Origin of the sequence: Frankia sp. CcI49 (assembly GCF_001983215.1) — a bacterium.
Classification (GTDB): Bacteria; Actinomycetota; Actinomycetes; order Frankiales; family Frankiaceae; genus Parafrankia; species Parafrankia irregularis.
The window spans coordinates 113,987-171,657 of sequence record NZ_MOWP01000036.1; the positions used below are offsets into that span (position 1 = coordinate 113,987).

The window sequence follows — 57,671 nt, forward strand, 5'->3', positions numbered from 1 at the left end:
AGGACCACCGAATGTCCTCGGACGGATCAGCGATCTCGACCAGGAACTGGACCCGGCCCTGGCTGGCCACCGGCGACTGGCCCGCGACGAGGCGGTTCCCGAAGGGGTCCGCGAGCATCTCCAGCACCTCGTGGCTGGCGGTCAGCGACCAACTGCTGCCGACCTCGACCAGTGAGAACGGCTGGCCGTCCTCGTCAAGGTGAACGCCGGCGGCCCCGCGTACGTCCTCCACCAGCAGCACCGGCCAGTAGCCCAGTGGGACATCGGAGAGCTTGGCGAAGGCGTCTACGGTTGCCGAAACACCCCAGATCGGGGCGAAGTCGCGCGTCACCTGCTTCTGCAGCGCCGCCGTGACCTCCATCACCTGGTGATGCCTCAGGTTGTCGAACTCGACGTTCTCCCCGCTCTCGCCGTCCGGGTCGTAAGGCACAAGCGCAATCTCACGTACCAGCATGAAACCTCCCGAAAGACTGACTGGACGATGCTCCGGCCGGGTCGTCTCAGGCTCCGCGCGCCAGGCATCACGGCGGCGCGCCCGACATCACGGCAGCACGCCGGACATCGCGGCGCTGGAAGCATTCCGCAGCGGGAGAGCCTGTGCCCTCACCGTCTTCGCCGCACCAGTTCGCTGCCCGCCCCGGTACCGATAAATCGCGGGCCCGGCCCATTCCGCACCAGCTCGACGGAAACGGCTGCGCATCCGGGCGGATCCGCGGCCGAGATCGGAATCTCTATGATCCGGGGGGTCAGCGCCGAGAAGCCACCACCGCGAACGGAGCGAGCTGATGAGCCGTCACGTCCAGGTCACGTTCGACGCGCACGATCCGCGGGCGTTGTCGATCTTCTGGCGCGAGGTGCTGGGCTACGTGCACCCGGGCCCGCCGGGGGCCGACCTGCCGGCGGGCGCGGATCCGCTGGCCGCGTGGGACGAGTTCCTCGCGCGGATCGGCGTACCTCCGGAGCAGCGCAACTCCCGGTCGGCCATCGAGGACCCGGCCGGGCACGGCCCGCGGCTGTTCTTCCAGCGGGTGCCGGAGGACAAGGTCGCCAAGAACCGTGTGCACCTCGACGTCCGGGCCGCTCCCGGGCTGTCGGGCGAGGAGCGGATGGCGGCGCTGGAGGCCGAGTGTGATCGGTTGGTTGTGCTGGGTGCGACGCGGGTGCGTCGCCACGAGCCGGCACCTCCGATGGAGAACGGCTTCATCGTGATGGCGGATCCCGAAGGCAACGAGTTCTGCCTGGACTGACAGGCGTTCGGAGGGAGCCCGCCCGAACGCGATGCGCGGTTCCACTGGACGAGCCGGCGCTACGCTCCTAATCTTCACTAATCAGATGAACAAAGTGGCGTTGCATGCCTTGTCATTCGTGGTGATCGAAGGGGCGGTGGCCCGTTGTCCTCACCTGGAGCTGTTCCACTTTCCGTGCTGGACCTTGCGCCGGTCACGGYCGGGTCGTCCGCGGCCGACGCGCTGCGCAACACGATCGACCTGGCCCGCCGGGCCGAGAGCTTCGGCTACAGCCGGTACTGGCTCGCCGAGCACCATCTGACCCCGGGGGTCGCCTCCGCCGCGCCGGCGGTGCTGATCGGGCTGGTGGCCTCCGCGACGGAACGGATCAGGGTCGGCTCGGGAGCGGTGCAGACCGGTCACCACACCGCGGTCGTCATCGCCGAGGAGTTCGGCACGCTCGCCCACCTGCTCCCCGACCGGATCGACCTCGGTCTCGGCCGGTCCAGCGTCGGGCGACTGCTCGAGCGGGCTGGGCAGGCACCCGCACCCCCCGCATCCCCGGCACCCGTTGCAGCCGTGGCACCCGCACCGGAACCGGCACGGGCGTCGTCGTCGGCGTCGTCCTCGCGGGTGGTCGGCGGCCTGCTGGTCCCGGCGCAGCCGGCGCTCAGCTTCGACCTGCAGCGGCTCGGCCGGCTGCTTCGGCTCGTCGGCTTCCGGGACGATCCCGACGACGACTACGCCGGGCTCGTCCGCGACATCCAGGCGCTGTTCGCCGGAACGCTGCGGGCCGAGGACGGCACCGAACTGTCCGCGCCCGCCGCGCAGGGGGCGGACGCCCAGATCTGGATCCTGGCGTCGACCGCGGGCGAGAGCGCCCGGACGGCGGGGGAGCTCGGGCTGCCGCTGGCGGCGAACTACCACATCACCCCGGCGGGGGTGCTCGACACGATCGACGCGTACCGGGCGTCGTTCCGCCCGGGCGTGCTCACGCGGCCCCGGGTGATGGTCTCCGCGGATGTCGTCGTGGCCCCCGACGACGAGACCGCACGGCACCTCGCCAGCGGCTACGGGCCGTGGGTGGCGAGCATCCGGGCGGGCGGGGGAGCGATCCCGTACCCGAGCCCACCGGAGGCGGCGCAGGCCGCGGCGGCCCTGAGTGACGAGCAGCGTGCGCTGATCGCGGACCGCACGGACACCCAGTTCGTCGGCTCGCCGCAGACCGTGGTGCGCGGCCTGCAGGTGCTGCGGGACGTCACCGGAGCCGACGAGCTGCTCATCACCACCATCACCCACTCCCACGCCGACCGGGTGCGCTCCTACCAGCTGCTCGCCGACGCCTGGAACAACCAGTGACCGCGCCTGGGACGACGCCGCGTCCGGAGGCGGAGCCGACCGAACAGCCGACCGAACAGCCGACCGAACAGCTGGTGGAACAGCGGGAGCCGGTACCCGGCGGGCGCGGGCTGGGCCTGGCCGTGGCGCTGGACGGCTGCGGATGGCATCCCGCGGCCTGGCGTGAGGCCGAGGCCCGGCCGGGGGAGCTGTTCTCCGGCCGCTACTGGACGGACCTCGTCCAGGAGGCCGAGCACGGCCGGCTCGACTTCGTGACGATCGAGGACACCCTCGCGCTGCAGTCGTCCCGGTTCGACGGGCCGGACGAGCGCGTCGACGAGGTGCGGGGCCGGCTCGACGCGGTTCTCGTCGCGGCGCGGGTCGCCCCGCGCACCCGCGGGATCGGCATCGTGCCGACGGCGGTGGTCACCCACACCGAGCCGTTCCACCTCTCGAAGGCCATCGCCACCCTCGACCATGTCAGCTCCGGGCGGGCCGGGGTTCGGGTACGGGTCGCCGGGTCACCGGCCGACGCCGCCCATTTCGGCCGGCGTGACGTCCCCGCCCCGCCGGCTTCCCCGGGGGCGTGGCCGGCGGAGTTCGTCGCCGACCTGTTCGACGAGGCCGGCGACTACGTGGAGGTGGTGCGCCGGCTGTGGGACAGCTGGGAGGACGACGCGGAGATCCGCGACGTGGCCACCGGCCGGTTCATCGACCGGGAGAAGCTGCACTACATCGACTTCGCCGGCCGCTGGTTCAGCGTGCGCGGCCCGTCGATCGTCCCGCGACCGCCGCAGGGGCAGCCGCTGGTCACCGCGCTGGCGCATGCGGACCTGCCGTACCGGTTCGCCGCCCGGTCGGCCGACCTCGTCCATGTGACCCCGCGCGACGCCGCGGACGCCGCACGGATCGTCGCCGAGGTGCGGGCCGCCTGGCAGGCCGCCGGGCGCCCGGCCGCCGACGTCAGGGTGTTCGCCGATCTCGTGGTGTTCCTCGACGACGCCCCCGGCCAGGCCGTGGCGCGCCGGGAGCGCCTCGACGAGCGTTCCGGCCGGGGGCGGCCCTACCGTTCGGACGCGCGGATCTTCGTCGGYTCGCCGGCGGGCCTGGCCGACCTCATCGAGCAGTGGAGCGCCCTCGGTATCGACGGTTTCCAGCTGCGCCCGGCGGTGCTGCCCACCGACCTCGTCACGATCACCCGTGGGCTGGCTCCGGAGCTGCGCCGCCGCGGCCTGTTCCGGGCCGAGTACGGCGCCGGCACGCTGCGCGGGACGCTGGGCCTGGGCCTGCCGGCCAACCGCTACGCGGAGGCGGCCACGTGACGGGCCACGTGAGCGCCCAGCCGAGCGGTCCAGCGCGCGGCCAGCCCAGGCAGGTCCATCTCGCGGCGCACTTCCCGGGGGTCAACAACACCACCGTCTGGTCCGATCCCAGATCGGGCAGTCATATCGACTTCGCGTCGTTCGTCCACTTCGCGCGCACCGCGGAGCGTGCCCGGTTCGACTTCCTCTTCCTCGCCGAGGGCCTGCGGCTGCGCGAGCAGCGGGGACGGATCCACGACCTCGACGTGGTCGGGCGCCCCGACACCTTCACCGTGCTGGCCGCCCTGGCCGCGGCGACCGACCGGCTGGGGCTGGCCGGCACGATCAACTCGACGTTCAACGAGCCGTTCGAGGTCGCCCGCCAGTTCGCGAGCCTCGACCATCTCTCGGACGGCCGAGCCGCGTGGAACGTGGTGACGTCCTGGGACGCGTTCACCGGGGAGAACTTCCGCCGCGGCGGGTTCCTGCCCCAGGCACAGCGCTACGAACGTGCCGAGACGTTCCTGCGGACGGCCCTGGAGCTGTTCGACTCCTGGGCGCCCGGCGACATCCTGGCGGACAAGGAGTCGGGTGTCTTCCTGCGGGATCCCGCCGCGGGCTCGTTCAGGCACACCGACGCCCACTTCGACATCCGCGGGCGTTTCACCGTGCCCCGCTCGCCGCAGGGCCGGCCGGTGATCTTCCAGGCGGGTGACTCGGACGCGGGCCGGGAGTTCGCCGCCTCGTCCGCGGACGCCATCTTCAGCCGGCACGGCGAGTTCCACGCCGGGCGGGCGTTCTACGCGGACGTCAAACGCCGCCTCGCCCGGTACGGCCGGGCGCCGCAGGACCTGCTCGTGCTCCCGGCGGCGACGTTCGTCCTCGGGGACACCGACGCGCAGGCCCGGGAGCGGGCGGCGGAGGTCCGCCGCCAGCAGGTCAGCGGTGCCACCGCCATCCTGTTGCTCGAGCAGCTGTGGAACCGGGACCTGAGCGGCCACGACCCGGACGGGCCGCTGCCCACCGAGGACCCGCTGCCCGGGGAGCACACGATCGCCCAGGGGCGGGCCAGCGTGCGGATGTTCGACGACCGGCTGGCCACCGCCCGGCGGTGGCGGGAGCTGGCCGAGCAGCACAAGCTCACCACCCGGGAGGTCATCATCGAGGTGACCGCACGGCAGACCTTCGTCGGCAGCCCGGCGACGGTCGCCGAGACGATCAACCGCTTCGTGCAGGAGCAGGCGGCGGACGGGTTCATCCTCGCCCCGCACATCACCCCAGCCGGCCTGGACGAGTTCGCCGACACGGTCGTYCCGCTGCTGCAGGAGCGCGGCGTGTTCCGGGCCGACTACGAGGGCACCACCCTGCGCGAACACCTGGGTGTCGGCGGTCGGCCGGTGCCTGCTCGGCAGTGAGCCGTCACCGCGGGCCGGCGAGCTGGAAGGACGCGCCCCGGCCGCGGTGACCCGGCGTGAAACCATCCCGCCCTACCACCCTGAAAAGCGCCGGAGAATGGTAATAGGGTGGCTTGATCGAATGATTGCAGGGCGCTATTAGGTCGGTTCTGGTTGGTGCGCCGAGCTACCGTTGACACGGCTTTCAACCATTCCGTGGAACCGAGTAAGAAATCCGCCGGCAATTTCGTGGTCGACGTGGCGGTGTGGTCTGGCCGGATCTGGTCAGGCCGGGTGGATGGCAGGCGATTTCCGTATCGGAACGGGAGGCCACTCATCGCCTTCTCGGGACAATGCTCCATCCGCGGGCCGGTGGAACCTTTCAGTGCTGCGTGATTCCAGAGGGCCAGGGATTGGAGGGCGTTGGATGTCCGGCATGCCCGTTGGTGACGGCAGCTGGCGGGAGGGCGATCTGAACTGTATGCAGATCGACTGGCTGCTCACCCAGCCGCAGTACCCGACGAGCCTCAGCCACGAGTACAACACGATCATCGGTGTGCCCGCCGACGGCGCCTCGATCTCGTCGGCGCTCGACGCGGTGCGTGCGTTCGTCTGCCGTCACGAGGCGCTGCGCACCGTGTTCGACGCAGTCGGAGCGGCGGCCTCCCGGCAGCGGGTCGCCCCGCCTCCGCGCGAGATCGGAGCGATCGAGCACATCGTGCGGACCGCCAGGCCCGGAAAGATGGCCCAGGAATGCCAGGAGGCGCTGCGGACTCCATTCCAGGTGTCCCGTGAGTGGCCGATCCGAGTCGTCCTGGAGACCGCTGCCTCCTCCTCGTCGGTCCGTGAGCTGGCTGTGATATGCGACCACAGCGCCGTCGACATGTGGGGCATGGTGGTGACTCGGGACGACATCACCCGCCTGCTGGGCGGAAATGCCGCCCCCGGCGGAGCATTTCGTCGCCCGGATCCCGCCGGGCCGGTGACGCAACCGCTYGACGTCACGGAATGGGAGCGTTCCCCGGCAGGCCGGCGGCATGCTGAGAATGCCCTGGTGTACTGGCTGGAACGGTTCGCGGAACTGGCCGAGTTCGCTGTGCCGGCGGATCCGGCCACGGTGCGGCCGGCGGGAGGCACCCCGGGGGACCTGCCCCACCACACGCTCACGTTGAGTTCGTCGGACCTCAACCGGGCCGCCACCACGGCGTCGCGGGTGCTGGGAGCGAGCCCCGCGACGATCTTCCTGGCCGTCTTCGGGATGGCGCTCTGCGAGCTCTTCGACGCGCCCGCCATCGGTGTTCTCAACCTCTACGCGAACAGGAACTCGGACGCGGATCTCCGCTCGGTGAGCAAGATGTTCATGAAGGCCCCGATCGTGATCCGCCGGCCGGCCGACGGGTACGGCCCAGCCGAGATCATGGCGTCGTGCCAGCGGCAGACCCAGGCGGGCCGGCGGTTCGCGCGCGTCGACCGCCGAAGGGTCAACAAGCTTCGCGACGCCCTCATCCCGGACGCCGGTTCGCCGGCGGTCGCCCGAGCGACCTTCAACTACATTCCGACCGGGCTCGGCCGCGGTGCCAGCGGTCTGGCCCCGGACGGCGCGGACGAGACCATCCACACCGAGCCCGTGCGCCGCCTCGCGGCCGCGCTCATGCTGATGGTCGTCCACGACACCGACTGCGTTCACCTGCGCCTGACCTGGCGGGACGACCTCATGGAGCCGCAGCGCGCCGAGTGGCTGCTGCGTTCGACGCAGGCTCGGATCGTCGAGCTCGCCTGCGGGAGCCGATGACCATGGACGCCGTCGGGGGTGAACGGGACGCAGGCCGTCTCGCGGCCGGAGCCGGAGCCATCGACCTGGCCTCGCCGGGGCCGTGTTCCACGACCGACCCGCATCCGTTCTACGCGGCGCTGCGGGCGGAGCGGGCCGTCCAGAAGGTGACGCTCGCGGGCGGCGTCGAGGCATGGCTCGTCCTGCGATACACCGAGGCGGTCGTCGCCCTCACCGACCCCCGGCTGCGCAAGGACTGGTCGGCCGCCGCACCGGACCTGCGGCAGGCGAAGATGGGGGACGGCCGCAGACGGACGGCGCGGCTGGGGCGGCACATGCTGAACTCCGACCCGCCGGATCACGGCCGCCTGCGGGGGGTGGTCTCCGGCGCCTTCGGTCCCCGGCGGCTGGGTGCGCTGCGGCCACGGATCCAGGAGATCGCCGACGAGCTGATCGACGGAATGCCGATGCGCGGCGAGGCGGATCTCATGGAGAGCCTGGCCTTTCCGCTCCCGATCACCGTCATCTGCGAGCTGCTGGGCGTCCCTCCTGAGCACGGCACCGATCTGCACCGCTGGTCCGCGGTGATTCTGGGCTCCGACAGCGATTCGGAGGAGACCCGCTGCGCGGTGGGCGAGATGCGCGGCTATCTGGCACGTCTGGTGGCGGAACGCCGCCGCCGGCCGACGCCGGATCTGCTCGGCGACCTCGTCCGCGCGGCGGATGCGGGCCGCCTCTCCGAGGACGAGCTCCAGGGGACCGTCTTCCTGCTTGTCTCCGCCGGTCACGAGACCACGGCGAGCCTGATCGGCAATTCCGTCCTCGCGCTGCTCCGGCATCCCGGACAGCTCGCGGCGCTGCGTGCGGACTGGTCTCTCCTCGACGACGCCGTTGAGGAGGTGCTCCGGTACGACGGACCGCTGGAGGCCACGACCTGGCGGTTCACCACCGAGGACGTGGAGCTGGGTGGAACCGCCGTTCCCGGTGGCGGCAGCCTGGTCCTCGTCGCGCTCGCGTCGTGCGACCGGGACGAGCGCCGCTTCCCGGATCCCGCGGCCTTCGACATCGGCAGAGMGCGCGGCCGCCATCTGGCCTTCGGCCACGGGATCCACTACTGTCTCGGCGCCCCGCTGGCGCGCATGGAGGCCCAGATCGCGATCCGGACGCTTTTCGAGAAGCGGCCAGGCCTGATGCTCGCCCTCGACCCCCGGGAACTTGCCCGGCGGCCGGGGGTTCTCCTCGGTGGTGTCGAGCGGCTCCCGGTGCGCTTCTCACCGCCTTAGGGCAGGGCGGGCGCCCAGGTGGCGGGGGCACTCTGGTGCTGTCCTGCCGGTGCCTGGCCTGGATGGCGGAGCCAGCGCAGGGGGCCGCTCGCTGGTCGGACGCCGGCATCCGTTCCTTTCCCCCCGGCCAGCCGCGCCGGAGGGGGCCGCGCCCCGGCGAGTGGATCCGACGTGCCGCGCGAGCCCATCGGTCCGATCGCGCACCGTGGTGGTCACCTCATTTTCGGGGACGCCGAGTGCCACGCCGTGACTTGTACAGTTGCTGGCACTCAGCTAGGGAGAGTGCCAACGTGTGGCGCGGCGGGGGCCTTCGGTCCGGGGCTCCTTCGTCTTTTCTCGTCAGGCACCCGCCAGCGCCTGGCACTCCTCCGTGCAGGCTTCGCCCCAGGAGGATTCACCACGCATGTCGAAGATGATCGCGTTTGACGAGGCGGCGCGGCGCGGCCTGGAGCGCGGGATGAACCAGCTGGCCGACGCGGTGAAGGTCACGCTCGGCCCCAAGGGGCGCAACGTCGTCCTGGACAACAAGTTCGGTGTTCCCACCGTCACGAACGACGGTGTGAGTATCGCGCGGGAGATCGAGCTCGAGAACCCGTACGAGAAGATCGGCGCGGAGCTCGTCAAGGAAGTCGCGAAGAAGACCAACGACGTCGCGGGTGACGGCACCACCACCGCGACGATCCTGGCGCAGGCGCTGGTGCGCGAGGGCCTGCGCAACGTCGCGGCCGGCGCGAACCCGCTCGCGCTGAAGAAGGGCATCGAGGCCGCCGCCGAGTGCGTGGCCCAGGAGCTCGGGCGGATGGCGAAGGACGTCGAGACCAAGGAGCAGATCGCCTCCACCGCCTCCATCTCCGCCGGTGACCCGGCCATCGGCGCCATGATCGCCGAGGCGATGGACAAGGTCGGCAAGGAAGGCGTCATCACCGTCGAGGAGAGCAACACCTTCGGCCTGGAGCTCGAGCTCACCGAGGGCATGCGCTTCGACAAGGGCTACATCTCGCCGTACTTCGTCACGGACACCGACCGCATGGAGACCGTCTACGACGACCCGTACATCCTGCTCACCAGCGCCCGGATCGCGGCGGTCAAGGAGCTGCTGCCGATCCTGGAGAAGGTCTCACAGGCCGGCCGGCCGCTGGTCATCATCGCCGACGACGTCGAGGGCGAGGCGCTGGCGACCCTGGTCGTGAACAAGATCCGCGGCACCTTCAAGAGCGTCGCGGTGAAGGCGCCGGGCTTCGCCGAGCGCCGCAAGGCCCAGGTGGCGGACATCGCGATCCTCACCGGCGGTCAGGTCGTCACCGAGGACCTCGGGCTGAAGCTGGAGAGCGCCACGCTGGACGTGCTGGGCCGGGCCCGCCGGGTCGTCGTCACCGCCGACGAGACCACCATCGTGGACGGAGCCGGCGACCCGGACCAGATCGCGGGGCGGGTCAACCAGATCCGCAGCGAGATCGAGCTGGCCGACCGCGACTTCGACCGGGAGAAGCTGCAGGAGCGGCTGGCGAAGCTCGCCGGCGGTGTCGCGGTCATCAAGGTCGGCGCGGCCACCGAGGTCGAGCTCAAGGAGAAGAAGCACCGCATCGAGGACGCCGTCTCGAACGCGAAGGCCGCGGTCGAGGAGGGCATCGTCGCCGGCGGTGGCGTCGCTCTCCTGCAGGCGTCCACCAGCGCCTTCGAGAAGCTCGAGCTCACCGGCGACGAGGCGACCGGGGCGGGCATCGTCCGGCTCGGGCTGGAGGCGCCGATCAAGCAGATCGCGTTCAACAGCGGCTTCGAGGGCGGCGTCGTGGTCGAGAAGGTGCGCAACCTCCCGACCGGCCACGGCCTGAACGCGGCCACCGGCGACTACGTCGACATGGTCGCCGCCGGCATCATCGACCCGGTCAAGGTCACCCGCTCGGCGCTGCAGAACGCCGCGTCGATCACGGGCCTTTTCCTCACCGTCGAGGTCGTCGTGGCGATCACCCCGGAGGACGCCGCCGCCGACGCGGCCGCCGTCGACGCGGCCGCCATGGGCCAGATGGGCGGGATGGGCTTCTGAGCCCACGGCTGCCGGCAGCCGACGTCACCTGCTGAGGGGAACCACCGAGCCGTGCGGGCCCGGTGGTTCCCCTCAGTCGTTACCGCGTCGGTCACGGGTGGGTCGGTCGCGGGTGGGTCAGTCGCGGGTGAGATGGAAGAAGAAGTCGGTGGGGCGGCCCTTGGTGTCCGTGACGCCGAGCACCACGTTCTCGGAGATCTTCCGGAAGACATCGATCATCGGCTGGTCGTCGTAGATCATCGCCGCGGAGACCTTGCCGCGGAAGCTCAGTTCCCGCAGGCGGGCCAGGCCCAGCCCGGCGAACGAGTAGAGGGTGCCGTCGCTGCGGCGGCATAACAGCGGGTCGGCGTGCTCCGCGTCAGTGAAATGTCGGCCGTACCACTTCATCCGGGTAAGCAGTACGCCCAGCTCGCGATCCGCGGTGAGCAGGCCGCCGCGCCAGCGGCCATACATGAACGTCGCTGGTACCGGATCGAGTTCGTCGAACAACGCCAGCAGCGGTTCCGCCGACTCGTTCGCGCCTGTCCTGATGAGCTCCAGGATGGCTGCCGCACTGCTCGTCAGTTTCATCTCATTCTCCCGGCACGGTGGCTGTGACTGTCGACGTCTCCCGGCCGCGCGAATTCGTGGGATCAGTGCGTGCTGCCGTCTCCCGCGTTGGCCTCATGGCCTGTATCGTGCCGGATACCAAATATATTGGATGTCTGCCCAGGGGTGTTGACGATGACCACCATGGCCGATCAGCCTGCTGTCTTAGTGACGCATCATCCGGCCACCGGTGCGGATGCCGCGTCCTATCCGGTCTCGGCGCCCGCCGACGTGCGCGCCGCGGTGGAGGCCGCCCGCGGCGCGGGCGAATGGTGGCGTTCCATCGGCTGGAAGCGCCGCCGCGCACACCTGGCGGCGCTGCGCCTGGCGATGGTCCGTGAGGTCGACACCCTGGCCGGGATCATCCGCGCCGAGACCGGCAAGCCGTTCGACGACGCGGTGCTCGAGATCATGCTGGCCGTCGAGCACCTGGACTGGGCCGCCCGCAACGCCCGTGCGGTGCTGCGTCCGCGCAAGGTGCGCACGGGGCTGCTGGCCGCCAACCAGAAGGCCATCCTCGAATACGCGCCGTTCGGGGTCGTCGGGGTCATCGGTCCCTGGAACTACCCGCTCTACACGCCGATGGGCTCGATCTCCTACGCCTTGGCGGCGGGTAACGCGGTGGTCTTCAAGCCCAGCGAGTACACCCCGGGTGTCGGGCGCTGGCTCGCCGACACGTGGGCGAAGCTGCTGCCCGCGCAGCCGGTGCTGCAGGTCGTCACCGGGTTCGGCGAGACGGGCGCCGCGCTGTGCGAGGCCGGCGTCGACAAGATCGCCTTCACCGGCTCGACGGCCACCGGCAAGCGGGTCATGGCCGCCTGCGCGCGCACCCTCACCCCGGTGGTGATCGAGGCGGGTGGCAAGGACGCGCTGATCGTCGCGGCCGACGCCGACCTCGACGCCGCGGCGAAGGCGGCGATCTTCGGCGGGATGGGCAACTCCGGCCAGACCTGCGCCGGAGTCGAGCGGGTCTTCGTCGTCGAAACCGTGTACGACGACTTCGTCTCCCGGGTCACCACCCTCGCGGCCCGGCTGCGCCCCGGCGACGGCGAGGGCGACCACTACGGGCCGATCACGATGCCCGCCCAGGTCGACATCATCCGGTCCCACATCTCCGACGCGCTGGGGCGCGGGGGGCGGGCCCTGGTCGGCGGGCTGGACGCGGTGAACGCGCCGTTCGTGGCGCCGGTGGTGCTTGTCGACGTGCCGTCCGACAGCCTCGCCGCGCGGGAGGAGACGTTCGGGCCGACCCTGGTCATCGACAAGGTCGCGGACCTCGACGAGGCCGTCCGCCGGGCGAACGACTCCCGCTTCGGGCTCGCCGCCTCGGTGTTCACCCGCAACCGACGCAGTGGGCTCGATGTGGCGCGCCGGCTGCGCACCGGGGCCGCCTCCGTCAACAGCGTGCTCGGGTTCGCCTCGATCCCGGCGCTGCCCTTCGGTGGTGTCGGCGACTCCGGGTTCGGCCGCATCCACGGTGCCGACGGCCTGCGGGAGTTCAGCCGGCCGAAGGCGATCACAAGCGTTCGCTTCGCCAGCCCCGTGGATCTGATGACACTGGAGCGCTCACCGAAGGCGGTGCCGAGCGCGCTGCGGATGTTCCGGCTGCGGCACGGGCGCCGGTGAACGGGCAGCGGGCCCGCTTCTGCGAGCGGGCACGGTTTCGGGCCCGGGCCCGGGCCCGGGCACGTGGCCGAGCGCCCGTGCGGTTACGGCCGTCACCACATGCCGAGTTTGGCGAGGTGGTTGATGAGGCGGTCGGCGCCGTCGGTGAAGTGGCGGACGGTGATGGCGCGGGCTTCTTCGGTGTTCTTGTTTTCGAGTGCGGTGAGCAGGGCGTCGTGGCGTTGGAGCATGTCGGCGCGCCAGGCCTGGTCGGTGGAGTAGAAGCGGGCGGGTGTGTAGCGGTTGGCGGTGTGGAGGAACCAGGAGAGTTTGCGGGCGTGGGCGAGCCGGTTGATGACCCGGTGGAACTCGAACTCGAGTTGTTCGATCTGGTCGACGTTCTCGGTTTCCACGGCGTTGCGGAGTGCTTGTTGGATGTCGTGGAGCTGGGTGAGGTGTGGGGGGTCGATGGTGGTGGCCGCGCGGGCGGCGAGTTCGCCGGCGATGTGGCCCTGGAGGTTGAACAGGTCGCGGACGTCCTGTTGGGACAGGGGGGTGACGACGTAGCCGCGGCGGGGTTCGAGTTCGACCATGTCCTCGCTGCGCAGGCGGACGAGGGCTTCGCGGACGGGGGTGACGCTGACGCCGAGTTCGCGGGCGACGTCGTCGAGGCGGATGTACTGGCCGGGCCAGATCTCGCCGGACATGATGAGGTCGCGCAGGTGCGCGGCGACCTCGTCGGCGAGTTGGGGTGCTCGCGGCAGCGGAGTGCCGCGGCGGGTGCGTGGTGTTCCGGCTGGCCTGGTCATGTGCCGCCCTTCCTGGTCGCCCGCCGCGGGATGTGTGAGCGGCCGGTCGCAGCGCTGCCTATCAAACATATGAGATATGAGACGGGTTGTGGTGGAACTGGGTGCCCACCTGCCGCGCGGCGCGATCACCGCTGCCCCCACGAGGGCCGAGCTCGGCCGCGGGTGCTGGCCAAGCCACTCGGGAGAACCAGGATCTCTGCGTCGACCAAGCCGTCTGAGTCGGCCGGGCCGGCGGGATCGGTCGGGCCGACCCGCTCGGCCGCGCACACGTCGCGAACCGAGAGGGGGCCGGGTGTCGGCAGACCGGTGAGGGCTGATTCGGGTGACCTTTTCAGGTGGATGCGACGAGCCTTTTCTGTCCTGCGCTGCCAGGTAGGGGATGTCGCGATCCTGAGGCGACGGTGGAAAGGGCTCGGTGTTCACTGATTGCCATGGAAGGTGATGGAATGCGTTAGGTGGTGTTCGCCTTCGTTGAAAATGGGCCCAAACCTCTGGCGTGTGCCGTGGTGGCGTACTAGATTCGCCTGGGATCCCAGAACCAGCTCTGACCGGCCATCCCAATGGAAATCGACCGTCGTACCGCGGTACCGCGGTACGAAAGGCCGCCTGCTGACCGGTCTCGGAAGCGCTCATCCTCACCTGGCCAGTGTGTTCTTCTGTCTGGTCGGGCGGGAACGCGCTGTTCGGATTCGATTCATCGACCATGCCCGCCGCCGTCATTGGTAAGTTCTGTCGCGCGCGGAGAACCCGTCCAGAAACAAGCCTTGCGCAATGCCCGGAACGTCGAATAACGTACTGGCAGTCGCCGCTCGTCGAACGAGTGGCCCTCCCCATTTGTTGGCGTGCTGCGTCGCTGTGATGCAGCAGGATTCCCTCGTGCTGTCGCTCTCGGGAAGCAGGTAAAAAATGAGCAATCTCCATCGGCGAGGTGTCCTGACCTTAGGCGCCGCGCTCGGTCTGGTCGGCGTCGCGGACGTGCTTCCGGCCTGGAGCGCCGTCGGCGGCGCGACCAGTTCCGGCACTCCTGCCAACTGGGTCTGGGACCCCGAGATCGACCAGATCATGGCCAACGTGTTCGACAACGGCCAGGTGGCCGCGGTCAACACGGCCATCCGTCCGTGGGTGGACAACAACGACCCACTGCCGACCGGTCTGCCGGCGCCCCTCGCCACCTGGCTGCAGAACCACAACAAGCTGCCGGCGTGGGCCGACATGACCAAGCTGAAGCGGGCCGCCGACTTCAACCGGCGCAAGGACACCTACCTGTTCATGCTGTACGGGCTCGGCAGCGGCATCATGAGCACGGTCATCCCGCGCGAGGCCAAGTCGGTGTACTGGTCCAAGGGCGGCGCCGACATGAAGGACCGCGCGGCGAAGACCTTCACCTTCGGCTACGACCTGAGCCAGCTGGCCGCGTTCGAACCGAGCGGCCAGTTCATCGTCACCGCGAACAAGACGCGGCTGGTGCACGCCACCGTCCGTCACATCCTGCCGACGCTGCCGAACTGGCTGGCGGTGGCGGACGAGCCCAACAAGATCCCGATCAGCAACGCGGACATCCTCGTCACCTTCCACAGCCTGGGTACCTTCGTGCACTCCAAGCTGAAGGAGTGGAAGGTCCCGATGTCGGCCGCCGACGAGGAGGCCTTCCTCCACTCGTGGCAGGTCGCGATCTCGCTGCTCGGTGTGCGGGACGAGTTCATCCCGGCGACGTGGAACGACGCGCACGCCCAGGCTGCGCAGGTGCTCACGCCGATCCTCACGCACACCTTCGAGGGCCAGGAGCTCGCCGAGGTTCTGCTCGGTCTCGTCTCCGAGGTCGACCTGGGCCTCACCCGGGGCTTCCTCAACGAGTTCACCCGCTACGTGCTCGGCGACCAGATCGCCAACTGGCTCAGCCTGCCCCGCGACTACATCTCGGCCGGCATCATCAAGATCGGCTGGCCGTCGTACATCGCCTTCCGTGAGGGGCTGCTGCCGCTCATGCCGGCCAACTTCTACCTGTTCGACCAGCTCATCCGCGCCATCGCCATGGCGTTCCTCAACGGGGGCACCTCGACCCAGACCACTCCGATCGAGATCCCCGACATGAACCGCCCGACCTCCTGACCTCAGGCACCGATTCACGGCAGATGCCCCGCGGCCCAGTGCCGCGGGGCATCTGCCCGTGGCGAGGGCATTCTGATCCGGCGCGGCCTGACCCATCCCGCCGCGGCCCGGCGGATGAGGGTCCTGCGAGTGCGCCGGCACCTGCGACACGCGGCACAGGAGCGGCCTCACCGGCGCCACGGCCATCGGGGCCAGCGTCGGCAGCGGGAACGTGCTCGCCGCCGACTCGAGCTGACGCGGCGACATCCAGCCTGACTCGCACTATGGTCGAGGATCATGCGGAACGCGTATTGCTCCCACTGCGGTACGAAATACCAGGCCGACGCGGGCTGGCCACGGCTGTGCGCCGACTGCGGTGAGACCACCTGGCGCAACCCGTCTCCGGTGGGGGTGGCGCTGGTGCCCGTCGTCGAGCCGGACGGCGGGCACGGCCTGGTGGTGATCCGCCGCGACATCGACCCGGGTCGTGGCGAGCTGGCGCTGCCCGGCGGCTTCATGGACGTCGGCGAGAGTTGGCAGGAGGCCGTCGTCCGGGAGCTCCGTGAGGAGACGGGAATCCTCTCGGACGCCGCCGAGGTCAGCCTGTTCGACCTGCACAGCAGCACCGACGGCTCGGTGCTGCTGGTCTTCGGCCTCCTGCCCGAGCGGCCCTGGGCCGACCTGCCGCCGGTGACGGCGACGGACGAGACGACGGAATGGCTGGTCGTCACCCAGCCGCAGCCGCTGGTGTTCCCGACCCACACCGACGCGCTGGCGTCCTACTTCGCCCGCCTCGCCCGCCAGGTGCCAGCCTCAACAAGCTGACCGGCTGACCGGCTGACCGGCTGCCTGGCTGCCTGGCGGCACCGCGAACCCGCGGGTCCCCGCGGACCGGGGACCCGCGGGCCGGATCAGCTGTCCGCGGCGGGCCCGCGGCCCTGCGCGGCCTCGCGCTCGTAGTTGCGCCACCGGCCGAGGATGTCGCTCTGCGCGAGCTCCTCCAGCCGGCCGGCCTCCGCCGGGTTGGCCCGGCTGAGCCGGGTGAACCGGGACTCGGCCGCCGCGAACTCGCTGAACGGGATCGACGGCGCCCGGGAGTCCAGCGAGAACGGCTGCTCCTCCTCGCGCGGGTCGAACCGGTACAGCGGCCAGTACCCGGACCGCACCGCCCGCTTCTGGTGCTCCATCCCGGCGGTCATGTTGATGCCGTGGGCGATGCAGTGGCTGTAGGCGATGATCAGCGACGGCCCGTTCCAGCTCGCCGCCTCGTTGAACGCCTTCACGGTGTGCGCGTCGTTGGCGCCGAGGGCCACCTGCGCGACGTACACGTCGCCGTAGGCCGCCGCGACCAGGCCGAGGTCCTTCTTGCGGGTCCGCTTGCCGCCGACCGCGAACTTCGCGACCGCCGCCCGCGGCGTCGACTTCGACGCCTGCCCGCCGGTGTTCGAATACCCCTCGGTGTCGAGGACGAGCACGTTGACGTCACGCCCGGAGGCGAGCACGTGGTCGAGGCCGCCGAAGCCGATGTCGTACGCCCACCCGTCGCCGCCGACGATCCACACGCTCTTCTCGACCAGGTCGTCGAGCAGGGCGTCCAGCCGCCCGGCGTGCTCCATGCCCGCCAGCCGGCGCCGCAGCTCGGCCACCCGGGCGCGCTGGTCGGCGATGCCGGCCTCGGTCGACTGATCGGCGTCCAGGATCGCCCCGATGAGCTGGTCGCCGACCAGGGCGCCCTCGGCACGCAGCAGCCGGCGGGCCTCCCGGGCCCGGGCGTCGAGCGCGAGCCGCATCCCAAGCCCGAACTCCGCGTTGTCCTCGAACAGCGAGTTGGCCCACGCCGGCCCGCGCCCCTCGGCATTCGTCGTCCATGGTGTCGTCGGCAGGTTGCCGCCGTAGATCGACGAGCAGCCGGTGGCGTTCGCGACCACGATGCGGTCACCGAACAGCTGGGTGAGCAGCTTCAGGTAGGGCGACTCGCCGCAGCCGGCGCAGGCCCCGGAGAACTCGAACAGCGGCTCCCGCAGCTGCGACCCGCGCACGGTCGTCGCCGACGCCAGCGCCGGCTCCACCGCGGGCAATGTCTCGTGGAACGCCCAGCTGGCCCGCTCCTCGACGAAGCGTGACGCCGCGTCGACCATGTCGAGGGCGCGGTGGTCCGGCATCTCGCGGCTCTTCGCCGGGCACGCCTCGACGCAGACCCCGCAGCCGGTGCAGTCGTCCGGCGCGACCTGGATGGTGAGGCGGTAGTCGCCCAGTCGCGGGTCCTTCGGCCGGGTGTGGCGGAACGTCGCCGGCGCGTCGGCGAGCCTGGCCGGGTCGAACAGCGTCATCCGGATGGCCGCGTGCGGGCAGACGATCGCGCACTTGCCGCAGCTGACGCACAGCTCGGCGTCCCACACCGGCAGCTCCCGGGCGATGCCGCGCTTCTCGTACCGGGCCGTCCCCACCGGGAAGGTGCCGTCGGCGGGCAGCGCGCTGACCGGCAGCTGGTCACCCTCACCGGCCATGATCCGCGCGGTGACCGTCCGGACGAACTCGGGCACGTTCCCGGTCAGCCGCGGGCGCGGCTGACCGCTGACCACGCGGCCGCGCAGATCCACCTCGTGCAGCGCGCCCAGCGCGCCGTCGATGGCCGCCATGTTGCGCCGCAGGACGTCCTCACCCCGCTTGTACTGCGCGGCGCGCACGCCCTCCTTGACCGCCGCGACCGCAGCCTCGGCCTCGAACAGCCCGGACAGCCGCAGGTAGCAGGTCTGCAGCACCGGGCTGACGATGCCGGGAATGCCCGCTGCCGCCGCCACCTGGTCGGCGTCGACGACGAACAGCCGCGCCTCCTTCTCCAGCAGATGGCGCTGCGCCTCGGCGGGCAGCCGGTCCCACACCCGGTCCGGCGGGTACGCGGTGTTGAGCAGCACCGTGGCACCGCGCCCGGCCACTGCCAGGACGTCGACCCGCTCCAGCAACGACGACTGATGGCAGGCCACGTACTGGGCGTCGCGGATCAGCCAGGGCGCGTCCACAGGCCGCGGCGCCAGCCGCAGGTGCGACACCGTCATCGAACCGGACTTCTTCGAGTCGAAGACGAAGTACGCCTGCGCGTGCAGCGGAGTGTGCTCACCGACGATGCCGGCCGTGGTCCGGGTCGCACCGACGGTGCCGTCGCTGCCCAGCCCGTAGAAGACGGCCCGCAGGACGTCGTCGGCCTCCGCCGGGAAACCGGCCTCGTCCACCGGCAGCGAAAGGTGGGTGACGTCGTCGTCGATGCCGACCGTCGCCTCGCGCCGCGGGTTCTCCCGGGTCAGCTCGTCGAACACGGCCGCCGCCATCGCGGGCGTGAACTCCTTGGAGGCGAGCCCGTAGCGGGCGCCGATGACCCGCGGCATCCGCTCCGGCCGTTCCGCGAGGGCCGCGATGACGTCGAGGCGCAGCGGCTCGCCGGCGGCCCCCGGCTCCTTCGTCCGGTCGAGGACGGCGATCGTGCGCACCGTCGTCGGCAGGCAGGCGAGGAACGCCCCGGTGTCGAACGGCCGGTACAGCCGGACCTGGACGAACCCGACCCGCTCACCGCGGTCGACCAGCCGGCTGACCGCGTCCCGCACCGCCGACCGGCCCGAACCCATGATCACCACGACCCGCTCGGCCTGCGGGTGCCCGTGGTACTCGAACAGCCGGTAGGCCCGTCCCGTCGCCGCGGCCAGCTGGTCCATCGCCTGCTGGACAGCGCCCGGGACCGCGGCGTAGTACGCGTTCGCCGCCTCCCGGGACTGGAAGAACGTGTCCGGGTCCTGGGTGGTGCCGCGGATCACCGGGCGGTCCGGGGACAGCGCCCGGCGCCGGTGTGCCTCGACGTGCCCGTCGGCCAGCAGCCCGGCCAGTGTCGGGTCGTCGATCAGCGTGACCTCGTTCAGCTCGTGCGAGGTACGGAAGCCGTCGAAGAAGTGCAGAAACGGAACACGGGTCTGCATGGTCGCGGCATGTGCGACCGCGGCGAGGTCGTGCGCCTCCTGCGGGGAGGCCGACGACAGCATGGCGAAGCCGGTCGACCGGGCCGCCATCACGTCGCTGTGATCGCCGAAGATCGACAGTGCCTGTGTGGCCAGCGTCCGGGCGGCGACATGCAGAACCATCGGCGTCAGCTCGCCGGCGATCTTGAACATGTTCGGCAGCATCAGCAGGAGCCCCTGCGACGCGGTGAAGGTGGTGGACAGCGCACCCGCCTGCAGCGCACCGTGCACGGCGCCGGCGGCACCACCCTCACTCTGCAGCTGCACCACCTCGGGCACCCCGCCCCACAGGTTCGGGCGTCCCGCCGCGGCCCACACGTCGGCGAGCTCGCCCATCCCCGAGGCCGGAGTGATCGGGTAGATGGCGATGACCTCGCTCGCCCGGTAGGCAACGGACGTGGCCGCCTCGTTGCCGTCGATCGTCTTCTGCCCCATGGAGCCAGAGTGCATGGACCAGGGCCGCGTCAGCCGAGGACATCGGCCCCCATTCCCGGGACTGATCTCCCAGGGCCCGCCCGACGGACCGCGCTCCGCGCCGGGGCGGAGATCACGGCTCGTCACCTGCCGGATGGCCTCGCGTCCTGCTCAGGCCCGCGCACCGTCTGCTCGGGCCGGCTCGGTGTACCGCCGGGTCCGCCGGAATCCGCCAGCGCATCTGCACAGGAATATGCGAAAGCATCGTATGGTGACCCGGACAAGGGGATCTGGCCGGCGAGGAGAAGATGGACCGGGAGAACTCCGAATTTCTGGTCGGGTAGGTGGTCCATATCGGTCGGGCGGCGAGGTATGCGGACCCCTATAAGGTCCCGGTAGGGGCACCGGGCCCGCCGGCCGGCCCGGTGGGTGTCGGATTGGCCAGGTGGGCGGGGGGTTTCCGGGCAGGATGGTCCGGATGTCGATCTCGGCCCTCTGATTAGGGGTCGTCAGTCGCCGCAGGGGTACGTCGGTTTAGGGGTTCCGAGCGGTCAACGACGATTCCTATCGTCTGCCGGGTGACGACACGCGTGCCCGGCCGGGGCGGGATATCGGGATCGGAGAATCCCTTGGCAGGGCCCCGTCGCCCACCCGCCGACGGCTCCGCTGTCGCTGCCGCCGTCCCTGATCGTCCCGGTGTCGATGGCGCGGATGTCGGCGGCGGCGCGGGGGCGACGCCCGGTTCGGGCGTGCCGGCGGACCGGGCGCTCCCGAGGAACCCATGGATTCATCGCGGCCGCGTCACGGGTGCGCGGATACGGCTGTACTGCTTTCCCTTCGCGGGTGGCAGCGCCGCGTCCTACCTCGGCTGGCAGGCGGAGCTCGGTGCGCAGGTGCAGGTCTGCGCGGTGGAACCGCCCGGCCGTCGGCAGCGCCGCCGGGAGCCGGCGATCCGCCGGATGGACGCCATGGTGGACGCGGTCGTCGCCGGCCTGCGGCCCGGCCTGGACGAGCCGTTCGCCTTCTTCGGCCACAGCCTGGGGGCGCTCGTCGCCTACGAGGTCGCCCGTCGGCTGCGAGCCGACGGCGGGCCCGAACCGGCCCTGCTCTTCCTCAGCGCCGCCGCCGCGCCGCACCTGCCCCGTCGGCGCAGGGAGATCGCGGCCCTGCCCGACACCGAGTTCATCGACGAGCTGCGGGGCCACGGCGGTACGCCGGAGCTCCTGCTGGCCGACCGCGAGACAATGCGCCTCTTTCTGCCGGCGCTGCGGGCCGATTTCGAGCTTTTCGAGACGTATCGACATCGCCCGGGAGATCCTCCGGGATGCCCCGTCCATATCTACGGCGGTCGGACGGACACCAGCGTTAATACCACGCAGCTGCGGGCGTGGCGGGCTCTGCTGCCCACGACCGTCGAGGTCCGTACCTTTCCCGGTGACCATTTTTACCTGAATGCTGACCGGCCGGCACTGCTCGCCGCGGTGGCCGAGCGCCTGGCCGGCAGGTGGGAGTGACGGTGGTGTCCAGTTCGTCCAGGGGAATACCCGGTTCGTCCATGGGAAGGTTCGGCTCGCCCAGGAGAAACGGGACCCGCGATGGTGCGCTGTCGCCGGACGGCATCGCCGTGATCGGCGTGGCCTGCCGGCTTCCTGGCGCGGCGACGCCGGACGCCTTCTGGCGACTGCTGCGCGACGGTGTCAGCGGCGTCGGTGAGATGCCGGCCTGGCGTTGGGCCGGAACCAGTCCTGACGATCGCGCTGGGGCTGGGGCTGGGGTCGGGGCCGGCTCCGACGGGCAGTTCCTGCCGCCCGCGGGCAGCCCGCTGCGTCACGGGGCGTTCCTGACCGATGTCGACCGCTTCGACGCGTCCTTCTTCGGGATCTCCCCGCGCGAGGCCGCGGTGCTGGATCCGCAACAGCGGCTCGCCCTGGAGCTGGCGTGGGAGGCCATCGAGGACGCCGCCATCGTGCCCGCCACGCTGCGCGGAAGCGCGACCTGCGTGCTCGCCGGAGCGGTCGGCGCCGACTTCGCCTGGACACTGGCCGCCCACGGACCGGAGGGGATCACCCCACACACCTTCACCGGCGTGCAGCCGGCCGTCATCGCCAACCGGGTCTCCTACCTGCTGGGCCTGCGCGGGCCGAGCCTCACCGTGGACGCGGCGCAGGCATCGTCCCTGGTGGCCGTGCACATGGCTGCCGAGAACCTGCGCCGTGGCGAGTCCACCTGTGCGCTCGTCCTCGGGGTGCATCTCAACCTCGCGCGGGAGCGTGCGCTGGCCACCGCCGCGTTCGGCGGCCTGTCRCCGACCGGTCGCTGCCGGGTCTTCGACGCCGGCGCCGACGGCTTCGTGCGCGGCGAGGGCGGGGTGGCCATCCTGCTCAAGCCCCTGGCCCAGGCGATGGCCGACGGCGATCCGATCCGCGGCGTGATCCTGGGCAGTGCCGTCAACAACGACGGTGGCGGGCCGTCGCTGGCGCACCCGAGCGCCGCGGCGCAGGCGGAGCTGCTGCGCGGGGCCTACCGGCAGGCGGCGGTGGACCCGGCGGACGTCCAGTACGTCGAGTTGCACGGGACGGGCACACCGGCGGGCGACCCGGTGGAGGCCGCCGCGCTCGGCGCCGCGTTCGGATCGTCGCCGCGTAGCGGCCGACCGCTGCTCGTCGGTTCGGCCAAGACCAACGTCGGCCACCTGGAGGGCGCGGCCGGTCTCGTCGGCCTGCTGAAGGTGATCCTGAGTATCGAAGCGCGGCAGCTGCCGCCGAGCCTGAACCACCACAGCCCCCACCCGCGGATCCCGCTCGACGAGCTGAACCTGCGGGTGCACACCGAGCTCGGACGGTGGCCCCGCCCCCAGGAACCGCTGCTGGCCGGGGTGAGCTCGTTCGGGGTGGGTGGCACGAACTGCCACGTCGTGGTGGGCGAGGCGCCCATGGCCCCGTCCGGTCGGTGTGGCGGGCTCGAGGACGACTCCGAGATCATCGAGCTGGGGAGCGCCCGCGACGCCCGCGACGCGCTCGACGCGGCCGCGGCCGGCGCGGAACTCGCGGAGGGCGCCGCGGACCGTCCGATGCCCTGGGTGCTGTCGGCCCGGGATGAGGCGGCGCTGGCGGCGCAGGCCACCCGGCTGCGGGAGCACCTCGCGGGCCAGCCGGACTGGTCCATGCGGGATGTCGGTCATTCCCTGGCCACCACTCGGTCGTTGTTCGAGTACCGGGCGGTCCTGCTCGGTGGCGGCCGGGCCCAGCTGCTGGGCGAGCTCGACGCGCTGGCACGACACGACCCTGGGCCCGCGACCGTCGTCGGGCGGGCGACCGCCGTCCGGCAGCCGGGCGAGGCCCGGTCGTCGGACGGCGTCGCGTGGGCGGGCGGGGACGCCGGTGCGGAGCCGTCCGGGACGTCCGGCGGGACCGTGTTCGTCTTTCCCGGGCAGGGCTCGCAGTGGGCCGGGATGCTCGCCGGCCTGCTGGACACGTCCGAGGTCTTCCGCCGTCAGCTGGTGGCGTGCGGCGACGCGCTCGAACCGCATCTCGACTGGCGGCCCGCGCGGGTCCTCCGCGGCCGGGACGAGCTCCCCGACCTGGAGCGGGTCGATGTCGTCCAGCCGCTGCTGTTCGCCGTGATGGTTTCCCTGGCCCAGGTGTGGCGGTCCTACGGGGTGCGCCCCGCCGCTGTCGTCGGGCACTCCCAGGGCGAGATCGCCGCGGCCTGTGTCGCCGGCGTGCTCTCCCTGCGGCAGGCCGCGCGGATCGTGGCGGTGCGTGCCCGTGCCCTGCGTGCGCTGACCGGCCGGGGCGGGATGGTCGCGGTAGCCTTGGGCTCCGAGGCCGTCGAGACCTGGCTGGCCGAAGCGCGGTCCGGCGGCCTGGCCGGAGAGTTCGACGGCCTGCACGTCGCCGCCGCGAACGGTGCCGCGTCAAGCGTGGTCGCGGGGGAGCCCGTGGCGCTCACCCGGCTCGTCGCGGCCTGCGAGGCCGACGGCATCCGCGCGCAGCGGCTGCCGGTGACCTACGCCTCGCACTCTCCGCAGGTGGAGCAGCTGCGGGACCGCCTCCTCGCCGATCTCGGCGATCTCGGCGCGGCCCGTCCCACCGGGCGTGCGGGGCGCGTCGCGTTCTACTCGTCGGTGAGCGGCGGCCGGCTCGACGCCGCCGGCATCACGACCGCCTACTGGTACCGCAACCTGCGCGAGCCCGTTCGCTTCGAGGCCGCCACCCGGGCGTTGCTCGCCGCGGGGCATCGCGTGTTCATCGAGGTCAGCCCGCATCCGGTGCTGGCCGCCAGCGTGCGGGACACCGCCGACGACGAGGCGGAGCGCTCCGAGATCGGTCCGGTGACGGTCATCGGGTCGCTCCGCCGGGACGACGGTGGCCCCCGGCGGATGCTGACCTCGGTGGCCGAGGCGCTGGTCGCGGGGGTGGATGTCGATCTGCGAGGCTGCTTCGGCCCGGGCACCGCGCGGCGGGTCGCCCTGCCGACCTATCCGTTCCAGCGCACGCGTCACTGGCCCGGCGTGGCCGTCCCCGCCTCGGCGAATGTGCCGGGGGCAGCGGACCTCACGGATTCGGAGGGCGTCCAGGATCTTTCCGCCGGCCCGGTCCTGCCGGATGCCGCGGACGCACCGGAAGTCTCCGGGTCGCCGGCTGTCCCGGCTGTCCCGGCTGTTTCGGCTGTCCTGGGTGTCCCGGCTGTTCCAGGTGCGCGGGGTGCCGGGCCGGGGACGGGAGCCGAGGCGCTTCGCGACCGGCTGGACGGCCTCACGCCCTCGGCGGCGGACGCGGCCCTCCTCGACCTGGTGCGGGAGCAGACAGCGCGGGTCCTCGGGCACGCCGACCCGTCCACCGTCGACCCGGACCGCCCGTTCGACGACCTGGGCCTCGACTCGCTGACGGCTGTCCGCCTGCGTGATCGGCTGGCCGCGGCCACCGGCCTGCGGCTGCCGAGCGGACTGCTGTTCAACCAGCCCACGGCGCGCCGGCTCGCCCGCCACCTGAGGTTGACGCTGCGTCCTGAGCTGACGTCGCGTCGGGCACCGGGCGCGGCGGGCGGCGGGGCCCGCCGACCTGGGATCACGTACCGGGACGAGACGGCGGGTCGCGACGAGGGCCGGCGCCGGGACGAGAACGAGACGCTGTCGCGGGATCCGATCGCCATCGTGTCGATGGGTTGCCGCTACCCCGGGGGTGTCCGCTCGCCCGAGGACCTGTGGCGCCTGGTCGTCGACCGCGTGGACGCCACCGGAGAGGTCCCGCGGGTCCGCGGCTGGGACCGGCTCGACTGGTATCACCCCGGGCCCGAGCCGCGGCCGGGCAGATCCTACACCCGGCGCGGCGGGTTCCTCGCCGACGCGGACATGTTCGACCCCGAGTTCTTCGGCATCAGTCCACGGGAGGCGCTGGCGCTCGACCCGCAGCAGCGGGTGCTGCTGGAGGTCGCCTGGGAGACCCTGGAACGCGCGGCGATCGTTCCCGCCAGTCTGCGTGGCTCGGCGACCGGGGTGTTCGTCGGTGCCATGGCGGCCGACTACGGCCCACGTCTGCATGAGGCCCGCGGGGACGTCGCCGGCTATGTCCTGACCGGGACGACGGGCAGTGTCGTGTCCGGCCGGCTGGCCTACGTGCTGGGCCTCGAGGGGCCGGCGGTGACCGTGGACACCGCCTGCTCGTCGTCGCTGGTCGCGATGCACCAGGCCTGCGCGGCGCTGCGGGCCGGCGAGTGCGATCTGGCGCTGGCCGGCGGGGTGGCCGTCCTGGCCACCCCGGGCCTGCTCATCGAGTTCAGCCGGCACCGTGGGCTGTCGCCCGCCGGCCGCGTCCGGCCGTTCGCGGCCGCCGCCGACGGCACGGCCTGGGCGGAAGGCGCGGGCCTGCTGCTGCTGGAGCGGCTGAGCGATGCCCGCCGCAACGGTCGCACGGTGCTGGCCGTCCTGCGGGGCAGCGCGATGAACCAGGACGGCGCGAGCAACGGGCTGACCGCCCCGAACGGCCCGTCGCAGGAGCGGGTGATCCGTCGTGCCCTGGGCGACGCCGGGCTCGCCCCGGCGGATGTCGACGCGGTGGAGGCGCACGGCACGGGGACCACGCTCGGGGACCCGATCGAGGCCGACGCGATCATCGCGACCTACGGTGCGCGAGACGGTGGACGTCCGCTGTGGCTGGGGTCGCTCAAGTCGAACCTCGGCCACCCGCAGGCCGCGGCGGGTGTCGGCGGGGTCATCAAGATGGTGCAGGCGCTGCGCCATGAGCTGCTGCCGGCAACGCTGGGCGTGGRCGAGCCGACCCCGCATGTCGACTGGTCCGCCGGCACGGTCCGGCTGCTGACGGAACCGGTCGCCTGGCCAGTGCGGGCCGGTCGCCCCCGGCGCGCCGGTGTGTCGTCGTTCGGCATCAGCGGCACGAACGCGCATGTCATCGTGGAGCAGGGCGATCCGCTCCCGGACGTGGCCGAGCAGCCAGCCGGCGCCGGAGCGGCCGGCGCCGGAGCGGCCGGCGCCGGAGCGGCCGGCGCCGGGGCTGTCGGTCCGTCCGCCGTGACCACGGCGATGCCGTTCGTGCTCTCCGCGGCCCGTCCGGATGATCTGGCCGGCCAGGCCGCCCGCCTCGTCGACCAGCTGCGCCGGGAGGAGCAGACGCCGCTGGCGGCGCTCGCTCAGGCGCTGGTCACGACCCGCACGGCGCACCCCAGCAGGGCCGCGGTCGTCGCCCGCACCCGGGAGGAGCTCCTCACCGGGCTGGCGGGGCTCCTGCCCGCGGACGTGGCGGACGCGTCGGGCGGGGCGTCTGGCGATCGATCGAGTGATCGATCGAGTGATCGATCGAGTGATCGATCGAGTGATGGCTCGAGCGATGCGGTCACCGCGATCTCCGGCCGGTTGCCGCGGGTCGTGCGAGGCCAGGCGCTGGCGGGCCGGATCGCGTTCGTCTTCCCCGGGCAGGGTGCACAGTGGGAGGGCATGGCCGCGGGGCTGCTCGACTCCTCGGCGGTCTTCCGCGACCGGATGCGGGCCTGTGACGACGCGCTGCGGCCGCATGTGGGCTGGAACCTGCTCGACGTGATCACCGGTTCGGCGGACGCGCCACCGCTGGACCGGGCCGAGGTGCTGCAGCCCGCGCTGTTCGCGGTGATGACGTCGCTCGCAGCCCTGTGGCGGGCGCACGGGGTCGAGCCGGACGCGGTGGTGGGGCACTCCCAGGGCGAGATCGCCGCCGCGGCCGTCGCCGACGTGCTGAGCCTCGCCGACGCCGCGCGCGTCGTCGCGCTGCGGGCCCGGGTGCTGGGCCGGCTGCGCGGCCGGGGCGGCATGGTCGCTCTGCAGGTCGGGGCGGCACGAACCACCGAACTGCTCGCGGACTGGCCGGACCGGCTGTCGATCGCCGCGGTCAACGGCCCGGACAGCACCGTCGTCTCCGGTGCCGACGAGGCGCTCGGCGCGCTGCTCGCCGCCTGCGAGCGGGCGAAGGTGCACGCGCGCCGGGTGCCGGTCGACTACCCTTCGCACAGCCCGTACGTGGCGGAGGTCCGCGCCGAGCTGCTCGCCGCGCTGGAAGGCCTCACGCCGTCCACCGGTTCGGTTCCCTTCTACTCCACGCTGACCGGGGCGCGTGCGGACGGCCGCGGGCTCGACGCCGAGTACTGGTACCGCAACCTGCGCGAACCGGTGCGGTACGAGCAGGCCTGCCGCGCGCTGCTCGACGCCGGGCACCGGGTGCTCATCGAGATCAGCCCGCACCCGGTCCTGACTGTCAGCAGCATGCAGACGTCCGAGGCGCACGGGGTCACCGCGGCGGCCGTCGGAACCCTGCGCCGGGGCGAGGGCGACCTCGACCGGTTCATGGTCTCCCTCGCCGAGGCCCACACCCACGGTGTCAGGCCCGACTGGTCGGCGGTGCTGCCCCGGCCGTCCGGGCGCGCGACGCCGCTGCCGACCTACGCGTTCGCCCGGACGTCCTACTGGCTGCCGCCGGTCGCTCCCGCCGCGGTGGCCGTGGCCGACAGCGGGCTCGACGCGGCCGGGCATGGGCTGCTCACCGCGGTGGTGCGCCTCCCCGACGGTCAGCGGATCCTGACCGGCCGCCTCTCGCCGGCCGCCCAGCCCTGGCTCGGGGAGCACCAGGTGCACGGCACGGTGGTGCTGCCCGCGGCCGCGGTCCTCGACCTCGCCCTGCACGCGGGGCGAGCCGCCGGCACACCGTGGCTGGACGAACTGACGCTGACCGCACCCCTGACCCTGCCAGCGCCGGCGCCCGGTGGATCCGGCGTCGCCGTCCAGCTGCATCTGGCGGCGGCGGACGAGTCCGGGCGGCGCGGCTTCGCCTTCTACTCCCACCCGGGCGGCGCTTCCCACCCGGGCGGCGCTGATGCTGCCGCGGCCGGCGGGCTCGGCGCCACCGGGAGCGCCCCGGCGAACGGCGCGGGTGACGAGCCGGACGGCGAGGGCGGGTGGGTGTGCCACGCCACCGGCTGGCTGGCCCGCGAACCCGCCGACGCGCTGTCGGCAGACGTCGCGGGGGACTGGCCGCCGGCCGGGGCGGTGCCGGTCGACATCGCCGACGGGTACGAACTGCTGGCTGACCGCGGCCACGGCTACGGCCCGTCCTTTCGGGGGCTCACCGCGCTGTGGGCGGACGGCGACGAGCTGTACGCCGAGGTGGAGCTGTCCCCGGGGGATGAGCGGGGCACACCTGAACCACCGGGAGCGGGTTTCGCGCTGCACCCGGCGCTGCTGGACGCCGCCCTGCACCCGTTGCTGCTCGCGGCGTTCGGCGCCACACCCGGCCCCGGCGACGCGCCGGCGGGTCCTGGTCCCGCGGATCCCGGCCCTGCTTCCGCGGTGCCGTCGGCCGCGCCGACGACGGTGGCTGACGGCCCGCTGCTCCCGTTCTCCTGGCGAGGCGTGAGCCTGCACGCCGTCGGCGCGACCAGACTGCGGGTGCGGCTGACTCGAACCGGCCCCCATCGAGCCGAGCTGCGGCTGCAGGATGCCGACGGCCGGCTGGTGCTGCAGGTCGGCGAACTCAGCCTGCGCCCCGCACCCACCCAGCCCGGATCCGCGGGCCCGGGCTCCTACCGGCTCGGCTGGGTCCGCGGCCGGGAGCGGCCCGGCTCGCCGGCCGCGGCCACGGGCTGGGCTCTGGTCGGCGACCTGCCGCCGTCCATCGTCGAGCGGGCGGGCAGCATCGTGCGTGGCGCCGGGCACGCGGGCGCGGGCGACGGCGGCGCCGTCCCCCACTATCGAGACCTGACCGAGCTGCGCGCGGCTGTGGCGGCCGGCGCCGGTGCGCCGAGCGTGGTGTTCCACCCCGCGCCGGTCGCGGAGCCGGACCGCCTACCGGATCCGGCGGCGCCGGTGGAAGCGGTCCACCGTGCCACCGGCGCCGCCGTCGATCTGCTCCAGCAGTGGTTGCTGGACGAGACCTTCGCGGACAACCGGCTGGTTCTGGTCACCCGCGGCGCAGTCCAGGCCGGTGACGCCGACCGGCCCGCCAGCCTGGCCGGCGCGGCGGTGTGGGGGCTCGTCCGGTCAGCGCAGACGGAGAACCCGCGCCGGCTCGCTCTGCTCGACCTGGACGTCGGTGACGGGCCTGCGCCCGCGGAGGCGTTGACCGCAGCTGGTGGCGGCGCCGAACCACAGCTGGCCGTCCGGGCCGGCGAGATGGTCGTCCCCCGCCTGGCCGGGCCGACCGGCAACGGTTCCGTCGGCAATGGTTCCGCCGGCAACGGTTCCGCCGGCGGCGGGCCGGCGGGTGGCGGGCCTGCTGACGGCCGGTCTGCGGGGGGCGGGCTCGTGCTGCCGCCCGGGGACGGCTGGCGGGTGGATCTGACCAGCCGGGGAAGCCTGGACAACCTGGCCGTGGTCGCCGGCGACGCGGACCGTCGGCCGCTCGCGGCCGGGGAGGTGCGCATCGCGGTGCGCGCCGCCGGTGTCAACTTCCACGACCTGGTCCTCGCGCTGGCCATGGTGGACGACCCGGGCGGAATCGGGCTGGAAGGCGCCGGTGTCGTGACGGAGGTCGGCCCCGGCGTGCCGGGAATCCGCCCGGGTGACCGCGTGATGGGCCTCTTCCCGGACGCGTTCGGGCCGGTGGCGGTGGCGGATCACCGGCTGCTGACGGCGGTGCCGGACTCGTGGACCTTCACCGAGGCGGCCACCGTGCCGGCCGCCTTCCTCACCGCCTACTACGGGCTGCGGGAACTCGCCGGGCTGCGCGCCGGGCAGCGGGTGCTCATCCACGCCGCCACCGGCGGGGTCGGCCTGGCGGCGATGCAGCTGGCACGCCTGGCCGGCGCCGAGGTCTTCGCCACGGCGAGCCGGGCGAAGTGGGATGTCCTGCACGCGGCGGGCCTCGACGAACGGCATGTGGCGGACTCCCGCGGTACCGACTTCGACCAGCAGGTGCTCGCGGCGACCGACGGGCAGGGCGTCGACGTCGTACTGAACTCGCTGGCCCGGCAGCGGGTCGACGCGGGCCTGCGCCTGCTGCCGCGCGGTGGCTGGTTCGTGGAGCTCGGCAAGACCGACCTGCGGGATCCCGCCCAGGTCGCGCGGGAGTACCCCGGTGTCTCCTACCAGGCCTTCGACGTCACCACCGACCCGGGCCCGGACCATACGGCGCGCATGCTCGCCGCGCTGGCGGCCTCGTTCGCGGACGGATCGTCGCGGCCGCTGGCGCTGACCGCCTATCCGATGTCGCGTGCCGGCGAGGCCTTCCGAACGCTCTCCCTGGCCCGGCATGTCGGCAAGCTCGTCCTCGTCCCGCCCCGCCGGCTGGACCCCGACGGCACCGTGCTGATCACGGGTGGCACCGGGCGGCTGGGCGGCCTGGTCGCGCGTCGCCTCGTCACCGGGCACGGCGCGCGGCACCTGCTGCTGGCGAGCCGCCGCGGCGTGACGGGTGACGACGGCGTGACGGGTGACGACGGCGCGGCGGGTGCTGACGGCGTGGCGGGTGCCGACGGTGCGGCCGGGACGGGTGGTCTGGTCGACGAGCTGCGCGGGTTGGGCGCCCAGGTGACGGTGGTCGCCGCGGACGTCTCCGACCGGGCCGGCGTGGCCGCTGTCCTGTCGGCGATCCCGCCCGAGCGGCCACTCACGGCCGTGGTGCACGCCGCGGGCGTGCTGTCGGACGCACCTGTGTCGGCACTCACCGCGGAGCAGCTCGAAGCGGTGCTGCGCCCGAAGATCGACGCCGCCTGGCACCTGCACGAACTCACCCGCGACCGTGACCCGGCGGCCTTCGTGCTCTTCTCCTCGATCGCCGGCCTGCTCGGCAACGCCGGCCAGGGCAACTACGCCGCGGCCAACGCCGCGCTCGACGCGCTGGCCGGGAACCGGCGACACGCGGGCCTGCCGGCTGTCTCCCTCGCCTGGGGGCTGTGGGAGGCGTCCAGCGGCATGACCGGGCAGCTGCGCCAGGCCGACCTGGACCGGATGGCGCGCACCGGCCTGGTTCCCCTGCCGACGGACCAGGCACTGCGCCTGTTCGACGAGGCCCTGAGCACCGACCGCGCCGTCGTCGTCCCGGCACGGCTGGACCAGGCGGCCCTGCGCCGCACCACCGCCGCGGCCCTGCCCGCGGTGCTGCGCGACCTCGCCCGCGCGACGGAGCCGCCGCGCGTCCTGGCAGACCAGGCCGCGGCTGGTGGTGCCGACGCCCGCGGTGGGCCCGATGGGCCCGGCAGCCTGGGCAACTCCCGGGACTCGATCCGCGGGCGGCTGGCCGGCCTGCCCGAACCACTGCGCCGGCGGCAGCTGCTTGACCTGGTGCGTACCCACGGAGCCGCGATTCTCAGCCTGCCTGGTCCCGGTGCGATCGGGTCCGACCGCACCTTCCGGGAGCTCGGCGTGGACTCGCTCACGGCGGTGGAGCTGCGAAACCGGATGTCGGAAGCCATCGGGCTGCCGCTGCCGGCGACGCTCGTCTTCGACCATCCGACGCCGGCCGCGCTGGCGGACCGCCTGCTCGCGGACCTGTTCCCCCCGTCGGACCGGTCCCCGCGACCCGCCGACCCGGCCCCTGACCAGGCCGACCAGGCGGACCCGGCCGACCAGGCGGACCCGGCCGACCAGGCGGATCAGGCCGACCGAGCAGACCCGTCAGACCCGTCAGACCCGGATATCAGCGACGTCGACCCCACGGCCCTGGACGTGGAGGACGTCGAGCGGCGCCTGGCACTCGCCTCCGCCGAGGAGCTGTTCTCCATCATCGACCAGGAACTGCGTGTGCCCGGAGGGTGACGCCCACACCCGCGGCCTGTCGCCGCCCCCCACGTTCCCCGTCCAGACGTCCGGATCGTCGGACGTCGCACGCCCTCGAGACCTTCGAATCCGTCGAGCACAGTGCGGTGAGGCCCCGGTATGGAAACGCAGGAGCGCACACGACTGCTGGACTACCTCCGTCGGGTGACGACGGAGCTGCACAACACCCGCGCCCGGCTGGAGCGGGCCGAGTCCGGCCTGCGGGAGCCGGTCGCCGTGGTCGGAATCGGCTGCCGCTACCCCGGCGGCGTCCGTTCCCCGCAGGACCTGTGGCGGATCGCGGCGCAGGGGCGCGACGTCGTCTCCGAGATCCCCGCCGACCGCGGCTGGGACCTGGCTCGGCTCGGTTCCGCGCAGCCGGGCGGAAGCGGGAACTGTCCGGAGACGGGCGGGTTCCTCGACGGAGTCGCCGACTTCGACGCGGAGTTCTTCGGCATCAGCCCGCGTGAGGCGGCCGCCATGGATCCCCAGCAGCGGCTGGTGCTGGAGACCGTGTGGGAGGCGGTGGAACGTGCCGGAACGGACCCGACCTCGCTGCGCGGCACGTCCACCGGGGTCGTTCTCGGCGTCATCCACCAGGGCTTCGACAGCCGGGTCACCGACGCCGGAGCCGGCGGCGAGCTGGCGGGATACGTGCTCACCGGCAGCACGCTGAGCGTCGCCTCCGGCCGGGTCGCCTACACCCTCGGTCTCGAGGGGCCGGCGATCACCGTGGACACGGCGTGCTCGTCCTCGCTGGTGGCCCTGCACCTGGCCTGTCAGTCACTGCGGCGCGGTGAGAGCGACCTGATGCTGGCCGGTGGGGCGCTGGTGATGGCGACGCCGACCTCGTTCGTGGAGTTCAGCCGGCAGCAGGCACTGTCGCCCGACGGCCGCTGCCGCGCGTTCGGCGCCGCGGCCGACGGGTTCGGTCTCGGTGAGGGTGTCGGCGTCCTGGTGCTGGAGCGGCTGTCGGACGCACGCCGCAACAACCATCAGGTGCTGGCTCTCATCCGGGGCAGCGCGGTCAACCAGGACGGCGCGAGCAACGGCCTGACCGCGCCGAGCGCCCCGGCCCAGGAACGGGTGATCCGCCAGGCCCTGGCGGACGCCGGGCTGAGCCCCGGTGACGTCGACGCCGTCGAGGCGCACGGAACCGGCACGGCGCTCGGCGATCCGATCGAGGCACAGGCGCTGCTGGCCGCCTACGGCCGGGACCGGCCGGCCGGCCAGCCGCTCTGGCTCGGCTCACTCAAGTCGAACATCGGGCACGCGCAGGCGGCCGCGGGGGTCGCCGGTGTCATAAAGATGATCATGTCGATGCGGTCGGGGGTGTTGGCGCCGACCCTGCACGCCGACCCGCCGAGCCCGCACATCGACTGGGCCGGCGGTCCGCTGGCCCTGCTCACGGACAGCACGCCCTGGCCGCGGCGCCCCGACCAGCCGAGGCGGGCCGGAGTGTCCTCGTTCGGGATCAGCGGCACCAACGCCCACCTGATTCTGGAACAGGCGCCCGAGTCCGAGCCGGTGATCACCGGCGACGCACCCGTGCCCGGCGACGCAGCCGTGCCCGGCGGCACGCCCGCTCCCGGGGTCGTTCCCTGGCTGCTGTCGGCACGCTCGCCGGCGGCCCTGCGTGACCAGGCCGCCCGGCTCGCCGACCACCTGGACACCGGTGCGGGGGCGTCGGCCAGCCCGGGCGCGATCGCGCACGCACTGGCCGTCAGCCGCGCTTCGCTGGAGCATCGCGCGGTCGTGCTCGGCCGGGACGCGACCGAGCTCCGCGAGGGCCTCGACGCGCTCGCCGCGGGTCACCCCGCACCCGGCCTCGTGACGGGCCCGGCGGGGCCGGCGACGGGGACGGGAACGGGTACGGGGGCGACCAGCCCGGCCGGCTCCGGCGGGGCGGCGGGTGTGGTGACGTCCCGGGCCGGCACGGTGTTCGTCTTCCCCGGGCAGGGGACGCAGTGGGCCGGCATGGCCGGCGGGCTGCTCGGCGTCTCGGAACCGTTCACCCGGCGGATCGAGCAGTGCGCCGCCGCTCTCGCGCCGCACACCGGATGGGAGCTGCTCGACGTCCTGCGTGGCCGGCCGCAGGCGCCCGACCTGAACCGGGTGGACGTCGTCCAGCCCGCCCTGTTCGCGGTCATGGTCGCCCTCGCCGAGGTGTGGCGGGCCCACGGGGTCACACCGGACGCCGTCGTCGGCCACAGCCAGGGCGAGATCGCCGCCGCCTGTGTCGCGGGGGTCCTCAGCCTGGAGGACGCGGCGCGGGTGGTGGCGTGCCGGGCCCGCGCGTTGTCGGCACTGTCCGGGCGGGGCGGCATGCTCTCTATCGCCGCGCCGCGCGAGGATGTCGAACGCCTCCTCGCGCCCTGGGCGGACGAGCTGGCGGTGGCGGCCGTCAACGGGCCCGCGGCGACCGTCGTGTCGGGCGGGTCCGAGGCGCTCGCACGGCTGGCCGCCGCCTGCGACGGGCGGGACGTCCGCAACCGCCTGCTGCCCGTGGACTACGCCTCGCATTCGCCGCAGGTCGAGCGGATCCGCGCGCGGCTGCTCACCGACCTGGCGGGGCTTCGCCCGCGGTCCGGCGAGATCCCCGTCTACTCCACGGTCACGGGCCAGCCGTGCGACGGGACGGAGCTGGACGCCGGGTACTGGTTCCGCAACCTGCGCGGCCTGGTCGACCTGCACGGCGCGACCAGGCGGCTGCTTACCGACGGCCACGACGTGTTCGTCGAGGTGAGCCCGCATCCGGTGCTCACCGCCGGGCTCGCGGCGACGGGCGAGGCCGAGGGCTACCAGGACCAGGTGGTGCTGGCCACCCTGTGGCGGGACGACGGCGGGCCGCATCGCCTGGCGCGCTCCCTGGCCGAGGCGCATGTCAGCGGCGTCCCGGTGAGCTGGCCGCCGTTCGTCCCCGCGGGTGCCGAGCCGCCGGTCGAGCTGCCGACCTACGCCTTCCAACACCGCCGCTACTGGCCTGCGCCGCAGGCGCGCCGGACGGTTCCCGACCCGGCCGGGCCGTCGCGGGCACCTCGGTCCCGGCGGGACGACGTGTTCTGGTCGGTGGTCGAGTCCGGCGACGCCGAGGCCTTCGCCGCGCTGCTCGGCGAGGAGGAACCGGGCGCGCTCGAGCTGCCCGGCGGTGCCGGTGCGGTCGACGAGGCCGGGTCGCAGCGGCTCGCGGAGACGCTTGCCGCGATCGCCGGCTGGCGGCGGCGCGCCGACGATCGCGCCGTCGTCGACGGCTGGCGCTACCGCGTCGTCTGGGAATCGCACACCGTTCCCACCGCCCCGCCGCCCACCGCCCCGCTTCGCGCGGGCCGTCGGACGGGCGGCGGAACCTGGCTGCTGGTGACCGACACGGCCGACACGACCGGCGTGGCTGGCCTGGACAGTGCGGACGGCGGCGACGGTGCGGACGGCGGCTCGCTGGCCGGCTGGTGCGAACGCGCGCTGGCCGGCGCGGGCGCCGAGGTGGTGAGGCTGCCGGTGGCAGTCCGATCCGCCGACCAGCGTGATCTGGTCAGGGCACTGGGGGCGGCCTGCGCCGCCGCGCCGGTCGGGGTCGTGTCACTGCTGGCGGCCGACCCGGCGCCGGTGCCGGTCAACGGGGTGCCCGACGGTCTCGGCGCCACGTCGTCGCTCGTCCGGGCGCTCGGCGAGCTGGGCTGGGCGGCACCGCTGTGGTGCCTGACCCGGGGAGCGGTCACCACCGGGCGCCTGGACCGTCCCGCGGACCCGGCCCAGGCGACGATCTGGGGCTTCGGACGTGTGGTGGCCCTTGAGCAGCCGCGCCGCTGGGGTGGCCTGGTCGACCTGCCCGAGGTGCCGGACGAGCGCACCGCGGCCCAGCTGCGCGCCGTCCTGGCGGCCGCCGCCGCTGTTTGTGCCGGCGATGGTGCCGACGGCGACGCCGACGGTGCCGGCGGGCGGTACGAGGACCAGGTGGCGCTGCGTCCGTCCGGCGTGCTGGTGCGTCGCCTGGTGCGCCACCCGGCACGGGGCGGGTGGCGCCCGGGCCCGCCGCCGGAATGCGCCCTCGTCACCGGCGGCACCGGTGCGCTCGGCCGCCGGGTCGCCGAGCACCTGGCCCGGCGCGGGGTGCGGCGCCTGGTGCTGGCCAGCCGGGCCGGAACGGCGGCGGCCGGCACAGGCGACCTGGTCGAGCGGCTGCGGGGGCTGGGCGCCGAGGCGCGTGTCGTGGCCGTGGACCTGCGGGACCGCGCCGCGGTCACCCGCCTGCTGGAACAGGCCGGACCCGTCGACGCGGTCTACCACACCGCCGGTGCGGCGGCGGCCACCGAGGTCGGGCAGCTGGGACCGCACGACCTGGCGCACGCCGGCGCGGCCAAGCTGGGCGGCGCGGTGGCACTGGACGACCTGTTCGGATCCGACAGCGGCGTGACGGAGTTCGTCCTGTTCTCCTCGGGTGCCGGCGTGTGGGGGTCCGGGGGCCAGGCCGCCTACGCGGCGGCGAACGCGGGCCTTGACGCGCTCGCCGCGAATCGCCGGGCCCGCGGGCTGCCCGCCACCTCCGTCGCCTGGGGGCTGTGGGACGAGGAGGGCATGGGCGGCGGCGAGACGGGCCGCTGGCTGCGCCGGCACGGCATGGTCGCGATGGACCCGGCGCGGGCCCTGCTGGCGCTGGACGCGGCCCTGAACGACACGTGCCCGGACCTCGTCGTCGCCGACATCGACTGGAGCGCCTTCACCGCCGGCTTCACCGCCACCCGGCAGAGCACCCTGCTGGCCGCGATCGAGGCCGAGCTGGCGACCGGCGAGCAGGATGTCCTCCACATCGCCAACGGTCACGGCGGTGGCGTCAGCGGGCACGGCGTCAGTGGCCGGGACGGCGGCGGCACGGGCGCCGGTGCCGGCGCGCTGGCAGCGCGGCTGGCGGCCCTGCCGGTCGGTGAGCGGGAGCCGGAGGTCCTCGATCTCGTCCGTGCCCTGGTGGCCGACGTGCTCGGGCATCGCGGCACGGAGGCCGTGCCGGCGGCGAGAGCGCTGCGGGAGACAGGCGTCGACTCGCTGACCGCCGTGGAGATCCGCAACCGGCTGGCGGCGGCGACCGGGCTGCGCCTGCCGACGACGCTCGTCTTCGATCACCCCACGCCACGAGCACTCGCGGCGCACCTGACCGCGCTCGTGTCCGGCGGCCCGTCCGTGTCCGGCGGCCTGCCCGTGTCCGGCGGCCTGCCCGTGGGCGGCGCGACCGGGTCATCGGTGGACGTCCCGCCCGGTCGCGGCGGGGACGGCGGGGACGCCGGGGATGAGCCGATCGCCATCGTGGCCATGGGGTGCCGCTTCCCGGGGGAGGTGGAAACCCCGGACGCCCTGTGGGAGCTGATCACGTCGGGTCGGGACCCGATGACGGAGGTGCCGGCCGAGCGTGGCTGGGACTCGGCGCTGGCGGAGCTCCGGGCGCTCCGGCCGGACGCGGATGCCGTGGTGGGCGGCTTCCTCGCGGGGGCGGGCGACTTCGACGCGGCCTTCTTCGGGATCAGCCCGCGCGAGGCCGCGACCATCGACCCCCAGCAGCGCCTTCTGCTGGAGACGTCGTGGGAGGCGGTCGAACGTGCCGGTGTCGATCCGTCCTCGCTGCGCGGAACCCCCACCGGCGTGTTCGTCGGACTGGTCTCCCAGGACTACGGCGAGCGGCTGGCCGACGCCGCCGAGGAGTACCAGGGATATCGGCTGACCAGCGGCTCACCGGCGGTCGCCGCCGGGCGGGTGGCCTACTGCCTGGGCCTTTCCGGCCCGGCGATGACGATCGACACCGCGTGTTCGTCCTCGCTGGTCGCACTGCATCTGGCCTGTCAGTCGCTGCGCCGCGCCGAGTGCACGCTGGCGCTGGCCGGCGGGGCGACCGTCATGGCCACGCCGACCCCGTTCGTCGAGTTCGCCCGGCAGGGCGGGCTGTCCTCCGACGGGCGCTGTCACGCGTTCGCCGCCTCCGCGGACGGCACCGGCTGGGGTGAGGGCGTCGGCATGGTGCTGCTCGAACGGCTGTCCGACGCGGTGGCGCACGGGCATCCGGTGCTCGCGGTCATCCGCGGCTCGGCGGTCAACCAGGACGGCGCCAGCAACGGCCTGACCGCGCCGCACGGACCGTCGCAGGAGGCGGTGATCCGAGCCGCACTGGCCGACGCCCGGCTCGGCCCGGCCGATGTGGACGTGGTCGAGGCACACGGGACCGCCACCACCCTCGGGGACCCGATCGAGGCGCACGCCCTGCTGGCCACCTACGGCCAGGGCCGACCGCCCGGGCATCCGCTGTGGCTGGGAACGCTCAAGTCGAACATCGGGCACACCCAGGCCGCGGCCGGTGTGGCCGGGGTGATCAAAATGGTGCTCTCGCTGGGGCGGGAGGTGCTGCCGGCAACCCGGCACGTGGATGCCGAGACCCCCCACGTCGACTGGTCGGCCGGCGACGTGCGGCTGCTCACGGGCCCGGTGCCCTGGCCGGCCCACGACCGGCCCCGCCGCGCGGGTGTCTCCGCGTTCGGGATCAGCGGCACGAACGCCCACGTCATCCTCGAACAGGCCCCGGCGATCGCGGAAGACGCGCCCTCGCTCCCGGAACAGGCGCCGCCGCTCCCGGAACAGGCGCCGCCGCTCCCGGAACAGGCGCCGGCCGGACCGGGCCGGCCGGTGGTCGTCCCGCTGTCCGGCCGGGGAGCCGCCGCGCTCCGTGCCCAGGCCGAGAGGCTGGGTGCGCACCTGGCCGACCGGGTCGACGGCCCGGCGCTCGCCGACGTGGCGCACACCCTGGCGGCGGGCCGCGCCCAGCTGTCCCACCGGGCCGCCGTGGTGGCCGAGAACCACGAGCGGCTGCTGGCCGGGCTCGCCGCCGTGGCGGCCGGCGGACCACCGGCGGTCGGTGCGGCCGGAGTCGCCCGCACCGAGCCGGTGGTCGCCTTCCTGTTCACCGGCCAGGGCAGCCAGCGTGCCGGCGCGGGCGGTGGCCTGTACGCCACCGAGCCCGTCTTCGCCCAGGCGCTGGACCGGGTCTGTGCGGCCTTCGCCCCGCACCTGGACCATCCCCTGCACGACGTCCTGCTGGCAGCGCCGGGTTCGGCCGCGGCTGCCGCGCTGGAGCGCACCGAGTACGCGCAGCCGGCGCTGTTCGCGCTGGAGGTGGCGCTGCACGACCTGATGACGTCCCGCGGCGTGCGGCCCCGCCACCTCATCGGCCATTCCGTCGGCGAGCTGACGGCTGCCCATGTGGCCGGAATGCTGTCGCTGCCGGACGCGGCCCGCCTGGTCGCGGCGCGGGGACGGCTCATGCAGGCGCTGCCGGCGACGGGCGCGATGGCCGCGATCGAGGCGTCGGAGGACGAGATCGGCCTGGAGCTGGCGGGCCGGGAGCAGCAGGTGGCCCTCGCCGCGGTGAACGGGCCGTCGGCCGTCGTGGTCTCGGGTGACGCGGACGCCGTGGCCGAGATCGTGGCCGGGTGGGCGGCCCGGGGGCGCCGAACCCGCCGGCTCGCGGTCAGCCACGCCTTCCACTCCCCGCACATGGACGGAATGCTCACCGCGTTCACCCGCGTCGCCGCGGAATGCACCTGGTCCCCGCCGCGGGTGCCGATCGTCTCGGGGGTGACCGGCGCCCCGCTGGAGGCTGTTCCGCCGCCCGAGTACTGGGCGCGGCACGCCCGGGCGGCGGTCCGTTTCGGTGACGGCGTCCGATGGCTCGCCGAGCGCGGTGTCACCGCCTATGTCGAGCTGGGGCCGGACGGCGTTCTCACCTCGATGGTCGACTCGTGTCTGGATGCCCTCGGGAGTGATCCCGGCGGCAGCACCGGTGCGCCGGGCCGCGGCGCCGCCCCGCTCGGTGCCGCGGCACCGTTGCGCCTCTCGGCACTGCGCCCGCCCTGGCCCGAGCCTCGGGCGCTGGCGGCGACCCTCGCCGCGCTGCATGTGCACGGGGTACCGGTCGAGCTGAGCGACACACCGGCCGCCGGGCGGCGGCCGGTGGAGCTGCCCACCTACCCGTTCCAGCGCCAGCGTCACTGGCTGCCCGCCGGTGGTCGGCCCGGCCCTCGCGGGCGGCACGCCGGTGGGCGGGAGAGTGCCGTGACCGTGGGGTCGGATGCCGGCGGCGCGCGGCGGCTCGACCATCCCGTGCTCGAGACCGCGACCCTCATCGGCGCGTCCGGCGGCTGGCTGTTCACCGGCCGGTACTCGCTGGCCGAGCATCCGTGGCTGGCTGACCACGCCGTGCGGGGCACCATCGTGGTGCCCGGACTCGCGTTCGTCGAGCTGGTACTGCGGGCCGGCCGGGAGGTCGGCGCCGGCGGGGTCGAGGAGCTGACCTTCCAGAACCCGGTGGTGCTCGGGGACGTCCAGGCGGTGCGGGTCCAGGTCTGGATCGATCCGCCGGACGCCCACGGCCGGCGCGGGGTGCGGGTGCACACCCGCCCCGACCCGGCGGGCGCCGAGCCCGAGATCTGGACGCCCAACGCGGTCGGCGTCCTGGCCTCCGCGGCGGGCGTGGACGGCTGGCCGGCCGGGCGAGACGACGGGGAGTCCTCCGGGGAGGCGTCCTGGCCGCCGCCGGGGGCCAGGCCCGTCGACGCGGACCAGCTGTACGGCCGGCTGCGTGAGCGCGGGTACACCTTCGGCCCGGCCTTCCGCAGCATGCGCGCGGCCTGGCAGCGCGGCGACGAGTGGTTCACCGAGGTACGGCTGCCCGACGAGCACGGCCCGACGGCGGACCGCTACGACATCCACCCGGCTCTGCTGGACTCCTCGGGCCATGTCCAGCTCGAGGCGTTCGGTGCCGGTGGTGGCGCCGGCGGCGGTTCCGCCGGCGGAGCGTCGGGCGACGCGGTCCCGGTCCTGTTCGCGGTGGCCGGCGTGCGGGTGCGAACCGTCGGTGTGCCGTTCCTGCGGGCCCGGCTGACCGCGGCCGGCGCCGACGGCATCCGCATGGAGCTGGCCGACAGCGCCGGGCGCCCGGCCGCGCTCGTGACGTCCCTGACGGTCCGGGCGATCAACCCGGACGCCCTGCGCGGCGCGGCCGGTCCGCTGCACGCACTCGACTGGGATCCCGTCGGCGGGGCGCCCACGCCGGGCGCGGTGGTGGCGCCCGCCGTGGCGTTCGCCCCCGACACGGGCACGTTCGCCGACGATCCGGAACTGCTGCGGGCGGCGGGCCATCGGCTCGCCGGCTGGGCGTGGGACAGGGCCCGCCGGTGGTTGGACGACGAGCGGCACGAGGGGTCCCGGCTGGCGATCGTGACCTCACGGGCGTGCGCCGTCGCCGCCGGCGATGATCCTCCCGACCCCGCCCAGGCCGTGATCTGGGGTTTCCTGCGCGCCGTCCAGCTGGAGCATCCCGACCGGTTCGTCCTCGTCGATCTCGATGGCGACCCGGCCAGCCGGGCGCTGCTGCCGGATGCCCTGGCCTCGGACGAGCCGCAGCTCGCGGTCCGTGCGGGCCGGATGCTGGCACCTCGGCTGGCGCCCGTCCCCGGTGCCGAGGCGGGCCCGGCGCCGGCGCTGGCCCCCCAGGGCACGGTCCTGATCACCGGGGGTACCGGTGCGCTCGGGGCCGCGCTGGCACGGCACCTGGTCATCCGCCACGGGGTCCGGCATCTGCTGCTGGTCAGCCGGCGGGCGGACCGCGCGCCAGGCGTCGAGGCCCTGCGGGCCGAGCTGGCCGGCCTGGGCGCCACGGCACGGCTGGTCGGCTGTGATGTCACGGACCGCCAGCAGCTCGCGGCCGTGCTCGCCACCGTCGACCCGGCGCACCCGCTCACCGGCGTCGTGCACGCCGCCGGAGTCGTGGACGACGCGCTGCTCACCGGCCTCACCGCCGACCAGCTGCGCAGGGTGCTGGCGGTCAAGGCCGACGCGGCCGTCCACCTCGACGAGCTGACCCGCGGCGTAGAGCTGGCCGAGTTCACCCTGTTCTCGTCGGCGGCGGCGACCATCGGCAGCCCCGGTCAGGCGGCCTACGGCGCGGCCAACGCGTTCCTCGACGCCCTGGCCGCGCGGCGCCGGGCCGCGGGCCGACCGGCCCGGTCCCTGGCCTGGGGTCCCTGGGCGGCGGCCGGGATGGCGAGCGCCCTCGCCGAGAGCGACCTGAGGCGGATGCGGCGCCTGGGGGCGGCACCGCTGCGCACGGACGAAGGACTGGCCCTGTACGACCTGGCCCGGAGGGTCGACCGGGCCGTGATGGTGCCGATCCGCCTCGACGACACGGCGCTCACCGGCCCGCTCGGCCGGCCGGCGGTGCTACGGGGCCGGCCGTCCAGCGCGGTCACGCCGGTACCCGCGCGGGTGGGCGACGGCCCCGGCCCGACCTCCCACACCGTGCCCTCCCCGCGGTCCGGCGCGGCGCCCCGCCCGGTGTCGGGCGTGCCATCCGACACCGGGGCGGACCCCATGGGCGGTGCCAGGACCGACGGCTCGGCGGGGGTGGGCGGCGGACCGGCCGCGACCGGGTTCGGGCGCCTTGCCATGCTCTCGCCGGCGCAGCGCCTCGGCGCCGCGACCGACCTGGTGCGCGGCGCGGTCGCCACCGTTCTCGGACATGACTCCAGCGGCGCGGTCGACCCCGACGCACCGCTGCTGGAACTGGGCCTCACCTCCCTGATGGCGGTGGAGCTGCGCAACCACCTCACCGCCGTCACCGGGCTTCGGCTGCCCGCGACGCTCGTCTTCGAGTGCCCCACCGCCGACGCGCTGGCCCGCCGCCTGATCGCGGACCTTCCGACCGTCGATCCTCCCGCTGTCGCGGGGGAGTCGCCCCAACTTCAGCTGGAGCCGCTGTGATGCCAGAAGCACCAGCCCGGACGGACGCGCCAGCCGGGACGGATACCGGCGCGGTGGCGGGCCCCTCCGCCGTGACGCCGGGGATCGCCGACGTCCAGACGCTGCTCCGGGCGGGCGACCCGGTGCTGTGTGACCATCGGCGCCACGGTGTCCCGACGCTGCCCGCCGCCGCCTACCTGGACGCGATCTACCGCTCGGCGCTTGCCAGCGGGCGGCGGACGGCGCAGGTCGAGCTGCGGGACGTCCGGTTCGCCGAACCGCTGTCCGGGACGGATGACGCGGACCACCGGCTGCTGCTGCGCTGCCGCCCGGACGGCGGCGGGCAGCGGATGCGGATCACGAGCCGGGCTGATGCCGCGCCAGGCGGTGCGGTGCCGGGCGGTGCGGTGCCGGGCGGTGCGGTGCCGGGCGGAGCCGAGACGCTGCGGGTGGTCTGCGCCGTGCTCCCGGCCGATTCCGGCGCGCGGCCGGGGCCGCTGGCGCTCGACGAGGTCCGCCGGGTGCTGGCCGGCGCCGACAGCGTCGCCCTCGACACGGTCTACGACCGGCTCGCGGGCGCCGGCGTCGACTACGAGGGCTTCATGCGGGCGGGCGGGGCCTGTGCGCGGGTCGGTGAACGGGTGCTGGCCGAGGTCCGGCTCGGCGCGGCCGCGCTGGGCCGTTCGGACGGGTTCCTGCTGCATCCGGCCCTGCTGGAGGCGGCCATCGCGGTCACCTCCGCCGGTTCCGCCGGGTTCGCCGGTTCTGCCGGGTTCGGCGAGCCCGCTGCGACCGCCGCCGGCGGCGGCGTCCAGCCCGGTCTGACACCGCTCGCCGGCATCGACCGGGTGCGGATCTGGGTGGCGGCCGGGGCGGACCGCCCGGACGCCCTCACCACGCTGTACGTCGACGCCCGTCCCGCCGGAGGCCGTGGTGGGCAGGCCCGGCTGACCCTCTACGACACGGCCGGGACACCCGTCGCGAGTGTGGAAGGCCTCGCGTTCGGCTCCCCGGGCGGTTCCGCCCACCTGGCCGGGGCACCGGAGCGCAACGGGACGGCGCCCCGGCGTGATCCGTCCGATCAGGGCGGGGCGTGGCGTGCTCAGCCGCCGCGGTGGCCCAGCCAGCCGAGTCAGCGCAGCCAGTCCAACCAGCCCCGTCAGCCCGGCCCGACCGGGCCGGGCTGGCAGCAGGCCCCGTCCGAGCGGCCCGGGCGGGCGCGCGCGGGCGGGTTCGAGATCGCCGTCGTTGGAATGAGCGGCCGCTACCCGGACGCGGCTGACCTGGACGAGTTCTGGCGCAACCTCGAACGCGGCCACCATGCCAGCGGTGCGGTGCCACCATCCCGATGGCGCGTCGGCGACTACCCGACGGCCGGATCGTCACCACACGGCGCCGGGGCCTTCCTCACCGACGCCGAGGCCTTCGACCCGCGGTTCTTCCGCATCCCCCCGAGCACGGCGACCGCCATGGACCCGCAGGAACGCCTGTTCCTGCAGACCGCCTACGCCGCCGTGGAGCACGCCGGGCACGTGCCCGCCGACCTCGCCGCCGCGAGCGGTACCACCGGGGTGTTCGTCGGCGCGAGCTGGACGGACTACCGGCTGCGCGGCGTCGAGGCGACCCTGCGCGGCGCTCCCCAGACGGTCACCTCGGGACTGTCGTCCATCGCCAACCGTGTCTCCTACGCCCTCGGCCTCACCGGGCCGAGCCTGACGGTCGACACGGCCTGCTCGTCCTCGCTGGCYGCGCTGCACCTGGCCTGCCAGGCACTCCTGCTCGGGGAGTGCGACGCCGCCCTGGTCGGCGGGGTGAACCTGGTGCTGCACCCGGACAAGTTCGCCCTGCTCGACCGGATGAACCTGCCCTCCTCGGACGGCAGGTGCCGCTCGTTCGGCGCCGGTGGCGACGGCTACCAGCCTGGTGAGGGGGTCGGCGCGCTGCTGCTGCGTCCGCTGTCCGCGGCGCTCGCGGACCGCGACACCGTCTACGGGATCATCCGCGGAACCGCGGTCGGCCACGGCGGCACCGGCGCCGGCTACCTCGTGCCGCAGCCGGCCGCGCAGGCCGACGTCATCCGCCGGGCGTGGGAGCGGGCCGAGGTGGATCCGGCCACCGCCGGGTACGTCGAGGCGCACGGTACCGGCACCGCGCTGGGTGACCCGGTCGAGGTCGCCGGCCTGCGCCTGGTGCTCGACGCGGCCGGTCCCCGGGCGGCACCGTGCGCTCTCGGCTCGGTGAAGTCGAACATCGGCCACCTTGAGCCCGCTGCCGGGATGGCGGCCCTGACGAAGACCCTCCTGCAGCTGCGGCACGGCGTGATCGTGCCGTCGTTGCACTCGGACGTGCCGAACCCGGACATGGACCTCGGCACGGTGCTGGAGGTCCCCCAACAGCGGCTGGCCTGGCCGCGCCTTCGTGACGCGGACGGCGAGCTGCCCCGCCGGGCCGGGGTGAGCTCCTTCGGCGCGGGTGGCACGAACGCGCACGCCGTGCTGGAGGAGTACCCGGAGCAACCGGATCCCGGTGCTCCGACCGTGCTGCCCGGTGGCGCCGCGCCTGATGCGGCCGCATCTGATGTGGCGGGGCCTGGTGTGGCGGGGCCTGGTGTGGCCGGGCCGGCGGGCCCGGAGGTCGTCGTGCTTTCCGCCGCCACCGAGGAGCGGCTGCGGGTGCACGCCGCCCGTATCGCCGATCATCTCCGGCAGGTGGCGGCGGCGGGATCCGTGCCCTTCGCTGATCTCGCCCGCACCCTGCAGGTCGGACGTCCCGCGCTGCCCGCCCGGCTGGCCCTTGTCGCGTCCGGGCCGGCCGAGGCGGCCGAGCGGCTGTCCGTATTCCTCGCGGGCGCGGATGGTGCGGGTGGCACGGGCGATGGGGGCGAGGTGTTCACCGGCCGGGCGGGTGAGCCCACCGCCGATGGCGGCGAGACGGACGTGATCGCCGACAGCTACCGCCGCGGCGACCTGACGGACGTCGCGCGGCGCTGGGCCGGCGGGGGCGCCGTCGACTGGGCGGCGGTCAACGGCGGGCCGGGTCGGCGCCGCGCGCTGCCCGGCTACCCGTTCGAGACCTCTCGGTTCTGGATCGACCTCGATGCGCGCACCGGACCCCCTGACTCGCCCGTGCTGGAGCACAGCGCCCCGGAGCACAGCACCCCGGAGAACAGCACCCCGGAGAACAGCGTGCCGGAGCACGCGCCCGAGCAAAGGAGGAGACCCGCGGTGATGACGTTCCTCGACGCCGCCTGTGAGCCGTTCGAGGCCGGCCTCGTGCCCGTGGCGGAGGAGCTGGAAGCGGCCTATCCGATGCTCGGCGCCCACGCGGCCGGCGCCGTACTCCGTCGGCTGCGGGGCATGGGCCTGCCCGCCGACGGCGCGACCGCGCCTGAGCTGCGCCGGCTGCTCGGCGTCACGGACCGGTTCGAGCGGTTCCTGGACGTCTGCCTGCGGGTGCTGCGCCGGCACGGCCTGCTGTACGAGCGTGACGGTCTGCTTCATCCCGCCGGGCTGGCCGACGACGTCGACCTCCGGCGAGCCGAGCTGATGGCGCGCCATCCCCAGGTAGCCCCGTTCCTCCGGCTGCTCGACGTCTGCCTCGACGCCTACCCCGACGTCCTGCGCGGGGTCCGGCCGGCCACCGAGGTGCTGTTCCCCGGCGCCAGCATGGATCTGATGGCGGGGATCTACCGCGGCAACCGGGTCTACGACTTCTACAGCTCCCTGGTGGCCCGGTTCGTCGCCGCGGCGGCCCGCGCCAGGACGGCGGATGCCGGGCCAGCGGCCGGTTCCGGTTCCGGGGGCCGTCGACCCGTACGCATCCTGGAGATCGGCGCGGGCACCGGCGGAACCTCGCATCAGGTGCTGGCCGCGCTGGCGCCGCTCGCCGCCGCCGGCGTGGAGCTGGAGTACCACTACACCGACATCGGTGGCAGCTTCGTCGCGCACGGCCGGCGAACCTTCGGCGCTGAGCACCCCTTCGCCCGGTTCCGCGTCCTGGACATCGAGAACGACCCGGCCGCCCAGGGCTTCGAGCTCGGTGGCTTCGACGTCGTGCTGGCGGTCGGAGCCCTGCACGCGGTCGCCGACATCGACGCGGCGATGCGCCGGGTCCGTGCGCTGCTCGCCGACGACGGCCTGCTCGTTCTCGGTGAGGCGGTCGAGAACCACGACATCATGGCCTGCACCATCGGCCTGTTGGACGGCTGGCATCTGTACCGCGACCCGCAGCACCGGCTGCCCGACTCGCCGCTGCTCTCCGTCGACGGCTGGCGGGCGAGCGCGCTGCGCACCGGGTTCGGCGAGCTCCGTGCCTACGGCGAGGGGCTCACCGCCGATCCGTCCAGCAGCCATCGTCTCCTCGTCATCCCGGCCGGCGAGGTGACCGGGCGGGCCCCGTCGCCGGGGCGCGGGGCGCAGGACGTCCAGGCACAGCCGGACTCCGACGCCGTGGAGCGGGCGGTCGCCGAGATCGTCGCGGACGAGCTCGGCGTGCCGGTGACCGAGGTGCGCCCGACCGCGTCGTTCGCCGAGTACGGGGTGGACTCGATCCTCGCGGTGCGGATCGTCGAGCGGATCAACTCCAGCCTGGCCGTCGACATCAACGCCACGGTCATCTTCGACCATCCGTCGGTGCGTGCCCTGGCGGCGTTCGCGCTCGCCCAGGGGGGACGTCCCGAGCCCGCGGCCGCCGAGCCCGTCACGGCTCGTCCCGCGCCCCCGCCCGTTCCGGCGATCCAGCCGGTTCCAACGCACCTGCCGGTTCCAGCGCCCCCGCCGGTTCCAGCGCCCCCGCCGGTTCCAGCGCCCCCGCCGGTTCCAGCGCACCCGACCACCGCGGTTCCCGCGCCATCGCAGGCAACGGCGTCCGGCCCGCGCGCGTCGGAGGCGGCGTCCGGCACGTCGGTGGCGGCGGGCCGCGGTGGTGACACGGACGTCGTCGACATCGCGGTGATCGGCCTGTCGGCGCGGTACCCGGGCGCGGCCGACTACCGCGAGTTCTGGCGGAACCTGGTCACCGGCCACGACGCGATCACCGAGATCCCACCGGGCCGCTGGAACCTCGCCGACCACTTCCAGCCGTGGCCGCCGGCGCCGGGCCGGACCTACTCGCGCTGGGGCGGCCAGATAGCCGACGTCGACCGGTTCGACCCGCTGTTCTTCGGGATCGTCCCCGCCGAGGCCGAGCTCATGGACCCGCAGCAGCGGGTGTTCCTGCAGGAGAGCTGGAACGCGATCGAGGACGCCGGCCTGGATGCCCGTCAGCTTCGCCGGTCGCGGACCGGGGTGTTCGTCGGAGCTCCGCCGTCCGACTACCTGCAGCTCATCCGCGACTGCGGCTACTTCGGCTCGCCCCACGTGTTCACCGGGAACTCGCCGGCGATCCTGCCGGCCCGGGTCGCCTACCACCTCGATCTCACCGGCCCGACCGTCGGCGTCGACACCGCCTGTTCGTCCTCGCTGGTGGCCCTGCACCAGGCCTGCCAGAGCCTGGCGGCCGGTGAGTGCGAGCTCGCCCTGGCCGGCGGGGTGACGGTCTTCGCCACGATCGAGCACCACCTGCTCACCTCGTCGATCGGCATGCTGTCGCCGACCGGCCGCTGCCGACCGTTCGACACCGCCGCCGACGGCATCGTGATGAGCGAGGGCGTCGGTGTGATGGTGCTCAAGCCGCTGGCCCGGGCGCTCGCCGACGGCGATCCGATCCACGGCGTGATCAAGGGCACGGGGGTCAACCAGGACGGCCGCACCAACGGCATCACCGCGCCGAGCGCGCGGTCCCAGACCGAGCTGTTGGTCGAGGTGTACCGCCGGTTCGGGATCGATCCGGCGACCATCGGCTACGTCGAGACGCACGGCACCGGTACCCGCCTCGGCGACCCGATCGAGATCGAGGCGCTCAACGCCGCCTTCAGGACCGCCGGGGGCGGCCGGCTCGGTGGCACCTCCGAGCCCCGGCCAGGTGTCGCGACGGTGCCGATCGGATCCGTCAAGTCGAACATCGGCCACACGTCCCACGCGGCCGGTGTGGCTGGAGTGATCAAGGTCCTGCTGGCGCTCAGCGAGCGGCGTGTTCCGCCCTCGCTGCACTTCGACCAGGCCAACGAGCTGATCGACTTCTCGGCGACGCCGTTCTTCGTCAACACGGAGCTGCTGCCGTGGGAGGCGCCGCAGCCGCGCCGGGGGGTCGTCAGCTCCTTCGGCTTCAGCGGGACGAACGCCCACGTCGTCCTGGAGGAGCATCGCGAGACCCGGCCGCCGACCCGCGCGCCGTTCGCGCGGCCGTCCGACCCGGCCCTGGTCCTGCTCTCGGCGGCAACCGAGGACAGCCTCCGGGACGGTGCTCGGCAGCTGCTGCGGTTCCTGGACGGAACGCCCTCGGTCGCCCTCGCGGACCTGGCCGCGACCACCCAGCTCGGGCGGGCCTCGCACGAGCACCGCCTCGCCGTCCGGGCCGGGTCCGTCGCCCGGCTGCGGGCGGAGCTCGAGCAGGCGGCGCGTGGGAGCACCGGCCCGGACAGTGTGCGGGGCCGGGTCGACCCCGACCGCCCGGTACCGCCGGCCGAGCGGCTGACCTCGGGGGCTGATCCGGCTGTCGTCGCCGCGGCCTGGGCCGACGGCGCCGAGTACGACTTCGCCGGGCTGTACCAGGGAACACCGCCGCGTCGGACGCACCTGCCGGGGTACGCCTTCGCCCGCGAACGGTGCTGGATCCCGTCCGCCGACGACCCGAACCATCCGGCACCGGGCCTGCGGCCCCAGCCGGCGGAGCCGGTACCCGGGCCGGTACCGGCAGCGGCATCGGTGCCGGTGGGAGGGGTGCCGTCCGAGCTGGTCTGGCCGGTTGTGCTGGATCTGGCCGGGACCGAGCTGGGGCTTGCCGGTGACCAGCTCGACCGGGAGGCCTCGTCGACGGATCTCGGGTTCGACGGCCCCGGCCGGGCCCGGCTCGCCGGCCGCCTCGGCGAGGCACTGGGGCTGGATCTCCCGCCCGGTGTGCTCACCGTGCGGACGTCGCTGCGCCAGCTGGTGGACACTGTCGCATCCGGCGAGTGGAGCCGTACCGCTACCGTTCCCGTTCCTCTCCCCGCATCCGCTCCTGCGCCTGTGTCTGCGCCCGCAGCCGCCGTCGCGGTGGGCGCCGACGTTCCGGCGCCCACCCGCGGGCCTGTGCCGCCGCGGGACCTCACCGCGCTCGCCGAGCGCTTCCTGCTCGACACGCTGGCAGCCGAGGCCCGCATTCCCGCCGATCGAATCCGGCCGAAGGCTCCCCTGCAGGACTACGGCATCGAGTCGGTTCTCATCGCACGGCTGATGTCCCGGCTGGAGGCGGTGCTCGGACCGCTGCCGTCCACCCTGTTCTTCGAGCACCAGACCATCAGCGCCCTCGCCGCCCATCTCGCGACCACTCGCGCCGACCAGCTCGTCGCGGCGTTCGTCCCACCGGAGCCGGACCTGCCGGGCCCCGACGCCCGAGCGGGCGCCGCGCCGACCAGCGGCGCTGTGCTGGCCGGGGGTGCCGGGCAGACCGGGGCCGCTGTGCCGACCGGGATCGCTGTGCCGACCGGGATCGCCATGGCGGCCCCGGTCATGCCGACGCCCGTCGCGACGGTGGCGCGGCGCCCGGAGCCGGTGGGGTCGGCCGTGGCGGTGCACCCCGCACGGCCGGCGATGGTGGACCGGCCGGATGACATCGCCGTCGTCGGCATGGCCGGGCGTTACCCCGGCGCCGCCGACAACCAGGCGTTCTGGGCGAACCTGCTGGCCGGGCGCGACTGCATCACCGAGGTTCCACCGCAGCGCTGGGACCATTCCCGTTATCTCAGTACCAACCAGGATGAACCTGGCGCGACCTACGCCCGCTGGGGCGGGTTCCTCGACGACGTCGACCGCTTCGACGCCAGGTTCTTCGGCATCGCTCCCCGCGATGCCGACCTGATGGATCCCCAGCAACGGCTGTTTCTCGAAGTCGCCTGGGCCGCGATGGAGGACGCCGGCAGCCCGCCCGAGCGGATCCGCCGTGCGGCCCGCCGCCGCGGCCAGCGCGACGCGGCCGTCTTCGTCGGCGTCACCTACGGGGAGTACCAGGCGGTCGCGGGAGCACCCGTCGCCCCGTACTGGGCGGTGGCGAACCGGGTCTCCTACCACTGCGGATTCGACGGGCCGTCGATGGCCGTCGATACCGCCTGCTCGTCCTCGCTCACCGCGCTGCACCTGGCGTGCGAGAGCCTGCGCCGGGGCGAGAGCGCCTACGCGCTGGCCGGCGGGGTGAACGTCACGATCCATCCGGGCAAGTACCTGCTGCTGGGGTCCGGGCGATGGGCGTCGACCGACGGCCGGTGCCGCACCTTCGGCGCCGGCGGAGACGGCTACGTGCCCGGGGAGGGCGTGGTGGCACTGCTGCTTCGTCCGCTCGCCGACGCCCGCGAGGACGGGGACCGTGTCTACGGCGTGATCCGCGCCACGGCGGTCAACCAGGACGGCCGGACCAACGGGTTCACCGTGCCCAACCCGGTCGCCCAGGCGGCCCTCGTCCGCGACGCGCTGGCGAAGGCGGACGTCGACCCGCGGGCGCTCAGCTACGTGGAGGCACACGGCACCGGCACGGCACTCGGCGATCCGATCGAGGTCAGCGCCCTGACCGCGGCCTTCCGGGACGGAACCGACGACCGCGGCTACTGCGCGATCGGCTCCGTCAAGTCCGCGATCGGTCACCTGGAGGCGGCCGCCGGTCTGGCCGGGGTGGCGAAGACGCTGCTGCAGCTGCACCACGAGACCATCGCGCCGACGCTGCACGCCGACCCGCCGAATCCCCACATCGACTTCGCCGGCAGCCCCTTCACCGTGGCGCGGGACGCACGGCCGTGGCCGCGTGCCGCCACCGGGCAGCCGCGCCTCGCCGCGGTCAGCTCGTTCGGGGCCGGCGGCTCCAACGCGCATGTCATCCTCGGCGATCCCGTGACCGGCCCCGACGGCCTCGGGCGCGGCCAGCACCCGGCCGCCACCGGCTCGCCGTGGACGGGGCCGACGCCGGTGCTGCTGTCCGCGCGAGACCCGCAACGGCTGCGTGAACAGGCGACGAGGCTGGCCGCGTTCCTCGGCTCCCCGGAGGGCCGGCGGCTTCCTCTCGTCGACATCGCCTGGACACTGATGGTCGGTCGGGAATCCTTCGAGCACCGGCTGGCGATCGTCGCGGGCACGCACCAGGAGGCGGCCGAGGCGATCGAGGCCTTCCTGGCCGGCACGCCGGACGGCCGGGTGCGTACCGGAGTCGTCGCGGCGCACGTCGACCACGGCGGCGACAGCGAGCCCGACCGGGCCTACCTGCGGTCGCTGCGGGAGGCGGGGCACACCCACCGGCTGGCCGACCTGTGGACGCAGGGCTGGGCCATCGACTGGGAGCAGGTCTGGGCGCCGCTGCGAGGACGCGTCGTCAGCCTGCCGACCTACCCGTTCGCGGCCGACCGGCACTGGGTCGAGGGCGACGAGTTCCGCCGCTCCGGAACCCCGGGCCAGGCCTCAGCCCCGGCCCGGCCTGCGGCCCCGGGCCAGATCCCGGCTCCGGCCCGGATCCCGGCCCAGCCCCACTCCCAGCCTCAGGCCCAGAGCCCGATGCGGAACCCGGTCCCGCCCCTGACCGAGGCGCCGACACCGACACCGACGCCTACATCGACGCCGAACGTCGGGCGTGGCGACGACGAGGTCCGGCAGGACCTGGTCGTCCAGGTCAAGGCGATCTTCGCGGACCTGACGCGCTATCCGGTCGACGAGCTCACCGAGGACACGAACTTCCTCGACTACGGCTTCGACTCGGTGGTGGTKGTCCGGATGCTCAACCGGGTGATGAAGCACTACGGCGTGCGCATACCCGGAACACTGATCGAGGAGTGCACGACCATCGGCTCCTTCGTGGACCACGTCGTCGCCGGCGGCTACATCGGGGGCAACGACGCGGGCGGGGCGGCTGCCGACGAGATGACCAGGATCCTCACCGCACCGGCGCTGAGCCCGGCGAAGGTCGTTCGGGCGGAGCCGTTTCCCGTCGAGTCGGTCTTCGTCACCGGGGTCACCGGGGTGCTCGGCGGACGGCTGCTGTACGACCTGCTCACCGAGACCTCGGCGCGGATCACCTGCCTGGTGCGCGGCCGCGACGAACAGGCCGCGCGGGAGCGCGTCCAGTACTTCCTGCAGGTCTACGACCAGGAGCAGCTGCTGGTCGACGAGTTCGCGCAGCGCGTCTCGGTCGTCCTGGGGGACGTCAGCCAGGACGACCTCGGCCTGAGCGCGGCGGCCCTCGACGAGCTCGCCGCGCACGTGGACGTCACCATCCACGTGGCGGCGCGGACCACACTGGTCACCTTCTACGACTCCCTGAGCGCGGTGAACGTCGACGGTGTCCAGCGGATCATCGACTTCAGCCTGCGGACCCGGCACCGCTATCTCGTCCACGTGTCCAGCTTCAGTGCGCTGGGCGACTGGCAGCTCGACGCGAACCGGCCGTTCACCGAGGATGACCTGGAACTCGGCCAGGGCTACGACCATCTGCCGTACCAGGAGACGAAGTACCACGCGGAGAAACTGATCCGGGCTGCCTCGGAGCGGGGCCTGGTATGGAACATCTTCCGTCCGGGCAACATCATGGGCACCGGCGACACCGGGCGCTATCCGTTCAGCGAGGTGACGGTCAAGGGCGTCTACTACGACCTGATCAGGACGGCCGTCGACACCGGCTACTACCTGGACGCGTCGACATACTGGGACATCTCGCCGGTGGACTACGTCAGCACCGGCCTGCTGCACCTGGCGCTGCGCCGGCCCAGCTACCGCGAGACCTACCATCTGACGAACCCGGACATCTGCAGTCTGGGCGAGGTCTACCGGATGATCCGCGAGCACGGGTACTACATCGCGCCGCTGAGCGTGGACGAGTACCACCGGCATGCCGTCGAGGCGCTCTTCCGACCGGGTGCCAGCACGAACGGTTCCGCGAACGGTTCCGCGAACGGGACCGCGATCGGTTCCGCGAACGGGACCGCCGAACCCTATGCCAGCCAGATGATCGAGATGGTGAAGTACGGCGTCGAGACCTGGGGGCCCGAGCACTACGACCGCAGCACCTACGCCGACTCCACCTACACCCGGAACCTGCTGGGTGCGGCGGGCATCAACTGCCCCACGATCGGTGACCTGGTCACCCGCTATCTGGAGCACTGCGCGGACGTCGGCTACATCCCGCCGCCGAATCATCCCGCCCCGGCCCGTCGCCCCGCCCTGGCGGAGGAGGGGCGTTGACCGCCCAGACCTGGCCACCCCTGTCGCGGGCGGACGTCGTCGTCTTTCCCGGGCAGGGCTCGCAGCGCCAGGGCATGGGCCAGGACTTCCACCAGCGGTTTCCCGCCGCCCGGGCGGCGTTCGAGGAGGCCTCGGACGCCATCGGGATCGACATCCGCGCGATCTGCTTCACCGACGACCCGCGCCTGCATGTCACCGAGTTCACGCAGCCCTGCCTGCTCACCATGGAGATCGCCGTCTTCCGGGTGCTGGCGGCCGAGTTCGGTCTGGCCCCGCGGTTCTTCGGCGGACACAGTCTCGGCGAGCTCACCGCGCTGGTGGCCGCCGGGGCGCTGCCGTTCGCGCCCACCGTGCGGCTGGTACGTGCCCGGGGTGGCGCCATGCAGGAGGCGGTGCCCGCGGACCAGGGCGCGATGGCCGCGCTGATCCTCGACGACATCGCCGAGTCGGGCGCGCTCGACCTGGTGACGGCGGCCGGGGTGGAGGTCGCCAACCACAACTCGCCGAAGCAGGTGGTGATCAGCGGGCTGGCCGGCCGGGTGGCGGGCCTGCGCCCGGTGCTCGCGGACGCGCACCCGGACCTCACCTTCATCCCGCTGCGGATCAGCGTGCCGGCGCACTCCCAGCTGATGCGTCCGGCGGGGGAGCGGTTCTCGGCGCGACTGGCCGAGGTGGCCGGCGACCTCGATCCGCTGCGGGCGGCGTCGGTGGTCTCCAACGCGACCGGCGAGTTCCACGACCCCCGGCGGTTCGCCGCCGACCTCGCCCGCCAGATCACGAGCCCGGTGCGATGGCTGGACGACATGCGCACGCTGGCCGCCGCGGCCGGACCAGCCGGCCACATCGTCGAGGTCGGCCCGCGCGCGGCGTTGGCCTCGTTCTTCCGTGCCCTGGGCGTCGAGACCAGGACGATCACCACGGTCGACGAGGCCTTCGGGCTCGGCTCCGACCCGGTCCCGCGCGGCGAGCCGGCGGCCCCGGTGGCCCAGCCCGCTCCGGTGGCCCAGCCCGGCCCGAGGGCTCAGCCCGGCCCGGTGGTCCAGGCGCTCCCACCTGCCCCGGTGGCCATGGCGGCCCCGGCGGCGCACGATCCGGAGTTTCCGGGCTCGGCGGCCTGGTGCCGCGCGCACCGGGCCCGGATCGCCTATGCGGCAGGGGGCATGGGGGCCGGCGTCGGGTCGGCCCGCCTCGTGCTGCGGATGGCCGGCACCGGGCTGCTCGGCTATCTCGGAACCTCCGACGTTCCCCTGGAGCGGGTCGCGGCCGAGTTGGCACGGCTGCGGGCGGCCCTGCCCGCGCACGCGCCGTGGGGGGCGAACATCACCCGGGCACCCTGGCATCCTCGGCGCGACGAGGACCTCGCCGACCTGCTGGTGCGCGGCGAGGTGCCGGATGTGGAGGTTGCCGGCTTCACCGAGCCCACGGCGGCGCTGGTGCGGCTGCGCCTCGCCGGCCTGCGGCCCGGCCCGGACGGACGTCCCCGCCCGGCGCGGCTGATGCTGGTCAAGGTGGCACATCCGGACGCGGCGACCCGCTTCCTGGCCCCGCCCCCACCTGCCGTCGCCGCGGACCTGCGGGCACGCGGACTGCTCACCGCCGAGGAGGTGCGGCTGGGCGCGGACCTCCCGATGGCCGACGACCTGTGCGTCGAGCCCTGGGCAGGCGGTGGTCCGGGGCTGCTGGAGCTGCTGCCGGCTGTGCGCGCGGTGCGCGACCGGGCAGGCGCCGGCGCGGGCGCCGCCGCGGGTGGCGGGGTGGACGCGCACCAGGCCGCCGGGCGGGTACGGGTGGGTGCCGCCGGTGGTCTGGGCTCCCCGCGGGCCGTCGCCGCGGCCTTCGCGCTCGGCGCCGAGTTCGTCCTGACCGGATCGGTCAACCAGTGCACGGTCGAGGCGGACACCAGCGACCTTGTGAAGGACCTCCTGGCGAGTGCGGGAGTCGCCGACTTCACCACCGCTCCCGACGTCGACTCCTTCGAGCTGGGTGGCCGGGTGCCGGTGCTGCGGCGCGGCGGCCTGTTCGCGGCGCGTGCCGACCGGCTCGACGAGCTGTATCGCCGGCATGGCGAACTGGCGGCGCTGTGCGCCGAGGACCGCCAGCGGCTGGAGAAGGATCTGTTCCGCCGCAACCTGGACGACGTGTGGCAGGAGCTGTCGGCCGATCCGGACCGCTGGTCGGCCGCCGTGCTCGCCGGCGCCCGTGAGGACGTCCGCCAGCGCATGGTGCTGGTCGTGCGCTGGTATCTCGCGGAGAGCGCGCGTCGGGCCCGGGCCGGCGATCCCGCCGAGACGTTGAACTTCCAGGTCCGTGGCGGGCCGGCGCTCGGTGCGTTCAACGACGTCGTCCGCGGCACCCGACTGGCGGGCTGGCGTGACCGGCATGTGGATGAGCTCGCCGGGTTCCTGATGCGTGGCGCCGCCGAGGTGCTCGCCGGCCGCGGCTGACGGGACCGGGCGGGGCTGACGGGACCGGGCGGGCTGTTCGGGATCGGCGGACAGCTCCCGTCAGCTCCCGTCAGCTCCCGTCGGCCTCGCGGTGCCGGCCGGGCTCGGCTCATCGGCCAGATCCGGCCGGCCTTCAGGTGCGGACGGCGGTGAGGAGCAGCAGGTTGTTCGGCCCGCTCAGGTCCCGCACCGACATGCCGGCGTCGGCCAGCCATCCGGTCATCTCGGCATGGTCGAACTGCCGTACACCGTGCACCCCGAACTGGCGGCTCTGGAAGTAGCGGTCCGCGGGATCGGCCGCCTTCCGGAAGGTGAGAACCGTGAAGGTCCCTCCCCGCCGCAGGACCCGGCCGACCTCGGCGAAGACCGCGGCCGGGTCCGGCAGCATCTGCAGCGCGTTCCAGCAGTTGACCGCGCCCAGGCTGCCGTCGGCGAAGGGCAGCGCCAGCGCGCTGGCCCGAAGGTTGGCGATGTCGGGCAGGGTCCGGGCGATCTCACGGTTCATCGCGCCGGCCAGGTCGAGCGCGATCACCCGGCCGGTGCCGAACGTCGCGGCCAGCTCCGCGGTCCAGCGACCGGTGCCGGCCGCCAGGTCGAGGACGGGCCCGTCGGCCGGCCGGACGTGGTCGCGCAGGTAGGCGTCCTCGTCCAGGGGGGACATCGGGCCGGCCCAGTTGCCGCCCATCAGCCTGAAGAAGCTGGAACGCAGCTCGCCGTAGCGCAGGACCACGTTCTCGGCCATCAGGTCCAGCTCTTCGCCGATGCCCTGCGAGAGGTCGACGTAGTGCTTCGTGACGGGGAAGTCGGCGGCGCAGGACTGGCAACGCGCCGAGGCGGTGGTGATGGTGAGCCGGCCGCGGCACACCGGGCAGCGCAGGATGCTCCCGTGCCCGTTGGCGGCCGCGGCCACGTCGACGTGTCGCTCGGCGGTGGGCAGCGCGACGGCCGGCATCGGAACCTCGAAGGGGGGCGGGTGCCCGGCGGCCCACAGCGCCCGCGCGCCGAGGTAGGCGAGCATCGACCGGGTCTCGTGGCCCCACGCCGCGGCTGTCAGCTCCGGGGAAAG

At 73.7% G+C, this 57,671-nt stretch carries 20 protein-coding genes (2 of these 20 running past the window's edge); 15 read left to right on the forward strand and 5 right to left on the reverse strand.

Annotation, left to right across the window (positions count from 1 at the left end; all coding sequences use genetic code 11):
* Nucleotides 1-454: the 5' portion of a hypothetical protein gene (locus tag CcI49_RS31780; protein WP_054571218.1), read on the reverse strand. The gene continues 422 nt to the left of window position 1, outside the view; 454 of the gene's 876 nt are visible here — the first part of the coding sequence; the start codon lies at nucleotides 452-454; its stop codon lies beyond the left edge, outside the window.
* Nucleotides 455-785: 331 nt separating this feature from the next.
* On the opposite strand from CcI49_RS31780, the gene CcI49_RS31785 reads away from it, so the two are divergent.
* The 7 genes from CcI49_RS31785 (at nucleotide 786) to groL (ending at nucleotide 10,357) form a co-directional block, all read left to right on the forward strand.
* Entirely contained in the window at nucleotides 786-1,247 is a 462-nt protein-coding gene (locus CcI49_RS31785) for a VOC family protein (RefSeq protein ID WP_054571219.1), read from the forward strand.
* A 174-nt stretch (nucleotides 1,248-1,421) separates the two neighbouring features.
* Nucleotides 1,422-2,585 carry an LLM class flavin-dependent oxidoreductase gene (locus tag CcI49_RS31790; RefSeq protein ID WP_076832847.1) on the forward strand — a complete coding sequence of 388 codons (1,164 nt, stop codon included), beginning with the start codon at nucleotides 1,422-1,424 and terminating at the stop codon, nucleotides 2,583-2,585.
* A complete protein-coding gene (locus CcI49_RS31795; RefSeq protein WP_076832850.1) occupies nucleotides 2,582-3,886 on the forward strand; it encodes an LLM class flavin-dependent oxidoreductase in 1,305 nt (434 codons plus the stop codon). The genes CcI49_RS31790 and CcI49_RS31795 overlap by 4 nt, the downstream gene beginning before the upstream one ends.
* Nucleotides 3,883-5,280, forward strand: a complete 1,398-nt coding sequence (locus CcI49_RS31800; protein ID WP_241840358.1) for an NtaA/DmoA family FMN-dependent monooxygenase — start codon at nucleotides 3,883-3,885, stop codon at nucleotides 5,278-5,280. The genes CcI49_RS31795 and CcI49_RS31800 overlap by 4 nt, the downstream gene beginning before the upstream one ends.
* Before the next feature lie 415 nt (nucleotides 5,281-5,695).
* Nucleotides 5,696-7,051 (forward strand): condensation domain-containing protein, encoded by a 1,356-nt coding sequence (locus CcI49_RS31805; protein WP_054571221.1) that lies wholly within the window; start codon nucleotides 5,696-5,698, stop codon nucleotides 7,049-7,051.
* On the forward strand, nucleotides 7,048-8,313 hold the full coding sequence (locus tag CcI49_RS31810; RefSeq protein WP_198955699.1) for a cytochrome P450: 1,266 nt from the start codon (nucleotides 7,048-7,050) through the stop codon (nucleotides 8,311-8,313). Before CcI49_RS31805 ends, CcI49_RS31810 begins: the two co-directional genes overlap by 4 nt.
* 403 nt (nucleotides 8,314-8,716) lie before the next feature.
* Nucleotides 8,717-10,357, forward strand: coding sequence for a chaperonin GroEL (gene groL, locus CcI49_RS31815; protein ID WP_054571223.1), 1,641 nt, complete (start codon nucleotides 8,717-8,719; stop codon nucleotides 10,355-10,357).
* 117 nt (nucleotides 10,358-10,474) lie between these two features.
* Here the strand turns inward: groL and CcI49_RS31820 are convergent, their stop codons facing one another.
* Nucleotides 10,475-10,927 (reverse strand): DUF4334 domain-containing protein, encoded by a 453-nt coding sequence (locus CcI49_RS31820; protein WP_054571224.1) that lies wholly within the window; start codon nucleotides 10,925-10,927, stop codon nucleotides 10,475-10,477.
* Between the two features lie 153 nt (nucleotides 10,928-11,080).
* On the opposite strand from CcI49_RS31820, the gene CcI49_RS31825 reads away from it, so the two are divergent.
* On the forward strand, nucleotides 11,081-12,571 hold the full coding sequence (locus CcI49_RS31825) for an aldehyde dehydrogenase family protein (RefSeq protein ID WP_054571254.1): 1,491 nt from the start codon (nucleotides 11,081-11,083) through the stop codon (nucleotides 12,569-12,571).
* Between the two features lie 92 nt (nucleotides 12,572-12,663).
* Here the strand turns inward: CcI49_RS31825 and CcI49_RS31830 are convergent, their stop codons facing one another.
* Nucleotides 12,664-13,359 (reverse strand): GntR family transcriptional regulator, encoded by a 696-nt coding sequence (locus CcI49_RS31830; RefSeq protein ID WP_054571225.1) that lies wholly within the window; start codon nucleotides 13,357-13,359, stop codon nucleotides 12,664-12,666.
* A gap of 906 nt (nucleotides 13,360-14,265) precedes the next feature.
* Between CcI49_RS31830 and CcI49_RS31835 the strand changes: the two genes are divergently transcribed.
* Nucleotides 14,266-15,468, forward strand: a complete 1,203-nt coding sequence (locus CcI49_RS31835; protein ID WP_054571226.1) for an oxygenase MpaB family protein — start codon at nucleotides 14,266-14,268, stop codon at nucleotides 15,466-15,468.
* A gap of 276 nt (nucleotides 15,469-15,744) precedes the next feature.
* Nucleotides 15,745-16,272 carry an NUDIX domain-containing protein gene (locus CcI49_RS31840; protein ID WP_054571227.1) on the forward strand — a complete coding sequence of 176 codons (528 nt, stop codon included), beginning with the start codon at nucleotides 15,745-15,747 and terminating at the stop codon, nucleotides 16,270-16,272.
* Between the two features lie 86 nt (nucleotides 16,273-16,358).
* Here CcI49_RS31840 and nifJ read toward each other — a convergent pair whose 3' ends face one another.
* A complete protein-coding gene (gene nifJ / locus CcI49_RS31845) occupies nucleotides 16,359-19,886 on the reverse strand; it encodes a pyruvate:ferredoxin (flavodoxin) oxidoreductase (protein ID WP_054571228.1) in 3,528 nt (1,175 codons plus the stop codon).
* A 608-nt stretch (nucleotides 19,887-20,494) separates the two neighbouring features.
* Between nifJ and CcI49_RS31850 the strand changes: the two genes are divergently transcribed.
* The 5 genes from CcI49_RS31850 to CcI49_RS31870 all read left to right on the forward strand — a co-directional run bounded on the left by CcI49_RS31850 (nucleotide 20,495) and on the right by CcI49_RS31870 (nucleotide 56,605).
* The gene (locus CcI49_RS31850) at nucleotides 20,495-21,379 is read left to right on the forward strand and encodes an alpha/beta fold hydrolase (RefSeq protein WP_158230847.1); all 885 of its coding nucleotides are present in this window, start codon (nucleotides 20,495-20,497) and stop codon (nucleotides 21,377-21,379) included.
* Nucleotides 21,380-21,420: 41 nt separating this feature from the next.
* On the forward strand, nucleotides 21,421-32,100 hold the full coding sequence (locus CcI49_RS42810; RefSeq protein ID WP_076832855.1) for a type I polyketide synthase: 10,680 nt from the start codon (nucleotides 21,421-21,423) through the stop codon (nucleotides 32,098-32,100).
* Nucleotides 32,101-32,220: 120 nt separating this feature from the next.
* Nucleotides 32,221-42,891 (forward strand): type I polyketide synthase, encoded by a 10,671-nt coding sequence (locus CcI49_RS44280; RefSeq protein ID WP_076832858.1) that lies wholly within the window; start codon nucleotides 32,221-32,223, stop codon nucleotides 42,889-42,891.
* Complete coding sequence (locus tag CcI49_RS31865) at nucleotides 42,891-54,161, forward strand: beta-ketoacyl synthase N-terminal-like domain-containing protein (RefSeq protein WP_083749843.1); 11,271 nt, start codon at nucleotides 42,891-42,893, stop codon at nucleotides 54,159-54,161. The genes CcI49_RS44280 and CcI49_RS31865 overlap by 1 nt, the downstream gene beginning before the upstream one ends.
* Nucleotides 54,158-56,605, forward strand: coding sequence for an acyltransferase domain-containing protein (locus tag CcI49_RS31870; protein WP_131831261.1), 2,448 nt, complete (start codon nucleotides 54,158-54,160; stop codon nucleotides 56,603-56,605). The genes CcI49_RS31865 and CcI49_RS31870 overlap by 4 nt, the downstream gene beginning before the upstream one ends.
* 133 nt (nucleotides 56,606-56,738) lie before the next feature.
* Here CcI49_RS31870 and CcI49_RS31875 read toward each other — a convergent pair whose 3' ends face one another.
* Nucleotides 56,739-57,671 carry the 3' portion of a class I SAM-dependent methyltransferase gene (locus CcI49_RS31875; protein WP_076832868.1) on the reverse strand. It continues 528 nt past the right edge of the window, so only the last 933 of its 1,461 coding nucleotides appear in the window; its start codon lies beyond the right edge, outside the window; it ends in the stop codon at nucleotides 56,739-56,741.

Coding starts and splice junctions, on each gene's coding strand:
- CcI49_RS31785 (WP_054571219.1), top strand. CDS start 786: ATGAGCCGTCACGTCCAGGTCACGTTCGACGCGCACGATCCGCGGGCG.
- groL (WP_054571223.1), top strand. CDS start 8,717: ATGTCGAAGATGATCGCGTTTGACGAGGCGGCGCGGCGCGGCCTGGAG.
- CcI49_RS31820 (WP_054571224.1), bottom strand. CDS start 10,927: ATGAAACTGACGAGCAGTGCGGCAGCCATCCTGGAGCTCATCAGGACA.
- CcI49_RS31825 (WP_054571254.1), top strand. CDS start 11,081: ATGACCACCATGGCCGATCAGCCTGCTGTCTTAGTGACGCATCATCCG.
- CcI49_RS31830 (WP_054571225.1), bottom strand. CDS start 13,359: ATGACCAGGCCAGCCGGAACACCACGCACCCGCCGCGGCACTCCGCTG.
- CcI49_RS31835 (WP_054571226.1), top strand. CDS start 14,266: ATGAGCAATCTCCATCGGCGAGGTGTCCTGACCTTAGGCGCCGCGCTC.
- CcI49_RS31840 (WP_054571227.1), top strand. CDS start 15,745: ATGCGGAACGCGTATTGCTCCCACTGCGGTACGAAATACCAGGCCGAC.
- nifJ (WP_054571228.1), bottom strand. CDS start 19,886: ATGGGGCAGAAGACGATCGACGGCAACGAGGCGGCCACGTCCGTTGCC.
- CcI49_RS44280 (WP_076832858.1), top strand. CDS start 32,221: ATGGAAACGCAGGAGCGCACACGACTGCTGGACTACCTCCGTCGGGTG.